The 57,671-nt window shown below is 73.5% G+C and carries 45 protein-coding genes and 2 pseudogenes (2 of these 47 only partly in view); 21 read left to right on the top strand and 26 right to left on the bottom strand.

Annotated elements, in window-relative coordinates; all coding sequences use genetic code 11:
- A protein-coding gene (locus HNR21_RS31340) for an RNA polymerase sigma factor (protein WP_182707990.1) crosses the window boundary here: on the bottom strand, positions 1-1,101 show its 5' portion. Its footprint begins 120 nt before the window's first position; only the first 1,101 of its 1,221 coding nucleotides appear in the window; its start codon is at positions 1,099-1,101; the stop codon falls past the left edge of the window.
- Positions 1,102-1,337: 236 nt separating this feature from the next.
- On the opposite strand from HNR21_RS31340, the gene egtA reads away from it, so the two are divergent.
- The 9 genes and pseudogenes from egtA (at position 1,338) to HNR21_RS31295 (ending at position 10,020) form a co-directional block, all read left to right on the top strand.
- The gene (gene egtA, locus HNR21_RS31335) at positions 1,338-2,546 is read left to right on the top strand and encodes an ergothioneine biosynthesis glutamate--cysteine ligase EgtA (RefSeq protein ID WP_182707989.1); all 1,209 of its coding nucleotides are present in this window, start codon (positions 1,338-1,340) and stop codon (positions 2,544-2,546) included.
- Entirely contained in the window at positions 2,543-3,904 is a 1,362-nt protein-coding gene (gene egtB, locus HNR21_RS31330; protein WP_182707988.1) for an ergothioneine biosynthesis protein EgtB, read from the top strand. Before egtA ends, egtB begins: the two co-directional genes overlap by 4 nt.
- Positions 3,904-4,644, top strand: a complete 741-nt coding sequence (gene egtC / locus HNR21_RS31325) for an ergothioneine biosynthesis protein EgtC (RefSeq protein WP_182707987.1) — start codon at positions 3,904-3,906, stop codon at positions 4,642-4,644. Before egtB ends, egtC begins: the two co-directional genes overlap by 1 nt.
- Positions 4,645-4,664: 20 nt before the next feature.
- Positions 4,665-5,621, top strand: coding sequence for an L-histidine N(alpha)-methyltransferase (gene egtD / locus HNR21_RS31320; protein ID WP_182707986.1), 957 nt, complete (start codon positions 4,665-4,667; stop codon positions 5,619-5,621).
- 126 nt (positions 5,622-5,747) lie between these two features.
- Positions 5,748-6,758: a LacI family DNA-binding transcriptional regulator gene (locus HNR21_RS31315; RefSeq protein WP_182707985.1), complete on the top strand. Its 1,011-nt coding sequence runs from the start codon at positions 5,748-5,750 to the stop codon at positions 6,756-6,758.
- A gap of 130 nt (positions 6,759-6,888) precedes the next feature.
- A pseudogene (locus HNR21_RS31310) lies at positions 6,889-7,635 on the top strand (ABC transporter ATP-binding protein); the annotation flags it as partial.
- 32 nt (positions 7,636-7,667) lie between these two features.
- Positions 7,668-8,402: an ABC transporter permease gene (locus tag HNR21_RS31305; RefSeq protein WP_182707984.1), complete on the top strand. Its 735-nt coding sequence runs from the start codon at positions 7,668-7,670 to the stop codon at positions 8,400-8,402.
- A complete protein-coding gene (locus HNR21_RS31300) occupies positions 8,399-9,088 on the top strand; it encodes an ABC transporter permease (protein ID WP_119729117.1) in 690 nt (229 codons plus the stop codon). The genes HNR21_RS31305 and HNR21_RS31300 overlap by 4 nt, the downstream gene beginning before the upstream one ends.
- A 23-nt stretch (positions 9,089-9,111) precedes the next feature.
- Positions 9,112-10,020: an ABC transporter substrate-binding protein gene (locus tag HNR21_RS31295; protein ID WP_182707983.1), complete on the top strand. Its 909-nt coding sequence runs from the start codon at positions 9,112-9,114 to the stop codon at positions 10,018-10,020.
- A gap of 299 nt (positions 10,021-10,319) precedes the next feature.
- Here HNR21_RS31295 and HNR21_RS31290 read toward each other — a convergent pair whose 3' ends face one another.
- Positions 10,320-11,090 (bottom strand): IclR family transcriptional regulator, encoded by a 771-nt coding sequence (locus tag HNR21_RS31290; protein ID WP_312881444.1) that lies wholly within the window; start codon positions 11,088-11,090, stop codon positions 10,320-10,322.
- An 80-nt stretch (positions 11,091-11,170) separates the two neighbouring features.
- On the opposite strand from HNR21_RS31290, the gene hutH reads away from it, so the two are divergent.
- From hutH to HNR21_RS36485, 7 genes and pseudogenes are all read left to right on the top strand, one after another.
- Complete coding sequence (gene hutH / locus HNR21_RS31285; protein ID WP_182707981.1) at positions 11,171-12,727, top strand: histidine ammonia-lyase; 1,557 nt, start codon at positions 11,171-11,173, stop codon at positions 12,725-12,727.
- A gap of 24 nt (positions 12,728-12,751) precedes the next feature.
- The gene (hutU, locus tag HNR21_RS31280) at positions 12,752-14,407 is read left to right on the top strand and encodes a urocanate hydratase (protein WP_182707980.1); all 1,656 of its coding nucleotides are present in this window, start codon (positions 12,752-12,754) and stop codon (positions 14,405-14,407) included.
- The gene (locus tag HNR21_RS31275) at positions 14,404-15,753 is read left to right on the top strand and encodes an allantoate amidohydrolase (protein WP_312881443.1); all 1,350 of its coding nucleotides are present in this window, start codon (positions 14,404-14,406) and stop codon (positions 15,751-15,753) included. The genes hutU and HNR21_RS31275 overlap by 4 nt, the downstream gene beginning before the upstream one ends.
- 10 nt (positions 15,754-15,763) lie before the next feature.
- Entirely contained in the window at positions 15,764-17,113 is a 1,350-nt protein-coding gene (locus HNR21_RS31270; RefSeq protein ID WP_182707979.1) for a formimidoylglutamate deiminase, read from the top strand.
- 338 nt (positions 17,114-17,451) lie between these two features.
- A complete protein-coding gene (gene hutI / locus HNR21_RS31265) occupies positions 17,452-18,633 on the top strand; it encodes an imidazolonepropionase (RefSeq protein WP_182707978.1) in 1,182 nt (393 codons plus the stop codon).
- Positions 18,634-18,663: 30 nt separating this feature from the next.
- Positions 18,664-19,212 (top strand): ferritin-like domain-containing protein, encoded by a 549-nt coding sequence (locus HNR21_RS31260; protein WP_119729124.1) that lies wholly within the window; start codon positions 18,664-18,666, stop codon positions 19,210-19,212.
- A 287-nt stretch (positions 19,213-19,499) separates the two neighbouring features.
- A pseudogene (locus HNR21_RS36485) lies at positions 19,500-20,096 on the top strand (response regulator transcription factor); the annotation flags it as partial.
- Here the strand turns inward: HNR21_RS36485 and HNR21_RS36700 are convergent.
- The 4 genes from HNR21_RS36700 to lanKC all read right to left on the bottom strand — a co-directional run bounded on the left by HNR21_RS36700 (position 20,016) and on the right by lanKC (position 26,520).
- Positions 20,016-21,938, bottom strand: a complete 1,923-nt coding sequence (locus HNR21_RS36700; protein WP_376766610.1) for an ATP-binding cassette domain-containing protein — start codon at positions 21,936-21,938, stop codon at positions 20,016-20,018. The pseudogene HNR21_RS36485 and the gene HNR21_RS36700 overlap by 81 nt on opposite strands.
- Before the next feature lie 103 nt (positions 21,939-22,041).
- Positions 22,042-23,727, bottom strand: coding sequence for an ATP-binding cassette domain-containing protein (locus HNR21_RS31250; protein WP_312881442.1), 1,686 nt, complete (start codon positions 23,725-23,727; stop codon positions 22,042-22,044).
- 96 nt (positions 23,728-23,823) lie between these two features.
- Entirely contained in the window at positions 23,824-23,940 is a 117-nt protein-coding gene (locus HNR21_RS31245; RefSeq protein WP_182707976.1) for a SapB/AmfS family lanthipeptide, read from the bottom strand.
- Between the two features lie 6 nt (positions 23,941-23,946).
- Positions 23,947-26,520 carry a class III lanthionine synthetase LanKC gene (lanKC, locus tag HNR21_RS31240; RefSeq protein WP_182707975.1) on the bottom strand — a complete coding sequence of 858 codons (2,574 nt, stop codon included), beginning with the start codon at positions 26,518-26,520 and terminating at the stop codon, positions 23,947-23,949.
- A gap of 239 nt (positions 26,521-26,759) precedes the next feature.
- On the opposite strand from lanKC, the gene HNR21_RS31235 reads away from it, so the two are divergent.
- Complete coding sequence (locus HNR21_RS31235) at positions 26,760-27,950, top strand: RNA-guided endonuclease InsQ/TnpB family protein (protein ID WP_182707974.1); 1,191 nt, start codon at positions 26,760-26,762, stop codon at positions 27,948-27,950.
- A gap of 65 nt (positions 27,951-28,015) precedes the next feature.
- Here the strand turns inward: HNR21_RS31235 and HNR21_RS31230 are convergent, their stop codons facing one another.
- The 4 genes from HNR21_RS31230 to HNR21_RS31215 form a co-directional block, all read right to left on the bottom strand.
- Positions 28,016-28,465: a flavin reductase family protein gene (locus tag HNR21_RS31230; RefSeq protein ID WP_119729127.1), complete on the bottom strand. Its 450-nt coding sequence runs from the start codon at positions 28,463-28,465 to the stop codon at positions 28,016-28,018.
- A gap of 35 nt (positions 28,466-28,500) precedes the next feature.
- Entirely contained in the window at positions 28,501-30,216 is a 1,716-nt protein-coding gene (gene sppA, locus HNR21_RS31225; RefSeq protein ID WP_182707973.1) for a signal peptide peptidase SppA, read from the bottom strand.
- Positions 30,217-30,270: 54 nt separating this feature from the next.
- Positions 30,271-30,738 carry a PaaI family thioesterase gene (locus tag HNR21_RS31220; RefSeq protein ID WP_182707972.1) on the bottom strand — a complete coding sequence of 156 codons (468 nt, stop codon included), beginning with the start codon at positions 30,736-30,738 and terminating at the stop codon, positions 30,271-30,273.
- A 127-nt stretch (positions 30,739-30,865) separates the two neighbouring features.
- Entirely contained in the window at positions 30,866-32,317 is a 1,452-nt protein-coding gene (locus tag HNR21_RS31215; protein ID WP_182707971.1) for a serine/threonine-protein kinase, read from the bottom strand.
- 86 nt (positions 32,318-32,403) lie between these two features.
- On the opposite strand from HNR21_RS31215, the gene HNR21_RS31210 reads away from it, so the two are divergent.
- A complete protein-coding gene (locus HNR21_RS31210) occupies positions 32,404-33,264 on the top strand; it encodes an NUDIX hydrolase (protein WP_182707970.1) in 861 nt (286 codons plus the stop codon).
- Positions 33,265-33,277: 13 nt separating this feature from the next.
- Here HNR21_RS31210 and glgB read toward each other — a convergent pair whose 3' ends face one another.
- The 5 genes from glgB to HNR21_RS31185 form a co-directional block, all read right to left on the bottom strand.
- On the bottom strand, positions 33,278-35,497 hold the full coding sequence (gene glgB / locus HNR21_RS31205; RefSeq protein ID WP_182707969.1) for a 1,4-alpha-glucan branching protein GlgB: 2,220 nt from the start codon (positions 35,495-35,497) through the stop codon (positions 33,278-33,280).
- 112 nt (positions 35,498-35,609) lie between these two features.
- Positions 35,610-36,698 carry a GNAT family N-acetyltransferase gene (locus HNR21_RS31200; RefSeq protein ID WP_182707968.1) on the bottom strand — a complete coding sequence of 363 codons (1,089 nt, stop codon included), beginning with the start codon at positions 36,696-36,698 and terminating at the stop codon, positions 35,610-35,612.
- Between the two features lie 16 nt (positions 36,699-36,714).
- Positions 36,715-38,100, bottom strand: coding sequence for a GH39 family glycosyl hydrolase (locus HNR21_RS31195; protein ID WP_182707967.1), 1,386 nt, complete (start codon positions 38,098-38,100; stop codon positions 36,715-36,717).
- Positions 38,101-38,109: 9 nt separating this feature from the next.
- Positions 38,110-39,375: a cytochrome P450 gene (locus HNR21_RS31190; RefSeq protein WP_119731903.1), complete on the bottom strand. Its 1,266-nt coding sequence runs from the start codon at positions 39,373-39,375 to the stop codon at positions 38,110-38,112.
- A gap of 388 nt (positions 39,376-39,763) precedes the next feature.
- Complete coding sequence (locus HNR21_RS31185; RefSeq protein ID WP_119729134.1) at positions 39,764-39,982, bottom strand: hypothetical protein; 219 nt, start codon at positions 39,980-39,982, stop codon at positions 39,764-39,766.
- Positions 39,983-40,108: 126 nt separating this feature from the next.
- Here HNR21_RS31185 and HNR21_RS31180 point away from each other — a divergent pair, with 126 nt between their 5' ends.
- Entirely contained in the window at positions 40,109-40,864 is a 756-nt protein-coding gene (locus tag HNR21_RS31180) for a GntR family transcriptional regulator (protein WP_119729135.1), read from the top strand.
- 133 nt (positions 40,865-40,997) lie between these two features.
- Here the strand turns inward: HNR21_RS31180 and HNR21_RS31175 are convergent, their stop codons facing one another.
- Entirely contained in the window at positions 40,998-42,854 is a 1,857-nt protein-coding gene (locus HNR21_RS31175) for a M48 family metallopeptidase (protein WP_182707966.1), read from the bottom strand.
- 263 nt (positions 42,855-43,117) lie between these two features.
- On the opposite strand from HNR21_RS31175, the gene HNR21_RS31170 reads away from it, so the two are divergent.
- The gene (locus HNR21_RS31170) at positions 43,118-44,074 is read left to right on the top strand and encodes a DUF4034 domain-containing protein (protein ID WP_182707965.1); all 957 of its coding nucleotides are present in this window, start codon (positions 43,118-43,120) and stop codon (positions 44,072-44,074) included.
- 2 nt (positions 44,075-44,076) lie between these two features.
- Here HNR21_RS31170 and HNR21_RS31165 read toward each other — a convergent pair whose 3' ends face one another.
- From HNR21_RS31165 to HNR21_RS31120, 10 genes are all read right to left on the bottom strand, one after another.
- Positions 44,077-44,475: a hypothetical protein gene (locus HNR21_RS31165; protein ID WP_182707964.1), complete on the bottom strand. Its 399-nt coding sequence runs from the start codon at positions 44,473-44,475 to the stop codon at positions 44,077-44,079.
- Positions 44,475-46,574: a hypothetical protein gene (locus HNR21_RS31160; protein ID WP_182707963.1), complete on the bottom strand. Its 2,100-nt coding sequence runs from the start codon at positions 46,572-46,574 to the stop codon at positions 44,475-44,477. The genes HNR21_RS31165 and HNR21_RS31160 overlap by 1 nt, the downstream gene beginning before the upstream one ends.
- Positions 46,574-47,911: a lipopolysaccharide biosynthesis protein gene (locus tag HNR21_RS31155; RefSeq protein WP_182707962.1), complete on the bottom strand. Its 1,338-nt coding sequence runs from the start codon at positions 47,909-47,911 to the stop codon at positions 46,574-46,576. Before HNR21_RS31155 ends, HNR21_RS31160 begins: the two co-directional genes overlap by 1 nt.
- Complete coding sequence (locus HNR21_RS31150) at positions 47,908-48,696, bottom strand: polysaccharide deacetylase family protein (RefSeq protein ID WP_312881439.1); 789 nt, start codon at positions 48,694-48,696, stop codon at positions 47,908-47,910. The genes HNR21_RS31155 and HNR21_RS31150 overlap by 4 nt, the downstream gene beginning before the upstream one ends.
- Positions 48,693-49,718 carry a glycosyltransferase family 2 protein gene (locus HNR21_RS31145; RefSeq protein ID WP_182707961.1) on the bottom strand — a complete coding sequence of 342 codons (1,026 nt, stop codon included), beginning with the start codon at positions 49,716-49,718 and terminating at the stop codon, positions 48,693-48,695. Before HNR21_RS31145 ends, HNR21_RS31150 begins: the two co-directional genes overlap by 4 nt.
- Positions 49,715-50,806: a GNAT family N-acetyltransferase gene (locus tag HNR21_RS31140; protein WP_182707960.1), complete on the bottom strand. Its 1,092-nt coding sequence runs from the start codon at positions 50,804-50,806 to the stop codon at positions 49,715-49,717. Before HNR21_RS31140 ends, HNR21_RS31145 begins: the two co-directional genes overlap by 4 nt.
- A gap of 10 nt (positions 50,807-50,816) precedes the next feature.
- On the bottom strand, positions 50,817-51,533 hold the full coding sequence (locus tag HNR21_RS31135) for a glycosyltransferase family 2 protein (protein WP_233358573.1): 717 nt from the start codon (positions 51,531-51,533) through the stop codon (positions 50,817-50,819).
- A gap of 295 nt (positions 51,534-51,828) precedes the next feature.
- Positions 51,829-53,250 carry a maltokinase N-terminal cap-like domain-containing protein gene (locus HNR21_RS31130; protein WP_182707959.1) on the bottom strand — a complete coding sequence of 474 codons (1,422 nt, stop codon included), beginning with the start codon at positions 53,248-53,250 and terminating at the stop codon, positions 51,829-51,831.
- A gap of 3 nt (positions 53,251-53,253) precedes the next feature.
- Positions 53,254-55,029 carry a maltose alpha-D-glucosyltransferase gene (gene treS, locus HNR21_RS31125; protein ID WP_233359173.1) on the bottom strand — a complete coding sequence of 592 codons (1,776 nt, stop codon included), beginning with the start codon at positions 55,027-55,029 and terminating at the stop codon, positions 53,254-53,256.
- 104 nt (positions 55,030-55,133) lie between these two features.
- Positions 55,134-57,104, bottom strand: coding sequence for an alpha-1,4-glucan--maltose-1-phosphate maltosyltransferase (locus HNR21_RS31120; protein ID WP_198679637.1), 1,971 nt, complete (start codon positions 57,102-57,104; stop codon positions 55,134-55,136).
- Between the two features lie 467 nt (positions 57,105-57,571).
- On the opposite strand from HNR21_RS31120, the gene glgP reads away from it, so the two are divergent.
- Positions 57,572-57,671 carry the 5' portion of an alpha-glucan family phosphorylase gene (glgP, locus tag HNR21_RS31115; protein ID WP_182707958.1) on the top strand. It continues 2,498 nt past the right edge of the window, so the window shows 100 of its 2,598 coding nt (coding positions 1-100); it begins with the start codon at positions 57,572-57,574; its stop codon lies off the right edge, out of view.

Raw genomic sequence — 57,671 nt, 5'->3', positions numbered from 1 at the left:
GGTCGGGGGCGGCGTGGTGGGCTCGGTCGGGGCCGGAGCGCCCGTGTCGCCGGGCGCCGGGACGGTCGGCGTCTGCGGGTTCGCCGGAGCGGTCGTCGTGGGCGGCGCGGTCCGCGACGGGGGCTGCGGAGCGGTCGGGGCGCCGCCGTACGGGGAGCCCCCGTAGGGCTGCGACACGTACGGGTCGCTCGTGGAGTTCTGCGGGCCGGCGACGCTGGGAGCGCCGCCGTTCGCGGGCGCGCCCGGGTCGGTGGGACGCGACGTGGCCGTGGTGGGCGAGTTGACCGGCACGGACTGGGCGGTCGACGGGCCGCCCTGGCCGGTGATCGGGCCGAGCGCGTCGAAGCCCGCGCCGCCGCCCTTGGCGCCCGCCCACGCGGCCACCATGCCGACCGTGGCGGCGGCCGAGGCGGCCAGGCCCGCCACCGCGGACAGGCCCTTGGCGCGGCGCCGGTTCGCCGCCGGGCGGCCGGCGGCGGCCGATCCGATCACCACCAGCGGAGAGGTCGCCGTCACCGTGGACAGCGGCCGTTCCCGCTCGGCGGCGCAGGCGGCCAGCACGTGGGCGCGCAGCCGGTGCGGCGGCCGGTCGGGGGCGCGGCGGGCCAGCGTCCGGGGCAGCGCGCCCTTCTCGAACGCGGCGATCAGCTCCGCGTCGTAGCGCGAGCCGGGGCGGCGCATCAGCAGGTCCAGCACCGCGCGGTCCAGCCGGGTCCGGGCGACCTGCAGGAGCTGGCGGGCGGTGTCGGCGGCGACGCCGAGCACCACCGCGATGTCCGGCAGGTCCAGCCACTCGCCCGCCGCCAGCAGCAGCACCTCGCGGTGGTCGGCGCGCAGCCCGGCCGCCGCCCACAGCAGCGGGTCGTCGGGCGCGCCGAGCCGGCCCGGATGGAAGGCGCGGTCCAGCGCCCCGCGGTCCATGCAGGTCGAGCGGGCCAGCGCGTACAGCCACAGCACCGCGTCGCCGCGCGGCGGGTGCTTCGTCGCGGCCACGAACGTGTCGCGGACGGCCTCCTCGGCGCCGTCCCCCACCAGCGACCAGCAGTAGGCGTACAGGCGGGCGGCATGCGCGTCGTACAGGGCCTCCGGGGTCCCCGGCATGTGTCCTCCGATCCTGCTGGGACCGCCGGTGCGGGATGCGACCGGCGTGAAACGGCGGGCGTACCGGTGGAGACCGGACCATAGCGCACTATGTCACATCTGCACAGCGGTATGCCTCCTGGTGCATGTGCGGTGACGTTCACGCGGATTTCGAGTGATGTGCGGATTATTGATCCGGTTCAGCTGGGAAGGCCTCCCGATCATCGCCTTACGGGGCCCGGAGGGGGAGGCGGCACATGCACCGGCTGACCATCGACGACGTCTACGAGCACATACACGGCGTCTGCTTCAAGAACGGCCCGCCCGGCACGGTGGGGGCGGAGACCGAGTGGCTCGTCGTCGACCGGAACGCGCCCGGCGCGCACGTCGCGATCGGCCGGCTGCGCACGGTCGTCGAGCGGGCCGGGCCGCCGCCCGGCGGAAGCGCGATCACTTTCGAGCCCGGCGGGCAGCTCGAATTGAGTTCGGCGCCCTTCGGCGACCTGGCCGCATTGCACCGGGCGCTGTCGGCCGACATCGAATACGTCCGCGCCGGCCTGGCCGAACACGCGCTGGAACTGGCCGGCCGGGGCGTGGACCCGGTGCGTGTCCCGTGTTTCCAGGCCGACCATCCGCGCTACGGCTGCATGCGCGACTACTTCGTCGTCGGCGGGTTCGCCGACGCGGGCCTGACGATGATGTGCAGCACCGCGTCCGTGCAGGTCTGCCTGGACATCGGCGCCGACCCCGCCGACGCGCTGGCCCGCTGGCGGCTGGCGCACGCGCTCGGCCCGGTGCTGGTCGCCGCGTTCGCCAACTCGCCGCTGCGCGCCGGGCGGCGCACCGGCCTGCGCTCCACCCGGCAGGGGATCTGGAACGCCCTGGACCCGGCCCGCACCCTGCCGGTCCCGTCCGGCGACGGCGCCGACCCGGCCGACGCCTGGGCGCGGTACGCCCTGGACGCCCAGGTGATGCTGGTGCGGCCGCGCCCGGGGACCGGCGAGTGCTGGACCGGCGCGCCCGGCATGACGTTCCGCGAGTGGCTGGCCAAGGGCGAGCCCGACCTGGACGACCTCGTCTACCACCTGTCCACGCTGTTCCCGCCGGTCCGCCCGCGCGGCTGGCTGGAGCTGCGGATGATCGACGCGCTGCCGGTCCGGTACTGGCCGGTTCCGGTCGCCGTCGCCGCCGCGCTGCTGGACGACCCGCGCGCCGCCGACGCCGCCGCCGAGGCGACCGCGCCGGTGGCCGGCCGCTGGGCCGAGGCCGCCCGGGACGCGCTGGCCGACCCGGCGCTGGCCCGGGCCGCCCGCGCCTGCTTCACCGCCGCGCTGGAGGCGCTGCCCCGGATGGGGGCGGCCGGGCTGGCGCCGCTGGTCGCCGAGTACGCCGACCGCTATGTCGACCGGGGCCGCTGCCCCGCCGACGACCTCGACCACGCCCACCTGCTGGAGGCCGCACCGTGACACCCCGGACCGACCCGACCGGCCCGGCCGCCCCGGCCGGCCTCGCCGAGGACGACCTGAAGGAGCTGATCGCCGCCGAACTGGGCGCGGTCCGCGACCGCAGCCTGGGGCTGACCACCCGGGTGCTGGACCACGCGGAGCTGACCGCGCAGGTCTCCCCGCTGATGTCGCCGCTGGTGTGGGACCTGGCCCACGTCGGCAACTACGAGGAGCTGTGGCTGCTGCGGGCGGCGGCGGGCATCGACCCGATGCGGCCGGAGATCGACAGCCTGTACGACGCGTTCGAGCACCCCCGCGCCGAACGGCCCGCGCTGCCGCTGCTGCCGCCGGACGAGGCCCGCGCCTACATCGGCACGGTGCGGGCCAAGGTGCTGGACTCGCTGGAGCGGATCCGGTTCCGCGAGGACGATCCGCTGACCGCGGGCGGGTTCGTGTACGGGATGGTGGTCCAGCACGAGCACCAGCACGACGAGACCATGCTGGCCACCCACCAGCTCCGCAAGGGCGCTCCCGCGCTGCTGGACCCGGACGAGCCGGTGCCGGCCCGCATCGGCGGGATGTTCCCCACCGAGGTGCTGATCGAGGCGGGCCCGTTCGAGATGGGCACCTCCGACGACCCGTGGGCCTACGACAACGAACGCGGAGCCCACATCGTCGACCTGCCCGCGTACTACATCGACACCTTCCCGGTCACCAACCGGGCCTACATCGCGTTCATCGAGGCCGGCGGCTACGACGACCCCCGCTGGTGGGACCCCGAGGGCTGGGAGTGGCGGTCCGCCAAGGACCGCGGCGCCCCCGGGTTCTGGCGACGGGAGGGCGGCCAGTGGGTGCGCCGCCGGTTCGGGCGCGTCGAGCCGGTGCCCCCGGACGAGCCGGTGCAGCATGTGAGCTGGTACGAGGCCGACGCGTACGCCCGCTGGGCGGGCAAGCGGCTGCCCACCGAGGCCGAGTGGGAGAAGGCGGCCCGCTGGGACCCCGCCGCGCAGCGCTCCCGCCGCTTCCCCTGGGGCGACGCCTACGAGGAGGGCCGCGCCAACCTGGGGCAGCGGCGGCTGCGGCCCACCCCGGTCGGGTCGTTCCCCGGCGGGGCCTCGGCATACGGGGTGCAGCAGATGATCGGGGACGTGTGGGAGTGGACGTCCTCGGACTTCACCGCCTATCCGGGATTCCGGGCGTTCCCCTACAAGGAGTACTCGGAGGTCTTCTTCGGGCCCGGCTACAAGGTGCTGCGCGGCGGATCGTGGGCGACCCACCCGCTGGCCTGCCGCGGGACGTTCCGCAACTGGGACTATCCGATCCGGCGGCAGATCTTCACCGGGTTCCGCTGCGCCCGCGACGCGGTGGAGGCCCGCTGATGTGCCGCCATCTGGGCTACCTCGGCCCGCCCCGGACCCTGGAGTCGCTGGTCTTCGAGGGGCCGTACTCGCTGGAGGTCCAGTCGTACGCGCCCCGCATGACCCAGGGCAACCTGCTGAACGCCGACGGGTTCGGCGTCGGCTGGTACCACCGGGGCCGGGCGATGCGGTTCCGGCGGGCGCAGCCGATCTGGACCGACCGCTCGTTCCGGGAGGTCGCCGAGGCGGTGGAGGCGTCCTGCGCGGTGGCGGCGATCCGCTCGGCCACCACCCGGTTCCCGGTGGACGAGTCGTGCGCCCAGCCGTTCCGCGCCGGCGGGCGGCTGTTCAGCCACAACGGCAAGGTGGCGGACTTCGACGGGGTCGAGGGCAAGCTCCGGGAACTGGCCGGGGACCTGTCGCACGCCCCGGACGCCCGCGCCCCCGTGGACTCGGCGCTGGTGTTCGCGCTGGCGGCGCGGCGCTGGCGGGAGGGCGCCGCGCTGGGCGAGGGCCTGGCCGACACCGTGACCGCCGTGGCGGCGATCTCGCCCGGCCGCTACAACCTGCTGGCCGCCGACGGGTCCGCGCTGGCCGCCACCACCTGGGGCGACTCGCTGTTCGTGCGGGGCGGGCCCGGCGAGGTGCTGATCTCCTCCGAACCCCTGGACGACGACCCGGCCTGGCGTCCCGTGCCCGACCGCAGCCTGGTCGTCGTCGACCGGGCCGACCTCGCCGGCATCCGCATCACCCCCCTGTGACCAGCGAACGAGGAGGATCCGTGGACCGCTTCCTGACCGCAGACGATCTCGACAAGGCGCTCCGCCGGGACGTGGCGGCGGGCCTGACCGCCACGCCCAAGACGCTGCCGCCCAAATGGTTCTACGACGAGCACGGCAGCGCCCTGTTCGAGGAGATCACCCGCCTGGAGGAGTACTACCCGACCCGCCGGGAGCGGGAGATCCTGCGCGCCCGCGCCGCCGAGATCGCCGCCGCCACCGGGGCGCGGACCCTGCTGGAGCTGGGCGCCGGATCGGGGGAGAAGACCCGGCTGCTGCTGGACGCCCTGTCGGCGGCGGGCACCCTGCGGGCGTACGTGCCGGTGGACGTGTCCGGGGACTTCCTGACCGCCGCGGCCGGGCGGATCGCCGCCGACTACCCGGACCTGACGGTGCGTTCGGTGGTCGCCGACTACGAGCAGCACCTGCACCTGCTGCCGTCCGGGACGCGCCGGCTGCTGGTGTTCCTGGGCGGGACGATCGGCAACTTCGCCCCGGCCGACCGGATCTCGTTCCTGTCGGGGATCCGGGCCACGATGGAGGACGGCGACGCGCTGCTGCTGGGCGCGGACCTGGTCAAGGACCCCGGCCGGCTGGTGCGCGCCTACGACGACGCCCGCGGGGTGACCGCCGAGTTCAACCGGAACGTGCTGCGCGTGATCAACCGGCGGCTGGACGCCGACTTCGACCCCGGGGCGTTCGAGCACGTGGCGCTGTGGGACCCCCGCAACGAGTGGATCGAGATGCGGCTGCGGTCGGCCGCCGACCAGACCGTGCGGGTCGCCGGGCTGGGCCTGACCGTGGAGTTCGCGGCGGGCGAGGAGATGCGCACCGAGATCTCCGCCAAGTTCCGCCGCGAACGCCTGGAAGCCGAGCTGGGGGCCGCGGGACTGGCCCTGGACACGTTGTGGACCGACGAGGCGGGGGACTTCTCCCTGTCCCTGGCCCGCCCCGCCTGAGCGAGCCGGGGCCCGAAGACGCGCCGCAGGGGAGCGGGAGAGCCGTCCGAGCGAAGGAGGACGCGCATGACCGGCCGGGCCGAGGCCGCCGGTGGACTGTCGGTGCCGCCGCGTAGGGTTGGCGGCGTGCCCCGGAAGCGAAAACGGGTGACGATCCGCGAGGTGGCGCAGGCGACCGGACTGTCGCCTGCGGCCGTGTCCTACGCGTTGCGCGGCATCCAGACCTCCGAGGAGACGCAGGAACGCGTCCGCGCCGCCGCCGAGGAACTGGGTTTCCAGGCCCATCCGATCGCCCGGGCGCTGGCGCTGGGCCGCAGCGGCATGATCGGGGTGCTGTGCGGGTCGCTGGAGGACTACTGGCAGCAGTCGCTGGCGGTCGGCATCGGCCGCGCCCTGTTCGGCCGGGACCGGTACGCGCTGATCCTGGACGCCGCCGGCGATCCCGCCCGGGAGCTGGACCTGGCGCGGCGGCTGCGGGACCAGCGGGTGGACGGGCTGATCGTGCAGCCGCTGGACCCGGCCGCCCCGCTGTGGGCCGAGCTGGCCGAGACGCTGCCGGTGGTGTCCATCGGCGACGCGCTGAGCGGCGGGCGCTCCCAGGGCGAGGTGGTGTTCGACAACCGGTCGGGGGTCACCCAGGCGCTGGAGCACCTGGCGGCGCTCGGCCACCGGCGGATCGGGGTGCTCACCTCCACCCGGGCCAGCACCCCCGACCGTCCCGCCGACCGGCACGTGGACGCCGAGGCCGGGCGGCTGGGCCTGGACGTCACCGTGGTCGCCGCCTCCCAGTCCTGGACGCGGGCGGCCGAGGCGGCGATGGACATGCTGGCCGCCCCGGACCGGCCCACCGCGGTGTTCTGCTTCTCCGACTCCATCGCCTACGGGGTCTACGCGGCCACCCGCGAGCTGAAGCTGGACGTCCCCGGGGACGTGTCGGTCTGCGGCTACGACGACCACCCCATGTCGGCGCTGCTCACCCCGCCGCTGACCACGGTGGACTGGGACATCGACGGCATCGTCAACGCCGCCGTGCGGGTGGTGGTGGACGCCGTGGACGGCCGGTCCCGGGGCCGCCGCCGGGTGGTGCGCGCCCCGGCGCTGCGGGTCCGCGAGTCGACCGGCCCGGTTCCGGTGTGACGGAGTCCCCGGCATGGCGGGGAGATTTTTCGGCTATTCGAGTCGCTAAGGTGGGTAAATCCCGTCCGTCCGGACGGATCGGACCATCGGCAGAGCACGGCGTTGCGGCGCCCGAGGACGTGAGCGAGTCGTGATCACCTTCGACGGCGTGACCAAGCGATACCCCGACGGCACCGTGGCGGTGGACGGGCTGGACCTGCAGATCCCCGCAGGGCGGATCACCGTGCTGGTCGGCCCGTCGGGCTGCGGCAAGACCACCACGCTGCGGATGATCAACCGGATGGTGGAGCCCAGCGCGGGCACGGTCCGGATCGACGGCCGCGACGTGCGCGAGATCGACCCGCCGACGCTGCGCCGCGGCATCGGGTACGTGATCCAGCAGGCCGGGCTGTTCCCGCACCGTACGGTCGTCGACAACATCGCCACCGTCCCGTTCCTGCTGGGCCGCCCCAAGAAGGAGGCCCGCCGGCAGGCCCGCGAGCTGATGGAACGGGTGGGCCTGGACGAGGCGATGGCCGACCGCTACCCCGCCCAGCTGTCCGGCGGGCAGCAGCAGCGGGTCGGGGTGGCCCGGGCGCTGGCCGCCGACCCGCCGATCCTGCTGATGGACGAGCCGTTCAGCGCGGTCGACCCGATCGTGCGGCGCGGCCTGCAGGACGAGTTCCTGCGGCTGCAGGCCGAGCTGGAGAAGACCATCGTGTTCGTCACCCACGACATCGACGAGGCGGTGCGGCTGGGCCACCGGATCGCGGTGTTCCGGGTGGGCGGCGCGCTGGTGCAGTACGCCACCCCCGAGGAACTGCTGGCCGAGCCCGCCGGCGACTTCGTCCGGGACTTCCTCGGCGGGGAACGCGGCATCCGGCGGCTGCGGTTCTTCCACGAGCTGGACGCCGAGGAGGCCGCGGACCGGTGAGCCCCCCGCTGTCGGCCCCCGCGGACGCCGAGCCGCTGATCCGCTGGGAGTGGATCGAACGCAACCTCTCCGACGACATCGCCGAGGGACTGCGCGAGCATCTGATCCTGTCGTTCACCCCGGTGCTGCTGGGGCTGGCGGTGGCGCTGCCGCTGGGCATCGCCTGCGCCCGCTGGCGCCGCGTCTACCCGTTCGTGCTGGCCGCCACCAGCGTGCTGTACGCGATCCCGGCCATCGCGCTGTTCGTGGTGCTGGTGGCGTTCACCGGCCTGACCTACTCGACGGTGATCGTCCCGCTGACCCTCTACACGCTGTCGGTGCTGGTCCCCGCGGTGGTGGACGGGCTGCGGTCGGTGCCCGACCAGGTCCGGCAGTCGGCGGTGGCGATGGGGTTCGGGCCGCTGCGCCGGCTGGTCCGGGTGGAGCTGCCGCTGGCGCTGGGGGTGGTGATGGCCGGGCTGCGGGTGGCCACCGTCTCCAACATCAGCCTGGTCAGCGTGGGCTCCCTGATCGGCATCGGCGGGCTCGGCGACCTGTTCGTCACCGGGCTGCAGCGCGACTTCCCCACCCCGATCGTCGTCGGCATCGCGTCGATCATCGCGCTGGCGCTGGTCGCGGACGTCGTGCTGCTGGCCGTCCAGCGCGCGCTCACCCCGTGGGAACGCGCCGGGCGGGGCCGCTCCACAGCCGCGCCCGAGCCGGAGCCGGAGCCGGTCGGAGGTGAGCAGTGAACGCGATCTTCAGCGCGCTGGAGTGGTTCACCCGGGCCCAGCAGTGGAGCGGTCCCGACGGCATCCCCAACCGGGTGCTGGAGCACGTCTGGTACTCGCTGCTCGGCTTCGCCCTCACCGTGCTGATCGCGCTGCCCGCCGGGCTGGTGCTGGGACATCTGCGGCGCGGCCGGCCGGCCCAGATCACCGGATTCCTGGTGACCTCCTCGGCCAACGCCGCCCGCGCGCTGCCCACCCTCGGCCTGCTGATCCTGGCGGTCGTGCTGACCTCCGCCGGGGACCTGGTGCCCATCCTGATCCCGCTGGTGGTGCTGGCCGTCCCGCCCGTGCTGGTGAACACCTACGCCGGCGTGCGGCAGGTCGAGGCCGGGCTGCGGGACGCCGCCGAGGGCATGGGCATGCGCGGCCGCCAGGTGCTGCTGCGGGTGGAACTGCCGGTGGCGCTGCCGCTGATCCTGGCCGGGATGCGCACCGCCATGATCCAGATCGTCTCCACCGCCACCATCGCCGCCTACGTCGGCCTCGGCGGGCTGGGCCGCTACATCGTCGACGGCTACGCCCGCCAGGACTACGACTCGATGGCCGGCGGCGCCCTGCTGGTCATCGCGCTCGCGGTGGCCGTCCAGTTCGTCTTCGCGGGACTGTCCCGCCTGGTCGTGTCCCCAGGGGTGCGGGCCGGCCGATGACCCCTCGCAGGAAGGAAATCCCCATGATCCGCATCATCCGCGGCGCCGCGGTGGCGCTGGCCGCCGCGCTCGCCCTGACCGCCTGCGGCGAAGGCGGCGAGGACCCGCTGTCCGGCGGCCAGGGCGGCGGGCAGACCCTGGTGGTCGGCTCGGCCGACTTCACCGAGAGCGAGCTGCTGGCCGAGATCTACGCCCAGGCGCTGGAGGCCAAGGGCTTCAAGGTCGAGCGCAAGCTCAAGATCGGCGCCCGTGAGGTCTACTACGACCAGGTCGCCTCCGGCGCCATCCACGTCTTCCCCGAGTACAACGGCGCCCTGCTGCAACGCGTCGACAAGGGCAACCCGGCCACCACCACCGAGCAGACCGACGCCGCCCTCAAGGCCAAGCTCCCGCCGGCCCTGGAGATCCTCGCCACCTCCAAGGCCGAGAACAAGGACTCCCTGGCCGTCACCGCCGCCACCGCCAAGGAGCACGACCTCAAGACCATCGAGGACCTCAAGCCGGTGGCCGGCGACATGATCCTGGGCGGCCCGCCCGAGTTCAAGACCCGTCAGCAGGGCGTCGTCGGCCTGGAGAAGGTCTACGGCGTGAAGTTCAAGGAGTTCAAGTCCCTGGACGTGGGCGGCCCCATCACCGTCGCCAACCTCGCCAAGGGCCAGGTCCAGGCCGCCAACCTGTTCACCACCGACCCCGCCATCACCAAGAACGGCTTCGTCGTCCTGGAGGACCCCAAGAACGTCTTCGGCGCCCAGAACGTCGTCCCCCTGGTCTACAGGTCCAAGGTCGACGCCACCGCCCGCCAGGCCCTCGACGCCGTCTCCGCCAAGCTCACCACCGCCGACCTCATCGCCATGAACGGCCAGATGAGCGACCAGAAGCTCGACCCCGAGGACGTCGCCGAGACCTGGCTCGAAAAGCAGGGCCTGGCCTGATTCTTGTGGGGGGCGACCCCCCACGCCCCCCGCACGCGGATCCGGGCATCCTCGCGTCACCCGGCTTCCGCTCGCCTGGCGGCTCGCTCCAGCCGGGCGCCGCTGCGGTGCCCGGACCGCGCTCAGTCGGCCGGAGCTCCGCTGGCGCTCCGCTCCGGCCGACTGAGGATCGGGCCGTCCCAAGCTCAGGTGGAAGTTCTGGGGGCTCCGCCCCCAGGCCCCCGCCCGTTCCGGTTTTACCGGCGGCTTGCTGCAGGGGAATCGGCTGCGGTGGGCGGGGCGGATCCCGCAGGCGTGAGTCAGGTCTGGGTCTGGCCGGTTCTTCCGCCGAGCCTGCGGGTCAGCTCGGCGGCGGTCGTCTGGACGTGGGCGGCCAGGGCGGGCCAGGCGGGTTCGGGGTGGGAGTCGCGGTGGAAGGTGACCGTGACGGCGGCGGTGGGGTGGCCGACGTGGTCGAGGACGCAGGCGGAGATGCTGGCGAAGCCCTCGGTGACGTGGCCGTCCTCGATCGACCAGCCGCGGCGGCGGTCCTCGGCCAGGACGCGGCGCAGGTCGCGCAGGGAGGCGGGGCCGTGGCCGGTGCGGGTCACGAGGGGGCCGGGGAACAGGGCGCGGACCTGGGCGGACGGCAGGTGGGCGAGGATGGCGCGGCCGCTGGCGGTCAGGTGGGCGGGCAGCCGCACGCCCACGTCGGTGACCAGGGTGTGGTGCCGGGGCGGCTGCTCCTTGAGCAGGTAGAGGGTCTCGGCGCCGTGCAGGACGCCGAGCTGGGCGATCTCGCCGGTGCGGTCCACCAGGCGGCGCAGCGGCAGCCGGGCCAGGCGTTCCAGCGGGCCCTGCCGCAGGTAGGCCGAGCCGATCTCGAACGCCGCGACGCCCAGCCCCCACAGCCGTTCCTCCGGCAGGTGGACCACGAAGTTCTCGGCGGCCATCTCGTTCAGCAGGTGGTACGCCGACGAGCGCGGCAGGCCCAGGGCGCGGGCGATCGCCGAGGCGGGCAGCGGGCCGGCCGAGGACGCCAGCAGCCGCAGCACCGCCAGGGTCCGGCGGGCCGAGGGGACCTGGTGCACGGTCCCCATTGTCTCGTATCCGAGACACAGCCCGTTCGCGCCCTCTATGACCGGGGACCCGGCGGCGGTCCAATGGGGGTATGAGCATCCGTGTGGGGGACAAGGGCGTCGAGGTCGGGCCGGAACCGCTGACGTTCGACCAGGTCGTGGCGGTGGCGCGGGAGGACGCGCCGGTCACGCTCACCGACGAGGCGATCCGCGGCATCGAGGCCACCCGCGCCCACGTCGAGGAACTGGCCGCCCGGTCCACGCCGGTGTACGGGGTGTCCACCGGGTTCGGGGCGCTGGCGACCCGGCACATCCCGCCGGAGCTGCGCGCCAGGCTGCAGGTCAACATCATCCGTTCGCACGCCGCCGGCTCCGGGCCGGAGGTCGAACGCGAGGTCGTCCGGGCGATGATGCTGCTGCGGCTGCGCACCCTGGCCAGCGGGCGCACCGGCGTCCGGCCCGCCACCGCGCGGGCCCTCGCGGCACTGCTCAACGGCGGCGTCACCCCGGTCGTGCACGAGTACGGCAGCCTGGGCTGCTCCGGCGACCTGGCCCCGCTGTCGCACGTGGCGCTGGCGCTGATCGGCGAGGGCATGGTCCGCGACGCCGCCGGGGAGCTGCGGCCCGCCGCCGAGGCGCTCGCCGAGGCCGGGATCGAGCCCGTCACCCTCGGCGCCAAGGAGGGGCTGGCGCTGATCAACGGCACCGACGGGATGCTCGGCATGCTGGTGCTGGCCATGCACGACCTGCGGCGGCTGCTCAAGCACGCCGACCTGGCCGCCGCGATGAGCGTGGAGGCGCTGCTGGGCACCGACCGGGTGTTCGCCGCCGACCTGCAGGCGCTGCGCCCGCATCCCGGGCAGGGGGCGTCGGCCGCCAACCTGCGCGCGCTGCTGGCCGACTCGGCGATCATGGAGTCGCATCGCGGCCCCGACTGCACCCGCGTCCAGGACGCCTACTCGCTGCGCTGCTCCCCGCAGGTGAACGGCGCCGCCCGGGACACCCTCGCGCACGCCGAACTGGTCGCCTCCCGCGAGCTGGCCTCGGCGGTGGACAACCCGGTGGTGCTGCCGGACGGGCGGGTGGAGTCCAACGGCAACTTCCACGGCGCCCCGGTCGCCTACGTGCTGGACTTCCTGGCGATCCCCGCCGCCGACGTGGCGTCCATGTCCGAACGCCGCACCGACCGGCTGCTGGATGTGGCCCGCTCGCACGGCCTGCCGGCGTTCCTGGCCGACGACCCCGGCGTGGACTCCGGCCACATGATCGCCCAGTACACCCAGGCCGCCATCGTCTCCGAGCTCAAGCGGCTGGCCGTTCCCGCCTCCGTGGACTCCCTGCCCAGCTCCGCCATGCAGGAGGACCACGTCTCGATGGGCTGGAACGCCGCCCGCAAGCTGCGCCGCTCCCTCGACGGCCTGACCCGCGTGCTGGCCGTCGAGATCCTCACCGCCGCCCGCGCCCTCCAGTTGCGCGCCCCCCTGCGCCCCGGTCCCGCCACCGCCGCCGTGGTCGCCGCCCTCCGCGACCACGTCCCCCCGCCCGGCCCCGACCGCTACCTGGCCCCCGAGATCGAAGCGGCCGTCCGCCTCGTCCAGGACGGCACCCTGCTGGCCGCCGCCGAGACCGTCACCGGCCCGCTCGCCTGACCTCGACCTCCGAAGGAGGAGCACATGTCCGGACCTCGACCCGTGCGCGCTCCGCGCGGCACGTCGCTGACCGCCAAGGGCTGGCCGCAGGAGGCCGCGCTGCGGATGCTCATGAACAACCTCGACCCGGAGGTCGCCGAGCATCCCGACGAGCTGGTGGTGTACGGCGGCACCGGGAGGGCCGCCCGCGACTGGGCCTCGTTCGACGCGATCGCCCGTTCGCTCACCGAGCTGGAGGGCGACGAGACGCTGCTGGTGCAGTCCGGCAGGCCGGTCGGGATCTTCCGCACCCACGAGTGGGCGCCGCGGGTCCTGATCGCCAACTCCAACCTGGTGCCGCAGTGGGCGACCTGGGAGGAGTTCCGCCGCCTGGAGGCCGCCGGGCTCACCATGTACGGGCAGATGACCGCCGGGTCGTGGATCTACATCGGCACCCAGGGCATCCTGCAGGGCACCTACGAGACGTTCGCGGCCGTCGCCGCCAAGCGGTTCGGCGGGTCGCTGGCCGGGACGATCACGCTGACCGCCGGGCTCGGCGGCATGGGCGGCGCGCAGCCGCTGGCCGTCACCATGAACGGCGGCGTGGCGATCTGCGTCGAGTGCGACCCGTCCCGCATCGAACGCCGCGTCGCGCACCGCTACTGCGACGTGCGGGCCGCCGACCTCGACGAGGCGCTGCGGCTGGCCGAGCAGGCCAGGGACGAACGCCGCCCGCTGTCCATCGCGGTGCTCGGCAACGCCGCCGACATCGTGCCCGAGCTGCTGCGCCGGGGCGCGCCCATCGACATCGTCACCGACCAGACCTCCGCCCACGACCCGCTGACCTACCTGCCGCGCGGCGTGGCGTTCGAGGACATGGCCGCCGAACGCGACAAGGACCGCGACGGGTTCATCCGCCGGGCCCGCGAGTCGATGGCCGCGCACGTCGAGGCGATGGTCGGCTTCCAGGACGCCGGCGCGGAGGTCTTCGACTACGGCAACTCGATCCGGGGCGAGGCGCAGCTCGCCGGGTACGAGCGGGCGTTCGACTTCCCCGGGTTCGTGCCCGCCTACATCCGGCCGCTGTTCTGCGAGGGCAAGGGGCCGTTCCGCTGGGCGGCGCTGTCGGGCGACCCGAAGGACATCGCCCGCACCGACCGGGCGATCTGCGAGCTGTTCCCCGACAACGAGCCGTTGATCCGCTGGATCAGGATGGCCGGGGAGAAGGTCCACTACCAGGGCCTGCCCGCCCGGATCTGCTGGCTCGGCTACGGCGAGCGCGACAAGGCCGGGGCGGTGTTCAACGACCTGGTGGCGCGCGGCGAGATCAGCGCCCCGATCGTGCTGGGCCGCGACCACCTCGACGCGGGCAGCGTCGCCAGCCCCTACCGGGAGACCGAGGGCATGGCCGACGGGTCCGACGCCATCGCCGACTGGCCGCTGCTGAACGCCCTGCTCAACACCGCCTCCGGTGCCTCGTGGGTGTCGATCCACCACGGCGGCGGCGTCGGCATCGGCCGGTCCGTCCACGCCGGTCAGGTCTGCGTCGCTGACGGCACCCCGCTGGCGGCCGAGAAGCTGGCCAGGGTGTTGACCAACGACCCCGGCACCGGCGTGATGCGGCATGTGGACGCCGGATACGAGCGGGCCGCCGAGGTCGCCGCGCAGCGCGGCGTCCGCATCCCGATGGCGGGCCGGTGAGCTTCCCGGAGATGTGGGCGGAGCTGCTGCCCATCGGCCGGGACGCGGCGACCGGCGGCTACCGCCGGTTCGCCTGGACGCCGCCGGAGCTGGACTGCCGGGCCTGGTTCCGCGACCAGGCCCGGCGGCGCGGCCTGCGGCTCGAGGCCGACCGCAACGGCAACCTCTTCGCCTGGTGGGACGCCGGCCCCGGACCGGCGGTGCTGACCGGCTCGCACCTGGACTCGGTGCCCGGCGGCGGGGCGTTCGACGGGCCGCTGGGGGTGGTGTCGGCGCTGGCGGCGATCGACGAGCTGCGGGCGGAGGGCTGGACGCCGGGACGCCCGATCGGGGTGGCGGTCTTCGCCGAGGAGGAGGGCGCCCGGTTCGGCGTCGCCTGCCTGGGCTCGCGGCTGCTGACCGGCGCGATCGACCCGGCGCGGGCGCGCTCGCTGCGGGACGGCGACGGCCGGACGTTCGGCGAGGTCGTCGCCGGGCACGGCCTGGACCCCGACGCGATCGGCCCCGACGAGGACCTGCTCGGCCGGATCGGCTGCTTCGTCGAACTCCACATCGAGCAGGGCCGCGCCCTGCGGAGCCCGGTCGGCGTCGCGAGCGCGATCATCCCGCACGGCCGCTGGCGGCTGGACTTCACCGGAGCGGGCGACCACGCCGGAACGACCCGGCTGGCCGACCGGCGCGACCCGATGCTGCCGTTCGCCCACACCGTCCTGGCCGCCCGCGGCAGCGCCGCCGCCCACGACGGGGTCGCCACGGTCGGCAAGGTCACCGTCGTCCCGGGCGGCGTCAACGCCATCCCCTCCCACGTCACCGCCTGGCTGGACGCCCGGGGTCCCAGCGACGACGCCGTTCGCCGGATCGTTGCGGACACCGCCGAGGCCGCCCGCCGTGCTGCAGCCGACCACGGCGTGACCGTCGAGCTGACCGAGGAGTCCTACACGGGCGTCGTCGACTTCGACCATGCCCTGCGCGACCGCCTCGCGCGCGTCGTCGGCACCGTGACGACCGCCCGCACCGAGACGCCGGAACGCCCCGGCCCGGCGGACGCACCGGTCCTGCACGCCGACGCCGGGAACGACGAGGCCGGGGAGCGGCACGCTCCCCGGCACACCCGGCACACCCGGCAGGACTCCGGCCCGGCGGAGGGCCGGGGATGCGCGCCGATCCTGCCCACCGGCGCGGGACACGACGCGGGTGTCCTAGCGGCCCGCGTCCCGTCCGCGATGCTGTTCGTCCGCAACCCGACCGGGGTGTCGCACGCCCCCGCCGAGCACGCCGAGCCGGACGACTGCCTGGCGGGCGTGGCGGCCCTGGCCGCGGTGCTCAAAGACCTGGCCGCCGGGTAGGGGGAACGACATGCGCTGGCACGCCGAGCTCGCCTGGCTCGGGGACGAGGTGGCCGCCGACGTGCTCATCGAGGCCGACGGGGAACGGTTCACCGCCGTCGAGCCGGGGGTCCCCGCCCCGCCGGACGCCGAGCGCCTGCCCGGCCTCACCCTCCCCGGCCTGGCCAACGCCCACTCGCACGCCTTCCACCGGGCGCTGCGCGGCCGGTCCCACGCCGAACGCGGCGACTTCTGGACCTGGCGCGACCAGATGTACGCCGTCGCCGGCCGGCTCGACCCCGACTCGTACCACGCGCTGGCCCGCGCCGTGTACGCGGAGATGGCGCTGGCCGGGATCAGCGTCGTCGGCGAGTTCCACTACCTGCACCACCGGCCCGGCGGCGGCCCGTACGACGACCCCAACATCATGGGCGAGGCGCTGATCGCCGCGGCGGCCGACGCGGGGATCCGCATCACCCTGCTGGACGCCTGCTACCTCACCGGCGGCATCCGCCGTCCGCTGCGCGGCCCCCAGCTCCGCTTCGGCGACCGGACCGCCGACAACTGGCAGCGCCGCGTGGAGGCCCTGCACGGCCTGGTCGGCAAGGGGCACCGTGCGCACGCCCGGCTCGGCGCGGCCGTCCACTCCGTGCGCGCCGTCCCGCCCGACGAGATCCACGCGGTCGCCGCCTGGGCCACCCACCACCGCGTTCCGCTGCACGTCCACCTGTCCGAGCAGCCCGCCGAGAACGATGCGTGCCGCGAGGCGTACGGCCTGAGCCCCACCCGGCTGCTGGCCGAGTGCGGCGCGCTCGGCCCGCTGACCGTCGCCGTCCACGCCACCCATCTGGACGCCGAGGACATCGCCCTGCTCGGCACCACCATGACCGGCGTGTGCCTGTGCCCGACCACCGAACGGGACCTCGCCGACGGGATCGGCCCCGCCCGAGAGCTGGCCGACGCCGGGGCCGAGCTGAGCCTGGGCTCCGACCAGCACGCCGTCATCGACCTGTTCGAGGAGGCCCGCGCCGTCGAGCTGGACGAACGCCTGCGCACCCGGCGGCGCGGCCACTGGTCGGCGGGGGAGCTGCTGGCCGCCGCCACCTGGCACGGCCACTACGCCCTGGGCTGGCCCGAGGCCGGCCGGCTGGAGCCCGGCGCCTACGCCGACCTGGTCACCGTCGCCTTCGACACGGTCCGCACCGCCGGGGCGACCGCCGAGTACGCCGCCGAGACCGCCGTGTTCGCCGCCACCGCCGCCGACGTCCGGCACGTCGTCGTCTCCGGCCGCCCCGTCGTCCGCGACGGCCGCCACCTGCTGATCCCCGACGTCCCCGCGGCCCTGCACACCGCCGTCACGGCCCTGACCGAGGAACGCTGAAATGGCGGCGGCGTGCCGTGCGCCGGGGCGCACGGTGAATCCGGGCCCCGCCGCTCCCGCCGGATTGTGGGATGTCACTTCGTCCGGATATTCGGACGGCCCGGATGGAGCACCCGAAAATCCCGCGAGGAAAGGTGAATTGTTTTCATCCCGAGGCACCGGGTGGGCGGCGAGGACATCGGCGCCGACGATGCCGGTACGGGATCGGAAAGGAGCGCAATGACCTTTTTCGGGACGTTCTGCCGGACCGGGCCCGGACGGGAGGCGTCCGTTCCGGGACGTGCCCGGAGGAGCCGGGACATGGCGGCGGCGAGGCCGGGCGAGGGGCGAGGACGGGAATGAGCGTGCTGATCGATCGGATCGGGGAACTGGTCACCAACGATCCGGAACTGGGGGAGGGGCCGCTCGGCATCGTCCGGAACGCCGCCCTCGTGCTGGACGGCGACCGGGTCGCCTGGGTGGGACCGGCGGGCCGGGCGCCGGCGGCCGACGAGCGGTACGACGCGGACGGACGGGCGGTGCTGCCGGGGTTCGTGGACTCCCACGCGCACCTGGTGTTCGCGGGGGAGCGGGCCGAGGAGTTCGCCGCCCGGATGAGCGGGCGCCCCTACTCGGCGGGCGGGATCCGGACCACCGTGGCGGCCACCCGGGCGGCCACCGACGACGAACTGCGGGCCGGGCTGCGGCGGCTGGTGGACGAGATGGCCCGGCAGGGCACCACCACGGTCGAGTGCAAGTCCGGGTACGGGCTGACCGTCGCCGACGAGGAACGCGCGGTGCGGCTGGCGGCCGAGATCGCCGACGAGGTCACCTTCCTGGGCGCGCACGTGGTGCCCCCCGAGTACGCCGGCGACCCCGACGCCTACGTGCGGCTGGTGACCGGGGAGATGCTGGCGGCCTGCGCACCGCACGCCCGCTGGATCGACGTGTTCTGCGAGAGGGGCGCGTTCGACGCCGACCAGACCCGCGCCGTCCTGGCGGCGGGGGTGCGGGCCGGGCTCGTTCCCCGGGTGCACGCCGGCCAGCTCGGGCCGGGGCCGGGGGTGGCGCTGGCGGTCGAGTTCGGGGCGGCGTCCGCCGACCACTGCACGTTCCTCACCGACGCGGACGTGGCGGCGCTGGCCGGCTCGGAGACGGTGGCGACGCTGCTGCCCGGCGTGGAGTTCTCCACCCGGCAGCCCTACCCGGACGCCCGGCGGCTGATCGACGCGGGCGTCACCGTCGCGCTGGCCACCGACTGCAACCCGGGTTCCTGCTACACCTCCAGCATGCCGCTGTGCATCGCGCTGGCCGTGCGCGAGATGCGGATGACTCCGGCCGAGGCGGTCCGGGCGGCGACCGCCGGCGGGGCCCGCGCGTTGCGCCGAACCGATGTGGGCAGGCTCGGTACGGGGGCACGCGCCGACGTCCAGGTTTTGGACGCGGCATCACACCTGCATCTGGCCTACCGGCCAGGTGTTCCGCTGGTTACGGCCGTGTGGAAATCGGGGCGGCGCGTCGAGGGAGGGCGCGCCGGGTAGTGCCCTCACGTGTCTACGGAGGGTAATGGCATGGCGGAGTTCCTCACCGATGTCCGGACGCTGCGCGAACGGGCCCGGCAGGAGATCGAGAAGGGTCCGGTCACCGCGGCTTATGGCGCCGATCTGCCGCGTGTGGTGCAGGTCTGCAACGAGGCCCTGGCGACCGAGATCGTGTGCACGCTGCGTTACAAACGGCATTACTACACGGCCACCGGAATCCACGCCGAATCGGTGGCCGCCGAGTTCCTCGAGCACGCCCAGGAGGAGCAGCAGCACGCCGACTGGCTGGCCGAGCGGATCGTCCAGCTCGGCGGCGAGCCCGACTACGACCCCGACACCCTGACCACCCGGGCGCACGCCGAGTACGGCCAGAGCCTGGACCTGATCGAGATGATCAAGGAGGACCTGGTGGCCGAGCGGGTGGCCATCGCCTCCTACACCGAGATCGCCCAGTGGCTGGGCGACGGCGACCCCACCACCCGCCGGCTGTTCGAGCAGATCCTCGCCCAGGAGGAGGAGCACGCCGACGACCTGCGCGGGCTCCTGGAAAGGCTGCCCGCCGACCTCGGCGGCCGATGAGAACGGGAGAGAAACGGGTGCGCGGCCCGGCGCCCGCGGCGCGCCGGGCCGCGCATCACCGTCCGCGACAGCGCGATATCGCCCGCGCAACACTTGACGCAAGGATAGTATTCACTCACGCTAAGTGTTGGTGTTTGTTGCGATGTAAAATGCTCGGTATGGACGGTGGGCGAGGGTGAGGAATATCGCCGGTGCATGCGGCGTCACCGGTATTTGCTCCGGTGCCCGTGCGCCCTGGTCCGGCTGACGGAAACCATGACCGTCTTATCAGCGATGTGAGTGTTCCCATGGACTTTTCAGCGTTCCGCCGTGCGCTCATGTCGGTGCCATCGGTCCCATCGTCACCAGGGGAGGCGACCATGATCCGGGTCCTGATCGTCGAAGAGCTGTCACTGCTGCGCGGCGGGCTGGTGGCACTGCTGGAGGAACACCGGGACCTGCTGGTCGCCGCCGCGATCGACGGCTCCGACAAGCTGGTCGCGGTGGCCCGCGAGGTGGCCCCCGACATCGCGCTGATCGGGGTGGACGGCATCCGCTCCGACCCGTTCGCCCTGGTCGAGACGTTGCGCGCGGAGGTGCCCGAGTGCGCGGCGGTGCTGATGGCCGAACGCGCCAGACCCGGCGACCTGCGCCGCGCCGCCGCGGCCGGGGCGGCCGGGTTCCTGCTCAAGGGCACCTCGCCGGACACCCTGGCCGGGTCGCTGCGCCGGGTGGCCGCCGGGGAGCGGGTGATCGACGCCGATCTGGCGTTCGCCGAGCTGGCCGCCGCCGAGAGCCCGCTGACCCCGCGCGAGCTGGAGGTGCTACGGCTGGCCGGGGAGGGCGCCACCGCCGCGCAGATCGCCGACACCCTGGTGCTCACCATCGGCACCGTCCGCAACCACCTGTCCCGGATCAACCGCAAGATCGGCGCCCGCAACCGGGTGCACGCCATCCGGATCGCCGAGTCCTCCGGCTGGCTGTGACCGCCAGTGCCCCACCAGCTCCCGGTAGGCCGGTGACGCGGCCAGCAGCTCGTCGTGCCGGCCGTACCGCGCGCTGACGCCGTCCAGCAGCAGCACGTGGCGGGCCCGCAGCGCGGACGTCATCCGGTGCGCGATCACGACCAGCGTGCCGGGCCGCCGGGCCAGCGCCAGCTCCGCCCGCTCCTCCGCGGCCGGGTCCAGCCGGCAGGTCGCCTCGTCCAGGACCGTCAGCGGCGCCGCCGCCAGGTAGGCCCGGGCCAGCGCGACGAGCTGGCGTTCCCCCGCCGACAGCGCCCCCGGATCGACCCGGCCGCCGTACCCGCCGAGCCGCTGCGCCAGCGCCGACAGCCCGACCGCGTCCACCGCCTCCGCCACCCGCGCGTCGTCGGCGTCCGGCGCGAGGTAGGTGAGGTTGTCGTGCAGCGTCCCGTCGAACACGTACGCCTCCTGCGGGATCAGCACCCGCTCGCGGGGATCCCCCGGCGGCCGGCCGCCCACCCGGATCACGCCCTCCCCGGGCGTCAGCAGCCCGGCGATCAGCGCGGCCAGCGTGGACTTGCCGATCCCGCTCGGCCCCACCACCGCCAGGTGGTCGCCGGGCGGCACCACCAGGTCCAGCCCCTTGATCACCGGCTCGGCCCGCTCCCCGTAGGCGAAGCCCACCCCTTCCAGGCGCACCTCCACCGGCGCGCCGCCGCGCACCCCCTCGTCCCCCGCCGTCACCGGCGGCCGGGGAACGGACGACCGCAGCGGAGTTCTGCCGAGCGAGGATCGTCCGTCCCATCCTTCGGGGGCCTGGGGGTCGTCCCCCAGGGCGACGGGCCGGTCCGCCGCCTCCCGCAGCCGGGCCAGCGTGACCGCCAGCCGCAGCCCGCTCCCGCCCAGCCCCGCGATCAGGCTGTTCAAGGCCGGTTGCAGCCCGTTCACCGCGTACGCGACGCCCCCGACCACCGTGCCGGGGGTGGCCCCGCCGCCGATCAGCCAGGGCGCCGCGACCAGGACCGCCACCACCGGCGCCCAGCCCCCCGCCGCCAGCACCGCCATCCGCGCGCCCGCCAGCCGGGCCACCGCCCGCGCCGCCGCGGCCTGCTCGTCGACGGCCCCGCCGACCTCGGCGGCCACCCGGTCCTCCGCCCCGCAGGCGGTCACGTCCCGCAGCCCCGCCGTCATCCGGTCCACCAGCCCGGCCAGCCGCTCCTCCCCGAGGATCAGCTCCCGCTGCCGCCGCGCCGCCACCGGAACGATCGCCGCGAACGCCGCCAGCGCCACCACCAGCGGCACCGTCATCGGCACCAGCAGCACCGGCGCCAGCGTCGCCGCCCCCACCAGCGCCGCCCCCACGCTGAACACGAAGCCCCGCACCACCATCAGGACCCCGGCGAACGTGTCCCGCACGATCTCCACCTGATGCGTCAGCCGCGCCACCGCCCCGGTGTCGGCCGGCCCGCCCGCCGCCCGCCGCAGCGTCCCCGACACCACCTCGCGCACCAGCTCGTCCCGGAACGGCTCCACGACGGCCGCCAGCGCCGCGTACAGCCGCCGGCACCCCGCCGCCCCCACGAGCCCGGCCGCCACCAGCGCCCCGAGCCAGCTCAGCGCGAGCCCCGTCCGCCCCTCCCGGAACGCGTCCACCGAACGGGCCACCGCCTGCCCGAACAGCATCGTCGGCAGCACCTCGACCAGCGACCACCCCGCCAGCCGCAGCATCGCCCGCGGCCGCCTCCGGGTCACCCGCGCCAGCGTCCCCACGAGCTCCCGCACGACCCGCACCCGGCCGCCCCCGGCCCGGGCGATGCCCGCGTGCGATGCCGTCCGTGCCCGTCGCCGAGATCTCCAGGGCGGTCGGGGATCGTTCGCGGCCGGTTCACTCATCGGGGTCCTCGGGGGCGGTGGCGAAGACGGCGCGGTAGGCGGGGTCGTTCCAGAGGGCGTGGTGGGGCGCCACGGCGCGGACGCGGCCCGCCTCCAGCCAGACGACCAGGTCGGCGCGGGCGGCGGTGGAGGCGCGGTGGGCGGTGATCAGCCGGGTCCGGTCGGTGAACGCCTCGAAGAGGGCGCGCCCGATCTCGACCTCGGTGGCGGTGTCGAGGCTGGAGGTGGCGTCGTCGAGGATCAGCAGGCGGCCGCCGTGGGCGAACGCGCGGGCCAGCCCGAGACGCTGGGCCTGGCCGCCCGACAGCGGGGTCTCGGCGAGGGGCGTGGCGTACCCGGCGGGCAGGCGGCGGACGAACGGATCGGCGCACGCGGCCCTGGCGGCATGGTGGAGGGCGTGCTCGGGGGCGCCGGGGGAGCCGAAGGCGATCGCGTCCAGGACGGTGGCGCCGAAGAGGTCGGGACGGGCGAAGGCATAACCGACGGCGCCGCGCAGGGCGGCGCGGGTCAGCCGGGGCAGCTCCACGCCGTCCAGGAGCACCTGCCCGGAGTCGGGGTCGGCGAGCCGCCCGGCCAGGGCGGCCAGCAGGGACTTGCCGGAGCCGGACCGGCCGACCACGGCGACGGCGGCGCCGCCGGGGATCAGCAGGGTCACGTCGGCCAGGACGCCCGCCCGCACCCGGCGGAACTCCAGGGCCCCCGGGCCCGGCGGCAGCTCCTCGGTGCCGTGGGAGGGGACGGGGCGGCCGAGGACCTCGGACGCCCGGGCGGCGGCGCCGCGGGCCCTCCCGATCCGGCCGAACTGGGCGACGAGCGGGCCGAGCCCGGCGGCCAGCACGGCGTACTGGGCGGCGGCGACCAGCTCGCCCGCGGTGATCCGGCCCGCCGCCAGCTGCACGCCCGCCACCGCCAGCACCGCCGCCTGCAGCGCCACCACCGCGAGCAGGCCGCGCGCGCCCACCCCGCCCTGCACCCGCCACATCCGGGCGCCCTCGCGGCGCAGTTCCGGCAGCGGGGCCAGCACCCGGCGGGTCTCGCGCTCCACGGTCCCGGCGGCGGCGATCGTGCGGATCCCGCGCAGCGCCTCGGCCAGCCGGCCCGCCATCGCGCCCTGCACGGTCAGATAGCGGCGGACGGTCCCGGACATGTCCCGGACGAACGCGCGCAGCAGCAGCACCAGCAGCGGCATCGCCACCGCCAGCGCCACCGCGATCGGCCAGTCGATCCACACCAGCGCCGCCGCCGCGCCGACCGGCGGCAGCACCGCCACCGCCGCGCGGATCACCGCCACCGGGGCCTGGCCCGCCTCGGCGGCGCCGCCGACCATCCGGCTGGCGGTGTCGCCGGGATCCAGCCGCGACGACGGCCCCGCCGCCAGCACATGGCGTACGAACGTGTGCCGCAGCCAGGCGGTGGCGCGGGCGCTTCCGGCACCGCCCGCCCACTCCAGCAACAGGTCGATCGCCGCCGACGCCGCGATCAGCGCCGCGCACAGCCACACCGCCGTGCCGACCGCGCCCGGTGACAGCGCCTCGTCCACCGCACGGCCCAGCACCGCCGGCAGCGCCAGCGTGACGGCGGTGTCGGCCAGCGCGACCACCGCCAGCACCGCGGCCCAGCCGCCGCCCCGCCGGGCGGTCCGCCACAGCAGCCGGTCGGCGGTCTCGGTCGTGGTCACGGGTCCCCCTCCCGGAACGGCCAGGTGGCCGCGGGCCGCCCGGGCGTCATCGCGCCCGGTGCGCACCGCGGCCACCGGTCTGTTCGGCGATGCCGATCAGAGGCACAGGACGGTGCTCTGCGAGCTGAGCTTGTCGCACAACAGCAGGCTCGCGCTGCTCTCGCCGCCTCCGCCGTTCTCGACCGTCATCCCCTGAAGGTCCAGAAGCGCCATGTTCCGTCACCCCCTTTCGGGCTGGAGAGAGGTGGGCCCCGCGGAGGTCTCCGCGGGGGGCTGGTGGGCCGGCCCCCGTGCCCGCAGGAAGGGCAGGTCGATCGGGGCGCCGGACAGGGCGGCACCGAGCGCGAGGAGCACGCCCGCGGTGCCGGTGGCAAGGTCGTGGGACAGCCGGTAGAGCTGGTCGCCGGGGAACGCCAGCCCGCCCGCGTGGCCGATGGCGTGCCAGGCCAGGGCGCGCACGTGGGCGTGGACCGCCGGGTCGGCGGGGTCCTGCCGGCCGAGGTGGAGCAGCATCCCGGCCCGCCCCCGGAACAGGCTGGGCTGCGCGTAGTACAGGGATCTGGCTGCCAGCCGGATCCCCTCGCGGGCCCGGACGAACTCGGCGGCGTCCGGCCCGTCCGGATCCACCGCCAGGTACTCGTCGATGACCAGCCCGATCCCCACGCTGCCCTTGTCGATGTACGGCAGCAGCCGGCCGTCGTCGAGCTGGAGCGCGCCGTTGCGGTCGGTGCGGCAGGCCGCCAGGTCGTGCCGCAGGGCGGCCGCCGCGTGCGCCAGCAGGGACTCCTCCCCGGTCCGCTCGTAGCGGCGCAGGCACATCAGCGCCACGCCCGCACCGCCGTACAGGAACCCGGGGCGGGCCCGCCCCAGCCGGTCCATCCGGGAGACGACCAGCCCGGCGGCCCGTTCGGCGTCCGCGCGCAGCGACTCCTCGCCGGTCGCGTCGGCCAGGTGGTCCAGGGCCAGCGCGAAACCGGGCAGCCCGCCGTACAGGTCGAGCCCGAGCCGGTCCCACCGTTCCCGGAGGCTGTGCGACGCCGCCGCCAGCGCCTCGTCGGTCCGGCCGAACGAGGCCAGCACGCAGGCCGCGCCCAGCAGCCCGTCGTAGAACCCGAGCCCGCTGCCCTGCGGCGGATCGACCGCCCTGCGCGCCAGCCACTCCACATGCTCGGGGTCACGGCCGGCCCCCACCGCGTCCAGCGCGTACAGCACGCCCGCCGCGCCGTGCGCGATGCCCAGCGCCGCCCCGGAGAACTGGGCGATGTCGCCGGGGAACAGCCGGTCCTCGCGCTCGGGGGTCGCGCCGGCGCGGATCGCCCGCACCAGATCCTCCCGGGAGCGCTCCCATCCTTCGGGGTCGGGGGTGAACCGGGGCGGGACGCACGGCCCCAGATCCCGGGTGATCTCCGCGACCGCCTCGTCCAGGAAGCCCTGCGGCACCGGGAAGTGCTCGGCGATCACCTCGGCGAGCTGGTGCGCCTTGCCCCGGTCCTGGGTGAACAGCGTGGTCAGCGGCAGGAACAGCGCCAGCCGCAGGCAGGCCAGGCTGTAGCGGTCGACGTCCTCGCCGTGCCGGTCGCGGGGGGCCTGGAACGCCGGGTTGGCCAGCGTCTGCCGGGCCTGCTCGTCGGCGCGGGTGGCCACCTCGAAGTCGATCAGCGCCACCGTGTCGTCCGGCCGCACCATGATGTTGAACATGTGCAGGTCGTGGTACACCGCGCCGCGCTCGTGAACGGCCTCCACCAGCCGCTGCACGCCCTGGTGGATCCGCAGCGCCCAGGCGGTGTAACCGGCCACCTTTCCCGGGTCGAGTTCCGGGTCCAGCAACGGATGGCGCTCGGCGAAGAAAGTGTTGAGGGTGCGTCCCTCGATGCGCTCCTGCACCAGGAAATGGTGCTCGCCCAGCACGAAGTAGTCGATCATCTCGGGGACGCCGTCGATGCCCGCCAGATGCTCCAGCATGTCCCGTTCACGCTGCAGCCGGGACACCGCGTCCGCCCCGTCGGCGGCCAGCCCGGCATGAGGACGGGCCTCCTTGAGAATGACCTGCCGGCCATTCCTGGTGTCCGTTCCGGCGTACACTCCGCCGCCGTTGGAGAAATGCAGCGCCTGCTCGATCCGGTACGGCAGGTCGGCGACGGTGGTCGCGGCGCGGGCGGCCAGATGGGGCTCCAGGCAGGCCGGGAGCGTCACCCACTCGGGCACCGTGAACACCGGCCCGCGCCGGTCCGGCACCAGCTCGCCGTCGCCGTTCTCCATCGCCGGCACCAGGTCGCCGCGTTCGTCCAGCACCCGCCGGCGGGCGAACCCGCCGTACCGCACGTACAGCGGGCCGTCACCGATCCGCAGGTCGGACAGGATGTAGGGGCCCGGAAGCCCGGCCAGCCCGGCGCCCAGATCCGCGATGATCCGGGTCAGCTCCGCCTCGTCGGCGGGGTAGATCGTCACCAGCTTGCCGCTGGCGCCGCGCGGGGCGTACTTGGCGTTGCGCATCCGCAGCGTGCCCGGCCCGCGCAGGTGCTTGAACGCGATGCCGCGCGGCACGCAGTACTCCCAGGTGCGCTCCAGAACGGTGTCGGCGCTTTCCGCGCAGCCGGAGACGTGCACTTTCCAGCCCTGCAGCGGAATGCGGCTCACCGGCGGCTCGTAGTTCATCCACTCGTCGCCGGGGATCTGCCGCCAGCCGTCCGGGAGAGGCCGATGCGCGATCGCGAACTCGGTGGCCCGGCCGACCTTGGGGGCGTCATAGAAGAAACGGTCGGCAAGGCAGTAGAGCTCGTACCGCTGATCCACCGGAATGCCTCTCTGTGCGAGCGCCGGAAGCGTTACGGAGAAAGGCTCGCAGAGCAAAGAGAGATCTACCAGTAGCGGACATCACGAATGAACCGTGAAACCTTACCGCCCCAACCGTGACGCCCTGGTCACCGTTCGTGCCGGAGATGTACCGGCTTCCGGCTGAGGATGGTTGCCGCTCGGTCGCATGTTGCCTGAAAGCGGCAACCCAGGACGGACTGTGACGCTATGGTGATGGCATGGCGACGGTAGGTGATGCTGAGAAGGTGCGGTACACCTACCGGCTGCGGGTGTCGTCGACCGCGCGCCGGGCGCTGCTGGCCGAGTGGGATCGGTGCCGGTGGGTGTGGAACCAGTGCGTGGCCACCTCCCGCGCCGCGCACAAGGCGCGCGAAGAGTGCGGTCCGGCCCGGCTGGACCGGATGCTGACCGGCTGGCGGGCCGAACACTCCTGGTTGCGTGAGGGAGCGTCGGTGCCGCAGCAGCAGGTCATCCGCGACTTCGCCAAGGCCCGCGCCAAGGCGCTCAAGGACATAACGGCGCGGCTGCCGGTGCGGCGGCGGGCCGGGATGCCGCGCTTCAAGAAGAAGGGGCTGGCCCGCCCAAGCCTGAACTACACACGGCGTGGGTTCCGGCTCAAGGACGGCCGTCTGCACCTGGCCGGGGGCATCGTGCTGACCGTGGTGTGGTCGCGGGATCTGCCCGCCGACCCGTCCAGCGTCCGCGTGTACCGCGACAGTCTGGGGCACTGGTACTGCTCGTTCGTCATCCCCGCCGAGGTGCAGCCGCTGCCGGAGACCGGCCGGGTGGTCGGCGTGGACTGGGGAGTGAAAGAGATCGCGACCACCACCAGCGACGCCCACGATCTGCCGCACCCGGAGTACGGCAAGAAGGCCGCCGCCAGGCTGGCTCGTTACCAGCGGAGGATGGCCCGCCGCCGCAGGCGCGGGCAGGCTCCTTCGAAGGGCTACCTCAAGGCGAGGAAGCAGGCGGCCAGGGCGTACAAGAAGGTGGCCCGGCAACGGGCCCACACCGCCCGCAGGTGGGCCAAGAAGCTGGTGCGGGACCATGACGCGCTGACGGTGGAGGACTTCCGGCCGAAGTTCCTGGCCAAGTCCACCATGGCGCGCAAGGCCGCCGACGCGGCGATCACCGCCACCAAGCGCGAGCTGATCGCCATGGCCCGCAAACACGGCCGCACCCTGCGGCTGGTGCATCCCGCGTACAGCACGATGGACTGCGGGCGGTGCGGAGCGAGAACCAAGCACGCACTCCCGCTGTCCGAACGCACCTACACCTGCACCGCCTGCGGAACCACGTCTCCACGGGACAAGAACTCCGCACGCGTGATGCTCATCCGGGCAGGGCTGAACCCGGACGGCGTTGATCGCGCAAGACCCGGCCGTCCGCCGGACGACCGGGCGGCGTGAGCCGAAAATCCCCATACCACCCCTGCTTGGACGGGAGTCTGCCCGCCCTTCAGGGCGGGGAGCAGTCAAAGATAGCGGCGGCCGGCTCGGACCAGTGGGGACCGGCGGGGGTCGGCGTGGTCGACCGCCAGCACGTCGGCGAGCACCAGGAGGTGGTCGCCGGCCGTCAGCCGCTGCCGGGTCCGGCACTCCAGCGCCGCGGGAGCGTCGGCGACGATCAGGGCGTCCGACAGCGGCCCCCGATGGTGCGGGCGTCCGGCCAGCAGCAGCCGCGCCCCCGGGCGGCCCGCCGCCGCGAAGCGCCCGGCCAGGGCGCGCTGGTCGGCGCCGAGCACGTTGGCGGCCCACACGTCCCGGCGGCCCAGCACCTCCGCCAGGTAGGACGACCCGGTCACCGCCACCGCCACCATCGGCGGCTCCAGCGACACCGACATGAACGAGCTGATCGTCGTGCCCAGGTCGTCGCGCCCGTCGCGGACGGTCAGCACCACCACCCCGGTGGCCAGCGCCGACATCGCGTCGGTGAACTCCCCGGGCCCGGGCTGGGCGCTCAGCGGATCTCCCAGTTCCCCGGCAGGGTCAGCGGCCCGCCGGCGGGCAGCCCCAGCCGTGCCGCCAGCGCGCTCAGCGACCCCCACCCGTCGAACCGGGCGCCGGCCGCCGTGCGGTCCTCGCTGGACTCGGCCGGGCGCAGCCGCTCCAGCGGCGTGATGTGCGGGTAGCCGCGGACCGGGGCGTCGACGGGCAGCCCGGCCTTCTTGCGGGCCAGGTCCAGCGCCAGGTCGAGCCCGCCGAGCTCGTCGACCAGCCCGCCCTCCTTGGCGTCCGCGCCGGTCCACACCCGGCCGCGGGCCATCTCGTCCACCTGGTCGGCGCTCAGCCCGCGGAACTCGGCGACCTTGGCGGTGAAGTCGGCGTACACCCGGTCCAGCGACGCCTGGATCCGTTCCCACTCCGACTCGGTGAAGCCCTTGGTGGCGCTGAACATCCGGGCGTGCTCCCCGTCGGAGACCGTGCCCATCGCGACGCCGATCCGCTCCAGCAGCTCGCTGATCACCGCCTTGCCCACCACCACGCCGATCGAGCCGGTGATGGTGCCGGGCTGCGCCACGATGGTGTCGGCGGCCATCGAGACGTAGTAGCCGCCGGAGGCCGCCACGTTCCCCATCGACACGACCACCGGCTTGCCGGAGCGCCGGGCCAGCACCACCTCGCGCCAGATGGCGTCGGAGGCGACCGCCGACCCGCCGGGGCTGTTGACCCGGAACACGATGGCCTTGACCCGCTCGTCGCGGACCGCCGCCCGGAACGCCGCCCCGATGGTGTCCGAGCCCATCGCCGGGCCCTGCGACGGCAGCGGCCCGCCCCGCCCGCTGCGGCCCAGCCGGATCATGCCCTGCCCGTTGATCAGCGCGACCACCTGGCGGCCGCGGCTGGGCTGCGGCAGCCGTTCGGCGAGCCCGTGGGAACGGTTGTAGCGGGCCACGTACCGCAGCTGCACCCGCCCGTCCGGACCGCCGGCCTCCTTGCGGACCTCGTCGTAGACCTCGTCCCGGTACGCCAGCCGGTCGACCAGCCCGGCCTCCAGCGCCTCGTCGGCCTGCAGCGGGCCCCGGTCGATCAGCTCGCGGACCTTGTCGACGGTCAGCCCGCGCGCCTCGGCGATGCCGGCGGCCAGCTGCTCGCCGATGGAGTCCACCAGCCGCTGCGAGGACCGCCGGTGCGCCTCGGTGTAGGCCCGCTCCATGAAGGTGTTGGCCATGGTCTTGTACTCGTGGCGGGCGGCGAACACCGGCTCGATCCCCGCCTTGTCCAGCGCGCCCCGCAGGAACGGCTCCTCCAGCGCCACGCCGGTCAGCCCCACCTCGCCGGTGGGCTGCAGGTACACCCGGTCGAACGCGGACGCCAGGTAGTAGGGGACGCTGCCGCGCCCGCTCTCCCCGTACGTCTCGCTCCACGCCACGGTGAGCTTGCCGGCCTCGCGCAGCGCGGTCACCGCCCCGCGCAGCTCCTGCGCCATCGCCAGGCCCAGCGTTCCGGACACCTTGACCACCAGGGCCCGCACCCGGACGTCACCGCGGGCCCGGCGCAGCCCGTCCAGCACGTCCCGCAGGTGGGGACGGCGCATCGACAGCACCGCCGACAACGGGTCGGCCGGGACCGTCTCCACGATCCCGTCGGTCAGGTCGAGTTCGAGCACCAGCGGGGCCGTCCGCCGGTCGCGCGCTTGCCGGATGATGCTGACGACAGTGCCGGAATCCACCATGCGGCAAGCCTATGCGCTCACCGGGCGGCTCCCGGAGGAGCCGCCGGGCTCCGTTCAGCGGGAGAACGCCTGGTTGGGGGTGACGCTGGCGGTCGCCTGCGCGATCAGCCGCCCCTCGGCATCGGTGATCGTCGCGTTGGACAGCATCCGGGTCTTGCCGGGGTGCACGCACACGCCCTCCACCCGGTACGTCCGGTCGGCCGGCACCGGCCGCAGGTACTCCACGCTGAGGCTGAGCGTCAGCATCGGGGTGAAGCGCTCGAACGTGCTGGCCGCGGCCAGGCAGACGGCGTTGTCGAGGATCATCGCGATGTACCCGCCGTGCACCGTTCCACCGGGGTTGCACAGCTTGTCCTCGGGCGTCCAGTCGATCGTCACCCGGCCGTGCTCGGCGTCCACCACCGACTGCCCGATGTAGTCGTTGATCGCGGTGAGCTGGGGGAACCTGCCGTCGCCCATCGCCTTGATCAGCTCGGCCCCGGACAGGGTGTTCCACAGGTCCAGTTCGGACTCGATGCTCACGCGCACTCCCGGTCGATCATCGTGGGGGCGCGTCCGGCGTCCCCCCGCCGTTCGAGATTCTCGTACGGCAGGGTAAACGCCCGTTTGCCGGGAGGCACTGTGCCGTTGGTCACGGCCTTCCGCCGGGTCAGCCCCTGGTGAGCGTCCCGGTGGTGGAGCCGGTGCCGAGCGGGCTGGGGGAGTCGTAGGACATCCGGTCGCCCTGCAGGGTCAGCCGGACCGTGCCGCCGATGCAGAACCCGGTGGTCCCCTGGGGCGTGGTGGTCGCCTCGGTGAACTCCACGGTGGAGCCCGTGACCCCGGACAGGGTGAGCCGGTTGGTGCATCCCCAGTCGGGGTAGACGGCCTGCCCCTCGTTCCGGCCCGCCTGGAGGGTGATCGTCACCCGGGAGGCGTTCTCGCCGCCGAGCAGGGAGGGGGCGGACACGTTCCCCTTCCAGGTCCCGGCGAACGCCTGCGGAACGCCCTGGCCGTCACCGCCGCCGTCAGTGCTCGGAGCACCGCCGCCTCCGCCGGCCGGAGGCGTGGTCCGGCCCTGGGTGGTCGCGGGCGGTCGTGTGGGCCGGTCGTCGGCGCCCGGGTCACCGTCGTCCGGCCAGGCGAAGGCCACGACGAGGACCGCGATCAACGCCGCCAGCGCGACCCCGGCGGCCAGCGCCAGCGGCAGGCCCCGGCCCTTGCGCGGGGGAGCGGGCATCGTCTGCTGATGGCCCGGCGAGGTCTCTGACGGCCGCCCCACCGGCGAGGTCTGCGCGACCGGGGGCGGTTGTGTCGCCGACGCCGCGGCCGCGGGGTCGGTGAGCCACATCAGCAGGTCCCGTGCCGTGGGACGCCGCGCCGGGTCCTTGTCCAGGCACTCGGCCAGCAGCCCCCGCACCCGTTCCGGCACCCCCGACAGATCCGGCCGCTCGGTGGCGATCCGGTGCATCAGCGCGGGGATGTTGTCGCCGCCGCCGAACGGCGGACGCCCCGTCGCCGCGTACACCATCGTCCCCGCCCAGGCGAACACGTCCGACGCGGGCGTCGGCGGCTCGCCCCGCAGCCATTCCGGCGCGAAGTAGGCGGGCGTGCCGACCATCTGCGTGTGCGTCTCGGCGTCCACCGCGCGGGCGATCCCGAAGTCCACCACCCGCGGCCCGTCCGGGCCCAGCAGCACGTTCGCGGGCTTGAGGTCGCGGTGCACGATCCCCGCGCCGTGGATGGCGGTCAGCCCGCTGGCCGTGTTGACCATCAGCCGGTCCAGGTCGCCCCCGGTCAGCGGCCCCCGCTCCGCCACCCGCTGTTTCAGCGACGGCCCCTCGACGAACTCGCTGACCACGTACGGGCGCGGCCCCTCGGCCGAGGCCTCCAGCACCGCCGCCGTGCAGAACGGGGCGACCCGCTGGGCGGCCTGCATCTCCCGCGCGAACCGGGCCCGCGCCGCCTCGGAGGCCGTCTTGAGCACCTTGACCGCCACCCGCCGCCCGTCCGGCGCCTCACCGAGGTAGACCACGCCCTGCCCGCCCTCGCCGAGCCGCCCGAGCAGCCGGTACCGGCCGATCCGCCCGGGGTCGTCGGACTGCAGCGCAAGGCTCGGCATGTGACCGCCTTTCCGCGGAACGTCCCGTGTCCGGTGTTGAGACGCGCCCACGCTACCGATCGGTTCGCCGCCTTAGGGTCTGCTCCATGGGAGTTGCCGACGGCTGGACGCGCTGCGCCCAGGGACACCAGCACTGGGGCAGGTACGGCGCCGCCGGGATGCTGATCTTTCATCTGGACGCCGAGGAGGGCCCGCACGTGCTGCTGCAGCAGCGGGCCTGGTGGTGCAGCGGTGCGCTGACCTGGTGCATGTTCGGCGGCGGCCGGCTCGGCGGGGAGGATCCGGTCACCGCCGCGCTGCGGGAGACCGCCGAGGAGTGCACGCTCGACACCGGCGTGCTGCGGCTGCACGGGCTGGTCCACGACGACCACGGCGGCTGGAGCTACACCACGGTGGTCGCCTCGGCCGACCGGATGCACCCGGTGCGTCCCGCTTCGGCCGAGACCCGCCGGGCCCGCTGGTTCCCCCAGGAGAAGGTCGCCGGGCTGCGGTTGTTCGAGCCGTTCGCGGTCAACTGGCCTAGGCTCGCCACCATGATGTCCCGGCTGGTCCTGGTGGTGGACGCCGCCAACGTGGTGGGCTCGCGCGCCGACGGGTGGTGGCGCGACCGGGCCGGCGCGACCGCGCGGCTCCGCGACAAGCTCGCCGGCCTCGCCGAGCGGGGGGTCACCGGCCTGCCCGAAGGCGTCGTCGGCCACGACATCTCGTTCCCCGAGATCGTCCTGGTGGTGGAGGGCGCGGCCCGCCCGGTGGCCGACGGCCAGGTGCCGGGCGTGCGGGTGGTCGCCGCGCCCGGCAGCGGCGACGACGCCATCGTGGACCTGGTCCGCGCGGCCGAGCCCGGGACGACCTGCCTGGTGGTGACCGCCGACCGCGGCCTGCGTGCCCGCGTCACCGCCGCGGGCGGCCACTGCACCGGCCCGAGCTGGCTGCTGTCCCGGCTCTGACCGGGCTAACCGGTCACTTCTCCTCCGGCACCAGCCACACCGCGCCCAGCGGAGGCACCCGCAGGGCGGTGGAGGCCGGCTGGGCGTGGTACGGCTCCTCGACGGCCTCGACGCGGCCCATGTTGCCGACGCCGCTGCCGCCGTACTCGTAGGCGTCGGTGTTGACGACCTCGAGCCAGCCGCCCGCGCGGGGCAGCCCGATCCGGTAGTTCTCGTGCGGTTCGCCGGAGAAGTTGACCACGCAGGCCATCACCGAGCCGTCCGAGCCGTACCGCAGGAACGACAGGGTGTTCCCGGCGGCGTCGCTGGCGTCGATCCAGTGGAACCCGCCGGGCTCGTCGTCGATCGTGTAGAGCGCGGGCGTGTCGCGGTAGACCCGGTTGAGGTCGCGGACGAGCTTCTGCACCCCGAGATGGCGGGCGCCCTCCACGGCGTCGTCCAGCAGCCACCAGTCCAGGGTGCGCTCCTCGGCCCACTCGCCGCCCTGGGCGAACTCGCCGCCCATGAACAGCAGCTGCTTGCCCGGATGCGCCCACATGTAGGCGAACAAAGCCCGCAGGCCCGCGAACTTCTTCCAGGTGTCGCCGGGCATCTTGCCCAGCAGCGACCCCTTCAGGTGCACCACCTCGTCGTGCGACAGCGGCAGCACGTAGTTCTCCGAGAACGCGTACACCAGCGAGAACGTGATCTCGTTGTGGTGGTAGTGCCGGAACACCGGGTCGTGCCGCATGTACGTGAGGGTGTCGTGCATCCACCCCATGTTCCACTTGAACCCGAAGCCCAGGCCGCCGAGGTGGGTGGGCCGGGACACGCCGGGCCACGCCGTGGACTCCTCGGCCACCATGATGACGCCCGGGTACCGCCGGTAGACGGTGGCGTTGGTCTCCTGCAGGAACGAGATGGCCTCCAGGTTCTCCCGCCCGCCGTACACGTTGGGCGCCCACTCGCCGTCCTTGCGGGAGTAGTCCAGGTAGAGCATCGAGGCCACGGCGTCCACCCGCAGCCCGTCGATGTGGAACTCCTCCATCCAGTAGCAGGCGTTGGCCACCAGGAAGTTGCGCACCTCGGCCCGGCCGTAGTTGAACACGTACGTGCCCCAGTCGGGGTGCTCGCCCTTGTGCGGGTCGACGTGCTCGTACAGGGCGGTGCCGTCGAACCGGCCCAGTGCCCACTCGTCCTTGGGGAAGTGCGCCGGCACCCAGTCCACCAGCACCGCGATGCCCGCCTGGTGCAGCGAGTCCACCAGGTGACGGAAGTCGTCGGGGCTGCCGAACCGGGAACTCGGCGCGTAGTACGACGTCACCTGGTAGCCCCACGACGGCCCGTACGGGTGCTCGGCCACCGGCAGGAACTCCACATGGGTGAACCCCATGTCCTTCACGTACGCGGTCAGCTCCTCGGCCAGCTCCCGGTAGCCCAGGCCCTTGCGCCACGACCCCAGGTGCACCTCGTAGATGCTCATCGGCTCGTGCAGCCAGTCGCGCTCCTTGCGCTGGGCCATCCACTCGGCGTCGCCCCACTCGTAGGAGGAGGCGAACACCCGGGACGCGGTCGCCGGCGGCTGCTCGGTCCACTCGGCCATCGGGTCGGCCTTGGACCGCCAGTGCCCGTCCGCGCCGAGGATCTCGTACTTGTAGGTCGCGCCGGTGCCGACGTCGGGGACGAACAGCTCCCAGATCCCGCTGGAGCCCAGCGACCGCATCGGGTGCGCCCGCCCGTCCCAGTGGTTGAAGTCGCCGATCACCCGCACCCCGCGCGCGTTCGGCGCCCACACCGCGAACGACGTGCCGCTGACCGGGCCGAACGCCGACGCGTAGGTGCGCACCCGGGCGCCCAGCGCCTTCCACAGCTCCTCGTGGCGGCCCTCGGCGAACAGGTGCAGGTCCAGTTCGCCCAGCGTCGGCAGGTAGCGGTACGGGTCGTCCTGGATCAGCTCCGGCCCGCCCGGATAGCGCACCGCCAGCCGGTAGTCCGGGACGGCCTGCGGGGCCCGGCCGTCGTCGCCCGACAGGGCGTGCCCGTTCGGGACGGTCCCCGCGAACACTCCTTGGTGCACGTGGTGCAGCGGATGCCGGTCGCCGTTCGGCAGCACCACCTCGACCTGCTCGGCCAGCGGCCGCAGCGCGCGGATGGTGACCCCGTCCCGGTCGGGGTGCGCGCCGAGGACCGAGTGCGGATCGTGGTGGTGGCCGTCGACAAGCCGGTCGAGCTCCTCGTGCATCACCCGAGCCATGGTGATCTGGGCCTCCCTGTCGTCCGCGTGGCCTCCTCCAGAACCTATGCCTGCCCCGTGACGGCGGAGTTTCACCTCCCGGCAACGATCGGGGAAAAGTTGCCCGAACCGGTCAACGCCCCCGGGTGCGGAACGCGCCATACCGGCGCAATGCGCGGTCGGCCACCCCGTACAGGCGTTCGCTCTCGAGGATGGTCCGGCGGGCCCGGGCGACCGGGGCGTGCCGCACCCAGTGGACGGCGGCGCCGGGGGAGCGGCGGCGCACCACGCCCTCCCCGACCGGGGTCTCGTGGCTGCGCAGCTCCTCCTTGTAGCGCCAGCCCACCCCCGGCCCCAGGTCCATCTCCCGGATGCCCCGTTCGGCCGCCGCCTCCGCCATCCGCAGGTGCAGCGCCATGCCGGGGGAGTAGCGGGAGTAGTCCGGGTCGTACACCGGGAACCAGGTGATCAGCGTGTGGTCGCTGCGCAGCCCGAAGTGCCCGGCCACCGGAGCGCCCCCGGCGTACAGCATGGACAGGCACCCGGCGAACCCCGGCTCGCGGGTGCCGTGCAGCAGCTCCACCAGGTCCACCACCCAGCGGCGGGAGAACCGGTCGGTGCGGCCCATCGCCCGGTACTGCTCGGACTTCCAGCGCCGCACCAGCGCCAGCGACGCGGCGTCGCGCACGTCGAAGTCGAACGTCACCTCGCCGACCTGCCGGGCCAGCTTGCGCTCCTTGTAGCGGGTCTGCTTGACCACCTTGGAGCCCCTGGCCTGCAGCCCCTTGGCGTAGCCGGCGAAGCCGTCGCTCAGGTCCATGATCACCGACCCGAGGGTCCTGCGGGTGTACGGCTCGAACCACGGCTGCCCGGCCACCAGCGTGCCGTACTCCCACACCGCCAGCCCGCAGCCGCGCAGCAGCTCCCGCGCGTCCAGCCGGTCCAGCCCGGGCGCGTGCACCAGGCCCTGGCACAGCGACAGCCAGCCGCCGATCGCCGCGCCGCTGCCCCGGCCGGTGAGCTCGAACGGGAAGAACCCCACCAGGTCGGCCCCCTCCTCCAGCACCGCGACCCGCGCCCCCTTCCGCACCTGGTCGACGGCGCGGGCGTACCCCGCCGACATGAACGGGTTGGCCAGCCGGGGGGTGGCGGCCTGCATCGCGCGCCAGGCGGCCAGCTCGGCGTCCCCCAGCTCGCGGGGGCGGACGACGGTGATGCGCATGCGGGTCCTGCCTTCGTCAGGTGCGGTCCAGCCAGCGGACCTCGTACGGGCCCAGGGTGATCTCGGTCTTGCCGACACGGGTCCTCACCGGCTCGCCGGAGAGGTTGGCCGCCACCGCCTTGCGGGGCTGGGCCAGCACCCGGACCTTGGGCGAGGAGGCGCGCACGTCGATCATCGGGGTGCCGGCCGGGAACCACCGCGCGAACGCCTGCAGCACCCCCAGCATCCGGCCCGGGGTGCCGCCGTCCGGCACCGAGGTGGTCACCCACAGGCAGCCCTTGCAGGTGCGGTCGCCGTCCCTGGGGATGCGGTTCCAGTACAGCACCGTGGACACCCCGGCCTTGGCATGGTCGATCAGCGACGCCACGTGCATGGCGGCCCGCTTGTCCTCGCTCCAGGGGTCGGTGCGCGGCTCGACGTAGTACTCGTTCCACCAGATCGGCAGGTCGGTCTTGGACCGCAGCCACCTGTTGATGACGACGAACTTGTCCAGCGCGGTGACCTCGTCGGGGTAGACGTCGCGGTCGTCGCTGGCGGTGGGGCCGTCGACGGTGATGAAGTCCGCGCCGCGCTTGTGGGCCAGCCAGTACTCGACGGCGTCGAGGGCGATCTGGTCCACGCTGCCCCACGGGCCGCGCAGCTTCGACCCCAGGTCGCCGCCGACGTGGCTGTACATGGGGACGTACGGGCCGCCGACCTTGTTCTCGGGGTTGACCGCCTTGAGGGCGTCGTAGACCAGGTTGTAGAGCCGCGTGTAGCCCTCGTGGTTCCACCGGCCGCGCCGCGGGTCGAAGAACCCCTTCATCTCGTTCCAGACCGCGAAGTACCGCACGTCGGGGTAGCGGCGCGCGACGGTGGCGGCCAGCCGGGCGAAGTCGTCGTAGTGCTCGGGCCGCGGGGCGACCTCCAGCCTGCTCCAGTCGGTGTCGCCCTTCCGGCCGCCCTTCATCCAGTCGGGGGCGCAGCACAGGGTGATGACGGGGATGCCGCCGGTGCGGCGGATGTAGTCGATCCGCCGGTCCAGCGAGGCGAAGTCGTACCGGCCCGGCGCCGGCTCGGGGTTGTCGGCGCCCCAGCCCATGATGTGCTGGTTCTGGATCATCGGCTGGCGGGAGATCGCCTGGGCCGCCACGTCGCTGGACGGGCCGACGTCGGCGCTGCGGTCGGTGTGCGTGAACCCCCACACCGTCCAGGGCGCCTTGTAGGGGGCGCCGATGACGCCGATCCGTTCCGGCGGGCCCGCGACCGGCCTGCCGGGGCTGTCGTCCTGCAGGACCCAGAACGCCACGGCGGCGGCGACCGCGACCGTCACGACGAACGCGAGGGCGGCCAGCGGGCCGCGGCGGCGGCGCACCGGCGTCGGCGGCGCCTGGGCGTACGGATGGTGTCCGATGTGGCTCATGGGTGTACCTCAGCTCGGCCGCGAGAACGTGAAGGGCTGGCTTTTCACGCCGTTGTCGAAGCTCGACAGCAGCGGTACGGGATCGCCGGTCGTGCGCAGGCCGGGCAGCCGGTCGTACAGCTCCCGGAACATGATCCGCAGCTCCATCCGGGCCAGGTTGGCGCCCAGGCACAGGTGGGGGCCGGGGCCGCCGAACCCCACGTGCGGGTTGGGGCTGCGGGTGATGTCGAAGACGTCGGGGTCGGGGAACACCTCGGGGTCGCGGTTGGCGGCCGGGTAGAACAGCACCACCTTGTCGCCGGCCTTGAGCGGATGGCCGTTCAGCACGTGGTCCCGGGTGAGGGTGCGGCGGAACTGGATGATCGGGGAGGAGTACCGGACGATCTCCTCGATCGCCCCGCCGATGCGGCCGTCGAAGTCCGCCAGCAGCAGGTCGCGCTGGTCGGGGTTCTCGGTGAACAGCCGCAGGCCGTGGGACAGGGCGTTGCGGGTGGTCTCGTTCCCGGCCACCAGCAGCAGGTCGAAGAACGACCCCAGTTCCCGCAGCGACAGCCGCTCGCCGTCGTGCCTGCCTCCACCGCCCGAACCTGCCTCCGCGTTCACCAGGGCGGAGACCAGGTCGTCGGTGGGGTTCTGGCGTCTGGCCCGGCCCAGCCGCGCCACCAGGCGGTGCAGGTCGGCGATGGCCTTGAGGTTGCCGCCCAGGAGCCGGAGGGCGCGGGGGCTGGTCAGCGAGCCGCGCACCCCCGAGTACTCGGTCATGGCGTCGATGCGCCGCAGCACGTACGGCCTGGTCCGCTCGGGGATGCCCATCATCGCGCAGATCACGTTGATGGGCAGCCGGGCGGCCACCTGGGGCACGAAGTCGCGCGGGCCCTCGGCGATCAGGTCGTCGACGATGCGGGTGGCGGTGGCCTGGATCTCGGCCTCGATCCTGGCCAGCATCTTCGGGCTGAACGCCCGGGACACGATCCGGCGCAGCCGGGCGTGCCGCGGGTCGTCCATGTTGACCATCGGGGTGCCCAGCAGCGCCGACAGCCACGGCGGCGGCTCCGGGGAGGTCGCCGCGGGCTCGCTGCTGAACGTCCTGGCGTCCCGGCTGGCGGCCACCACGTCGGCGTGCCGGACCAGCGCGTGAAAACCCCGTCCGGACCGTACGAACGGAATCCTCGGCTCCGGAAAGAACACCGGCGCGCCGCGTTCCCGCAGCCGGGCGAAATCGGCCAGCCGCTCCTTTTCCGGGCGCGCCCAGAATTCCATGCCAAGCAGGTCCATGTCGGCGGTGGCGGATTGCAGGGACACGATGTCTCCCCTGTTCGTGACGGGTGTCTGTGGCGAAATCCGAGCCTGCGATCACGTTAGCCCGCGCCCGATCCGCAAACCGGACCGGCCCGTCCGGCTATACCGTTAGAACGCCCGCCATGGGGTGGAGGTTCGGGTGGTTTTGGCGGTCCTGGTGAATTCGATGGACGGCCCTTACCGAAGGCGGAGAATACGGCGCGGCGGCCGGATCGCCCGCCGGGCGCGGGAACGCGCCGCACCGGGTGTCCGCGGAATCACTCCTGTATGACCATGACGAAAGAGGTTTCTGGCGTCCCGGTGGCACCTGGAGCCCGGTCCGCCCCCGAGCGCGGACCGGGCCCGCCCCCGCGGCGCCGCCGCCTCAGTCCCCGTCCGGGTCCCGTCCGGGCTGGCGGGCCAGCCGCGCCCGCAGCCCTTCGGCGTCGTCGGCCGCCACCGTCATCGCATAACCGGCCTGGAGCTGGGCGTCCGTGAGGTCCCGGGTGCGGGTCGCGTACCAGCGGCCGGCATCGCTGCGCCACACGGTCCAGCCGGGGAACTCGGCCTCAATCGCGGCTTTGAGGTCGGTGAAGTCCCCCATCCAGGGCATCCTTTCGCAAAAACGGCCTTTGTGTATACAAATGTGAGTGGACGGCAGCAACCAGTCAAGCTGTCCGTAAGAGGACCCTCGCCAGGCGGACAGCCGCCGGATCGGAGGCGCAGCCCGGTGCCGAACCGCCCCGCCTACCTGCGCATCGCCTCCGAGCTGCGAGAACAGATCCGCCGGGGCGACTATCCGCCCGGTTCCCGGCTGCCCACCCTGGCCCGGCTCGGCCAGATGCACGGCGTCTCCCAGATCGTGGTCCGGCAGGCCGTCGCCCTGCTGCGCGGCGAGGGCCTGGTGGAGACCCGCCGCGGCGGCGGCACCGTCGTCCGCGCCCGCCCCCCGGTCCGCCGCATCGCCATGAACCGCTACCGCAACCCGCCCGCCCCCGCGGCCCCCGCCACCTCGTTCACCCGCGACCAGCGCATCTCCTGGAACGAGTACCGCCTCGACAAGACCTTCACCCGTGTGGCCGCCGACCCCCACCTGGCCGCGCTCTTCGAGGCGCCCGCCGGCACCGAACTGCTCCGCCGCCGCTTCGTGTTCTACTCCCGCGGCGAACCCCAGCAGATCTCCGTCAGCTATCTCCGCTGGACCCTGGTCGGGGGCACCCCCGTGGCCGACCCCGCCAACGAGCCCTGGCCCGGCGGCACCCCCGCCCAGCTCGCCTTCCTGGGCCGTCCCGTCACCCGCGTGGAGGAGTCCGTCCAGGCCCGGATGCCCACCCCCGAGGAGGCCGAGACCCTGCACATGACCGCGGGCGTCCCCGTCCTGGCCATCACCCGCCGCATGCTCTCCGGCGACACCCCCCACGAGGTGTGCCGGGACATCGTCATCCCCGCCGACCGGGCCGTCCTCGACTACTCCATCGACCTGTGACCACGACGGCCCGGCGAAAGGGGCCGGCTCATCCCGACCGGCTTTTCCGGGCCTGTGCCGTCGACAGGCGGATGCGTCTTTCCCGTCTCACCGCTCCGGCTGCGGGAACGCGCCCAGGACGCCGGAGAAGGGCTCAGGAACGGAGTTCGCCGAGGACCTTCAGGAAGACGTCGCGGCTGTTCTTGGTGGCGAACTCGCTGTTCCAGCGTTCCTGGACGGCCAGGGTCCGGCCGTCGTGGAGGGTGATGGTGGCCCGGGTGGGGACCTCCCTGGTGACCTCGGTGTCGGTGATGTCCTCGTAGGGGAGGAAGCGGTACTGGGCGGCCAGCGCCTCGGGCGTGGTGGAGCCCAGGATCTGGTGGAGGCGCTTCTTGCCCTTGTCGGCCTTGCCCGGGTCGGGGATCAGGACCAGGCCCTTGGTGAGGACGATGACGTCGTGCTCGACGTCGTCGATCTTGATGTTGGCCAGGCCGGCCAGGACGTCGGAGCCGTCGGCGGTGGCGGTGGTGGCGATCTGGGCGGCGGACTTGAGGACGATGCCCATGGACTCCAGGCGGCGGGCCGCCTCCGCGGTGCCCTGCGGGGAGGAGACGGCCAGCTTGGCGATCTCCTCGTAGTCGGCGGGGGCGCCGTTCCGGTCCACGAATTCGGCGGGGCCGGTCCAGGACAGGCGCCAGAAGGCCGTGCCGGAACGCAGGGCGGCCAGGCGGATGAGGGTCTCCAGCGGGCCGGCGAACAGGGCGGCGGCCTCCCGGCGGGTGGCCTCGGGGAAGAGCTGCTCGCCGATGAGCCGCAGGGGCTGGGGACCGCCGGAGACGATGTCGAAGACATGGGCCAGCGTCAGCGGGCCGGAGTGGCCCGGCAGGATCCGGGCGACGCGGCGGAAGATCGCGTCGGCCTCCTTCTGCACGATGGCCGTCATCATGGCGTTGACGTACTCGGGCCAGGGCAGGACCGTGCGGTCGCCGATGTCGAGCATGGCGGACTGCACGGCGCGGCCCGCACCGGCCAGGTCGATGAGGACCCCGGCGGGACGCCGGTCGGGGGTCACCGGGACGTCGGGCAGGGACATGATGGTGGCGATGCGGGCGCCCACCGGGGGATGGGTGTCCCAGCGGGAGCCGGTGTCCTCCGGCTCGCGGGCGCGCAGCTCGGCCAGCTCGGCGCGGCGGGCCTCCACCAGGTGGGCGAAGCCGGCGAAGAGGTCGTCGGGGACGTAGCCGTTCTCCCAGCCGGGCTCGACGTACCGGGCGAAGAAGAAGCCCCAGGCGGCGTCCAGGGCGGGCAGTCCGCGGAGGGCGTCGGCGGCGACCTCGCGGCCGGCCACCCGGACCGACGCCCGGTCGGCCTCGTACTCCTGACGGCGCGACACCGCGTTGTCGACCAGCAGGTACAGCCGGGCGTACGCCTTGAAGACCCAGCCGGCGACGTTGTACGGGCCCAGCCGGGAGATGGTGCCGCCGATCGCCAGCCGGCCCCGGTAGGCGACCCCGCCGAGCCGGGTGTGCCGGCCGGAGTAGTGGCCCAGCTCGTGCGCCAGCACGGACGCCAGCTGGGCGACCGTCATGGTCTGCAGCAACGGCAGGCCGACGTACATGTACCGGCGGCCGCCGATCAGTCCCAGCAACCTGGACTGCTCCATGACGGCCGCGTTGACCTCCGGGACGAGCCGGATCTCGTCGGGCATCCGGGTGCCGACCTCGCCGGCCAGCCGCTCCACCAGCGACCACAGCGCGGGCGCCTGCTGCGGGGCGACCGGCACGCCGTGCGGCGGCTGGGGCCGGGACCGCAGCGCCCGCCACATGGCCGCGCCGACCGAGGCGTACAGCACCGCCAGCGCCGGGCCGAGGATCTTGACGGCGACGAACGCGTTCACCACGACCGCCAGCCAGATCGTCACCCCGGTGATCGCGGCGAGCTGCAGCACCGCCACCACGTAGAAACCGGCCAGCATGGTGACCGACAACAGGGCGCGCAACGCGCTGGTCAAGGCCGCCACTTCCTTCCGTCGAACGTGCGGTGAACCCTTCCGGCGCAGCTCATCGGGCCTGACCGGAACGGAACCGCGGACCGTCGTCAGGGACGGCCCGCAGGGGCGGCGGAGAGGCCGAAGAAGGTTCGGTGCCCGGCACTTTAGCCCGGTGCGGAACATTCGCCACCGGTTTTCCGGCCCCTGGTGCCGATCCGTTATGTCATGATCGTCCCCCTTGGGAACGGCGCCGGCACGGCGCCCACGGGGAGGAAGCGAGCACCATGGGACTGTTCCGGCGCAGGAAGCAGGGCGCGCCCGCACTCGTCGCCGACCCCTGCCTGTACGACCCGGCCGCCGCGCGGCTGCGCACCGCGATGCAGACGCGGAACTGGCCGCAGGTCCGCGACTTCCTCACCCAGGTCGCCGACCCCGACGACCGGGCGTTCTACGTGGACGTCTGCGCCGACGTCCCGGGCGTGCAGGACTGGATCGAGGAGTGGATCAGGGCCGAGCCCCACTCCACCCTGCCGCTGCTGATCCGCGGCGCGCACGGCGTCCACTGGGCGTGGGAGGCGCGCGGGGCGGCCAGTGCCTCGCAGACCTCCGAGGAGCAGTTCCGGGAGTTCTTCAAGCGCCTGAAGATGGCCGAGAACTGCCTGGACGAGGTGGTGGAACGCGACCCGGGCGACGTGGTGGCCTGGTCGTACCTGGTCACGTCGGCGCGCGGCCGGCAGGTCGACCGCGACGAGGCCGAACGCAGGTTCCGGGGCGTGGTGGACTCCTGCCCGTGGCATCGGCGGACCCACGAGCAGATGCTCCAGTACGTGTGCCGCAAGTGGTTCGGCAGCCACGAGGAGATGTTCGCGTTCGCCCGCGACACCGTGGCGAAGATGCCGGACGGCAGCGTCCTCGGCGAGCTGATCGCGGTGGCGCACATCGAGATGTGGCTCGACCTGCCCTCCGGGGAGGACGAGGAGTACATGCGCAGGCCGGAGGTGATGGCCGAGATCAACGCCGCCGCCGACCGGTCGGTCCGGCATCCCGCCTACCGGCCGCGCCCCGGCTGGCCGCCCGTGCACAACACGTTCGCCATGGCGTTCTGCCTGGGCGGCGACCTCGGGTCGGCGGCCCAGCAGTTCCAGCTCCTCGGCGACCGGGTCACCGACTGGCCGTGGCAGTACCTCCGCAGCGACGCGGCAGGCGTCTACCAGGCGTGGCGGGCGAAGGTCCTGGGCTGAGGTCAGCCTTCGTAGATCCAGTCCTCCTCCTCGGGCCGGTCATCGATCGGCCCGGCGTCCGCCGTCCGCCGGGTCAGGACGACGTCGAGCATCGCCAGTAGCAGGCAGATCGCCAGGACGGCCGCGACGCCGCCGCGGATGGACCACAGGTTCAGCGACAGCATGACCTGGGCGACGGCGACGTTCACCACGATCGTCATGGAGCCGGCCACGATCGCCCGCGCCAGGGGGGACCGGCGGGGCAGCAGCGGCCAGGTCGCCAGGGCGGGGGCGGTGAGCAGGAACAGCAGGGTCAGCCAGCCCGCGTACGGCGACGTGTCGCCCAGCAGCGTGAGCACCGCCCCGGCGAGACCCGCAGCGGCGGTGAGCAGGACGAGCGGTGGACGGGGGGACGACGGCATCACGATCCCAGTACGTGGAAGCGTTCGAAGATGACGAAGAGGCACAGGGCCACCAGGGGCCAGGTCGCGTAGCCGAAGCCGCGCAGCACCGGGTGGGCGCCACGGCGCGGCAGCCGCCCCCGGATCCGGGCGACCTCGCGGGTGACCAGCACGATCGTCAGGAGCACCGTGGACAGGACACCCACCTGCGTCCAGGCGGTCCTGCCGACCTCGAACGGAAGCGGCGGCGTCACCTGCGGCGCCGGCCCCGGCTGCGTGCGCAGGGCGAAGACGTCGGCGTCCCGGTGCCGGAAGACCGGCCGCAGTTCGGGTGAGGACTCCAGGGCCTTCACCAGCCGGGGACCGTAGTCCTCGGGCAGCGCGAAGAAGTAGTGGTTGTACTCCTCGTTGCTCCGCGTGGTGAGGAAGTAGCCGCCGGGCTGCCGTTTGAGGGCGTTCAGGATCGGCCTGATGTCCTCCGGCCGCCGCGGCGCCTGCAACTCGGTGTAGTCCCACCGTTCCTGCGACGACAGCCCCCAGGGGGCCTGCGGGAACGCGCCCATCGGGCCCTTGAGCCCGGTCTGCCACACCAGGTTGATCCGCCCCTGCGGGGCCTGCCGCAGCATCTCGTGGAACGCCTGCACCTCGCCCGGCCTGACCTGCTCGAAGTTCTCGTTCCCGAACCGCACGAACAGGAAGGACCCGGCCACCAGCAGCCCGCACACCGCCGCCGCGCCCGCCGCCCGCACCGGCCGCGCCACCGGGAACGCGGTCGGGAAGAACAGGTAGGCCATCAGCAGGCACGCGCCCGGCAGGACGAAGAGGTACACCCGCAGCGTGATCTCGCCGCCGTAGTTCTGCAGCCCGATCGCCAGGAACGGCACCAGCAGCAGCACCATCGCCGCCCGGTCGTCGAACCGCCGGCGCCGCCGCCGGTACAGCCCGCAGAACGCCAGCGACACCACCGCCACCGCGATCAGGATCCGGGTCTGCTGGACCGCCGCCAGCTCCGCGCTGCTCTTGGTGACCCGCCCGGCGACGCTCGAGCCCAGGGTGTCGAACAGGTTCCCGATCCCCGAGAACAGGCTGTCGCTCTGCCCCTCCCAGTACGCCTTGGCCATGTAGCCGATCCACGACGCGGTCAGCACCGCCATCAGGATCGGCAGCCCCCGCAGCGCGCAGCGCCCCACCAGGACCAGCCCGGTCACGGCGAACAGCATCAGGTACGGGGTGAGCTGGTGCGTCGCCACGGTGATCGCGAAGATCCCGAGCGCCACGGCGAACGCCGCCGTCCGCTCGCCCGGCCCCGGATGTCCCACCCGCCGTTCGCCCGGGGTCATCAGCCCCGCCGGCCCGAACGGGAACCGCCTGCGCCCAGGCCGCCACGCCGGCTCGTCCCGGTGCGGCATGAACCAGTTGAGCAGGATCCCCAGCAGCAGCAGGTACAGGACGAACCCCAGGCCCTGCGGGGCGAAGTAGTCCTGCCCCACCCAGTCGGCGGCCACCAGCAGCCAGGCGGCGGTCCACTTGGCCCGCCAGTCGGCCCACATGACCCGCAGGACCAGGTAGTACGCCACCAGGTACAGCAGCTCCAGCCCCACCGGGGACCAGTGCATGATCGGCTCGAGGTCCTCGATCCCGGCGGCGCGGGTGACGAAGCCGGCCGCGGCGAAGAACCCCGGCCAGCTGTAGCGGGCGTCCAGCATGACGTGGGGCTCGCCGGTCCGGGTGATGTACTCCACGAACCCCAGGTGCTGCCAGGCGGTCGGCGGCCGGGCCAGCTCCTCCAGCGCCGGGGCCAGCCCGTGCAGCGCGCACACCAGCGCCACGAGCTGGACGGCCAGCAGCGCCCGCCGCGGCCGGTCCAGCGCCAGTGTGGCGAAGAACGTCACCACCAGCACGAACGCCCCGGCCAGGGTGGCGATCGGCAGCACGGAGACCAGCCCGTAGCCGTTCATCGCCGCCAGGTCCACCCCGCGCAGCGGCACCCAGTACAGCGCCAGCCCGGCCAGGAAGCTCACGACCAGCGCGACGACGGCGCGGTCCCGGGGGACGGGCCGCACCCGCGCGGGCGGCTCGGCCGAGGGCGGGGCCTCCCGCTCCTCGCGCAGCGTGACCATCACGCACCGCCCCGCGCCGGAGCGGTGCAGGCCCGCCGCAGCGACGGCGCGATGGCCGCGGCCACCACGGTGTTCACGCCCAGCACCACCCATCCGATCGTGGCCAGACGGTGCCCGTCGAACAGCAGCGGCACCAGCGCCAGCACCCCCAGGAACCGCGCCCCCTGCACCGCCGCGATCACCCTGGTCCGGGAGCGGACCCGCAGCACCCCGACGTACATCTCGATCAGCGCCTTGGGCAGGATCGCCACCGCCAGCAGTTGCAGCAGCGGCGCGCCCTCGGCGGCGTACCCGTGCCCCAGCAGCTCCAGCGCCGCCGGGCAGACGGCCACCACCAGCACCACGGTCGGCGTCATCAGGATGAACGTGCGCCGCAGCGCCGCCCGGGTGGCCGCCGCCAGCACCGAGGGGTCGAACGCCCCCTCCACCGTGAGCGACAGCGACAGGGTGATCGCCAGCAGTTCCAGCATCATCCCCAGCGCCCACGCCATCTGGAAGTACGCGTTGACCGCGTCGTCGTGCAGGTGGGCGGTCACCACGATCGGGATCAGGCTGATCGCGGCGTACTGGAACACGCCCCCCAGCCAGCCGCCGCCGAAGTAGCGGACGATGTCCCGGCGGGTGGGGCGCTCCCCGCGCCCGGCGTTCTCCACCCGGTGCCGGGGGATCAGCCGGCCGAAGATGAACGCGTTGACCGGCACCAGCGCCACCAGCACCGGGATGAACCAGGACAGCACGATCCCGTCACCCGGATGCAGCGTCGCCGCCAGCACCACCAGCAGCGCCATCTTGGCCGCCCCGAACGCCAGGTTGACCACCGGCACCCAGGTGGCGCGCCGCAACCCGGTGAACACCGCCTCCTGCTGGTTGAACAGGTTCCACGCCACCGCCAGCAGCGCGAACCACAGGCCCGCGCTCACCGCGCCCAGATGCCCGTACACCGGCGCCCGCGACGGCACCACCAGCCAGAACCCCACCGCCAGCAGCGCGGCGGCCGACGCGCCGATGCCGTAGCAGGCCAGCACCAGCCGCCCGGCCGCCCGGGCGGTCTGCGGCAGGAACCTGATCAGCAGGAAGTTGAGCATGGTCACGCCGCCGACGAACATGATCGCCTGGATGACCGCCCAGTTCCGGCCGACCACGCCCGGGTCGTGGTCGTACAGCAGCGCGCCCAGCGTCCAGTACGCCAGCCCCAGCAGCCCGGTGAACGCCCCGTTGGCGACCAGCGCGTAGGCGTTGCGGAACAGCGGGTTGGCCATGTCGCCGCGCACCCCGCTGATCACGGCCTGCACGGGGTTGCGCCCGGCCCGCGGCCGGGCCCGCTCGGCCGTCCTCATCGCACCGCCCTCCGGGCCGCGTACCGGACCCGGCGCACCACCGCGTACCCCCTGGTCAGGGCGCGGTCGACGGCGTACGTCCGGGTCAGGGCCGTGCCGTGCACCACCCGCGCGAACGCCTCCGGCCCCATGCCCCACCGCACCGTGAGCCGGGGGAGGGCCAGCACGTTCTCCCCGCGCGGCAGCCGGTTGGCCACCGCGCACGCCGAGCGGTATCCGGCCGCCGCGACCGCCCGCCGCACCCGCCGGCTGGAGTAGCCGTAGGGGTAGGCCATCGTGGCGACCGGGCGGCCGAGGCGCTGCTCCAGCAGGTCCTTGCTGCGGATCAGCTCGTCGGCCAGCGCCGGGCCGGGGAGCTGGTCGAGCTGCGGGTGGCTGTGGCTGTGCCCGCCGATCTCGACGCCCTCGCCGGCGGCCTCGCGGACCTGCGACCACGCCAGCATCCGGTCCAGCGGCCGGCCCGCCGCCGTCTCGCCCGCGTCGGCCAGCCAGCCGGTGGTCACGAACACCGTCGCGGTGAACCCCCGGTCGGCCAGCACCGGCAGCGCGTGCTCGTGGAAGTCGGCGTACCCGTCGTCGAACGTGATCGCCACCGGCCGCGCGGGCAGCGCGCCCGCCCCGCGCATCGCGGCCGCCAGCGCCGACACCGTGACCGGGGTGAACCCGCGGTCCGCCAGCAGCGCCATCTGCTCGGCGAACGCGTCCGGGTGCACCGCCAGCCGCCGGGTGGCGGCGGGCGGGCGCGGGTTGACCGAGTGGTACATCAGCACCGGCACCGCGCTCACCGCCGGGCCTCCGCCATCGCGGCGTTCCGGCGCGGCGGGCGCCGTACGGTCGCCGCGCCCACCGCGTACCCCCAGGTGGTCCACGCCAGCCCGAGCGTGATGGCCGCGGCCCGCCCGAGCCCCGCGGCCTCCCCGCGCGCCGCCCGCACCAGGCCGCGCCGGACCCCGCGCGGCAGGGTGCGCAGCGCGTGGGCGCGTTCGCTGGCCAGCCCGTCCTGGGCGCCGACGCTCCGGGTGACCAGGGCCTTCGACAGGCCCTCGGCGTAGCAGCGCCGGCGGAAGTAGGCGAACCGGGCGCGCTCGGGCGGCACCCGATGCCAGATCACCGCGTCCGGGTCGTACACCAGTTCCGCTCCGGGGCCGCGCTGCCGCAGCCGGATGCAGAACTCGGTCTCCTCGCAGCCCAGCGGCCGGCGGTGGAAGGTGCGGCCGATGCCCTCGGCGAACCCCCCGGCCACCGCGAACGCCTCCCGCCGGAACGAGGCGTTCCCGCCCATCAGGTTGCGGATCGGCCCCGGCGTCATGCCCTCGTAGGTGCAGCCGACCGTCCAGTCGAACTCGGCGGGGAACCAGCCGGGCCGCCGCCCGCACTCGGCGGGGACGGCGGCGTTCAGCAGCGGATGCCCGGGGTCCCGCAGTTCCGCGGCGGACGGCGACCCCGGCCACAGCGCCAGCGTCCGGCCCCCGACCCCGGCCACCGCCGGGTCGTCGTAGTGCTTGGCGAACGCCGCCAGCCAGCCCGGCGCGGCCACCGCGTCGTCGTCCAGGAACGCCACCACGTCGCCGCTGGCGGCCGCGACCCCGGTGTTCTTGCCGCCGGACAGGCCGCGGGCGTGCGTGTTCGGCACCACCACGAGGTCCCGCAGCGCCGCCGTCAGCCGGTCCCGCAGCGCCGGGTTGTGGTCGACGACCAGGATGATCTCGTGCGGCGCGTGCCGCTGGGCGCGCACCGACGTCACCGCGGCCAGGATGTCGTCCCAGCGCCGCTCGGTGTACGCGCAGATCACGACCGAGATGTTCATGGGCGCCCCGCCCGCCTCGAGCGCAGCCGGGCGTACGCCTTGAGCAGCCGGTCAGCGCGGTCGTAGAGCCTGCGGTCGCCGAGCACGGCCTCGCGCGCCCTGTTCACCGGCGCGGTGCGCGCCCAGTGCAGCGCCACGCCCGCCGCGTACCGCGACAGCGGCCGGGCCACCCGGCCCTCGGCGATCGGGATCTCCCGGCTGGTCAGGCCCTCCTTGAACTCCTTGCCGCCGCGGCCCATCGCGATCTCGGTGACGCCCGCCGCGGCACAGCCCTCGGCCAGCTTCAGATGGCCGATCATGCCGGGCGAGTACCTGCCGAACGCCGGGTCGTAGGCCGGGAACCAGCCCGCCATCACCGTCCCGCAGCGCAGCCCGAAGTGCGCCGACACCGGCCGGTCCCCGGCGTGCAGCACGCTCAGCACCCCGAACCCGGTCTCGTGGAAGTGCCGCACCAGCGCCACGATCCACGGCCGGGCGAACCGGTCGCTGCGGCCCGTCCGCACGTACTGGGCGGACTTCCAGGCCATCAGCCGGTCCAGCTCGGCGGCCTCCCGGCAGTCGAAGACGTACCGCAGCTCACCGACCTCGCGGCCGAGCTTGCGCTCCTTGTAACGGATCGTCTTGTGGGTCTTGGGGGAGGCCGCCCGCGCCTTGGTCAGGAACGCCTCGAACCCCCCGGTCAGGTCCATCACCGGCTCGGCGCGGCGCACCGTGTGGAACGGCGCGAACGTCGGCTGGTGCGCCAGGACGTGGTCGAAGTCCCACACGCCGAGCCTGCACTCCTTGAGCAGCCGCCGGGCGTCCAGCCGCAGGTCGGGCGGGGCGACGATGCCCTGCAGGTCGGTCAGCCCGAACCCGACGGGATGGCCGACCCCCGCGCGGCCCGCCTGGTACGGGAAGAAGGCCGCCACCTCGCCGCCGTCCTCCACGACCGCCACCCGCACCCCGCGGCGGAACCGGCCCACCCCCAGCGTGAACTCCGGCGCCAGGAACGGGTTGCCCAGTTCCGGGTCGCAACGCTGCAACCGCCGCCATCGGTCCAGTTCGGCCGGGCCGAGCTCGCCCGGCCGGACCACGGTGATCCGCATGCCCCGGCCCTCACTCGGCGCTGGTCAGGGCGGGCAGCGGATCGGCCGGGGCGACGTCCGGCTCCGGCTGCTCCAGCGGCCCCGCGAACCGCAGCCGGACCATCGTCTTGAGCACCCGCCAGCCGTCCCGGAAGGTGTTCAGGTTGGACTGGCCGTACCGGCGCTCGGTCTCGTGGCTGGGCACCTCGGCGATCCGCAGCCCGGCGCGCACCGCGTTCACGCACATCTCGGTCTCGATCTCGAAACCGGTGGACCGCAGGCACAGCCGCCGCACCGCGTCGCGCCGCATCGCCACGTAGCCGTAGCACAGGTCCGACCAGTGCTGCCCGTACAGCAGGTTGGCCAGCCGGGTGAGCATCCGGTTGCCCAGGCTGCGCAGCCCGGTCAGGTCGTCCGAGCCGCCGCCGCAGCCGTATCGGGTCCCCTTCACGAAGTCGAAACCCCGGCACAAAAGCGCCAGGAAGGAATCGAATTCGGCCGGGTCCATGCTGCCGTCGGCGTCCAGCATGATGATCAGGTCGCAGGTCGCCGCGGCCATTCCGGTGCGCATCGCCGCGCCCTTTCCGGCCGGCGGTTCGACGATGATCTTCGCGTCCGGCCGGATCGCCAGCGCGACCTCCACGGTGCCGTCGGTGGACTGCCCGTCGACGATCACGATCTCGTCGACGGCGGTCAGCCGCGGCATCAGCCAGCGCAGGTTGTCGGCCTCGTTGAGGGTCGGTATCACGGCCGTGACCGTGGGCCACTGGACACGGCGTCCGGCCAGTTCAAGCCGGGGCGGGTGACCGAGGGCCGGGGCGCCGCGGGAGCCGTCGGCGGCGCCCGCCATGGGGTTATGGGAGTGCATGGGATTCCCCGTTGCTTGATGGCGTCTTGCCCCGTTAGATGACGGTTGGTCCCACGATGTTTTGAGATTCCGCACTGAGCACTCCCTTAGGTGACACAGGCCGACTATGCGCCTGGCGCGGATATGCCAGGCGACTTCCCAATCACTGCAAAGGGGGGTTCAGGCGAGTTAAAGGTCAGGTCGTCAGATGGGGCAGCGAACTCAACGGAACGTGCAACCAGGTCGGCCGATTACGCGCCTCGTACCGGACCTCGTACACGGCCTTGTCGAGTTCGAACGCGCGCAGCAGCACCCGATGCGCCCCCGGGTCGGGCCCGCCGCCGTCGGCGTAGCCGCGGCAGAAGGCGTTGCGGTTGCGGTCGGCCCACTCCCTGGCCCGCCGCTCCAGCAGCGCCCGCTGCGCCGCGTCGGACTCCCGGTGATGCACACCCGGCGTCCCCGACAGCAGGAACCGCGCCGCGTACTCGAACGACCGCAGCATCCCGGCCACGTCCCGCAACGGATGCGCCGGGGCCTGCCGCTCGGCCAGCGTGCGAGCCGGCTCGCCCTCGAAGTCCAGCAACACCCACCCCCGATCGGTCCGCATCACCTGACCCAGGTGATAGTCCCCGTGAATCCGCTGCACCGGCACCGGCCTCTCCAGCTCCGCCAGATCCCTGTAGGCGGCCCGGATCGGCTCGGCATGGCGGGCCAGCTCCGGCACGTCCGCGCACGCGGTGTCCAGCTGGTCCTCCATCCGGGCGGCCGCGTCCCGCAGCGCCTGCGGCGGCACCTGCCTGACCCCGAACGCCTCGGCCAGGTCGCGGTGCACCGAGGCGGTGGCGGTGCCCAGCCGCTCCGCCTCGGCCGCGAAGTCCCCGCCCGCCTGGTCGGCGGACACCTCCGCCGGGCTGCCGTACAGGTCACGGACGCTGGTGGTGGCCAGCTGCCAGCCGTCGGAGGCCGTGCGCAGGAACTCCGACAGCATCCCCACCGTCGCCGGGCGGTCCTCGCCCTGGTCGGCGACGCGCATCTCCGCCCAGCCGTACAGCCGGGGGATGTGCCTGCACCCGGCCTCCGTCAGCGCCAGGTTCAGCTCCAGGTCCGGGTTCACGCCCGGGACGATCCGCCGGAACAGCTTGTAGATGTACGTCTCGCCGTACACCAGCGAGGTGTTGCTCTGCTCGGCGGTGCCCGCCAGCGAGGTGAGACCCGTCTCGACCTGCGCGCCGGGGACCCGGTGGAAGCTCAGCGGCCCCACCCGCGTCTCGGCGGCCAGGCACTCCAGCAGCACACCGGTCAGCTCCGGATCGTGCGCGGCGTCGTAGACATGCATGCCGTCCAGCGCCAGGATCTCGGCGTACCGCAGCCGGTCGGGCAGCCGGTGCCGGAATCCCAGCAGCAGCTGGTACAGATCGCGGGCACCGTCCTGACGCACCGCGACCAGCGTGTGCCTCAGCTCGGGCCCGTCCGGGCCGGGCGGTGCGCCCGGCCCGGACAGCTCCGTGCCGGAGACGATCTCGACCTGTGCGATCTCCCTGCCCTTGCCGGCGAACCACCGCTGCCGGGGAAGCCAGCCGATCAGGGCCTGTTCGATGTCGCGGTCGGACGGCCGCACGAATCATCTCACCTCGTCTCCTGCCGGGGGGTCGGTCTGCGGGACGGGCCGTTCCTGCCCGGTCGCTCCCGGGGTCTCGACGGGGCGCTCCGGCGGCGGCAGCACGAACCAGTAGAAGCCGTGGCCCGGCAGCGTCAGCAGGTAGGGCAGCTCGCCGATCGCCGGGAACTGCACCCCGCCCATGCACTCCACCGGAGTCGAGCCCTCGAACCGGCGCAGGTCCAGCTCGACCGGCTGCGGGAAGCGCGACAGGTTGTTGACGCACAGCACCCGGTCGTCGCCGTACTCCCGCACGAACGCCAGCACGCTCGGGTTGGACGCCGGCAGCTCCACGTAGCTGCCCAGCCCGAACACCGGGTGCCGCTTGCGGATCTCGATCATCTTGCGGGTCCAGTGCAGCAGCGAGCCCGGGTTGTTCTGCTGGGCCTCCACGTTCACCGCCTGGAACCCGTAGATCGGGTCCATGATCAGCGGCAGGTACAGCCGGGCCGGGTCGCACTTGGAGAAGCCCGCGTTCCGGTCGGGCGTCCACTGCATCGGGGTCCGCACGCTGTCGCGGTCGCCGAGCCAGATGTTGTCGCCCATCCCGATCTCGTCGCCGTAGTACAGCACCGGCGAGCCGGGCAGCGACAGCAGCAGCGCGGTGAACAGCTCGAGCTGGTTGCGGTCGTTGTCCAGCAGCGGGGCCAGGCGCCGGCGGATGCCGATGTTGGCCTTCATCCGCGGGTCCTTGGCGTACTCGGCGTACATGTAGTCGCGCTCTTCGTCGGTGACCATCTCGAGCGTCAGCTCGTCGTGGTTGCGCAGGAAGATGCCCCACTGGCAGTTCTCGGGGATCTTGGGGGTCTGCGCCATGATCTCCGAGATGGGGTAGCGCTGCTCCCGCCGCACCGCCATGAAGATCCGCGGCATCACCGGGAAGTGGAACGCCATGTGGCACTCGTCGCCGCCGGTGGCCGGGTCGCCGAAGTACTCCACCACGTCGGCGGGCCACTGGTTGGCCTCGGCCAGCAGCACCCGGTCCGGGTACAGCCGGTCCACCTCGGCGCGGACCCGCTTGAGGTAGGCGTGCGTCTCGGGCAGGTTCTCGCAGTTGGTGCCCTCGCGCGCGTACAGGTACGGCACCGCGTCCAGCCGGAACCCGTCGATGCCCAGGTCCAGCCAGAACCGCAGGACCTCCAGCATCGCCTCCTGCACCGCCGGGTTGTCGTAGTTCAGGTCCGGCTGGTGGGAGAAGAACCGGTGCCAGTAGTACTGGCCGCGCACCGGGTCGTAGGTCCAGTTGGACACCTCGGTGTCGACGAAGATGATCCGCGCGTCCGGATACTTGTCGTCGGTGTCGGACCACATGTAGAAGTCGCCGAACGGCCCGTCGGGGTCCGACCGCGACGCCTGGAACCACGGATGCTGGTCGCTGGTGTGGTTCATCACCAGGTCGGCGATCACCCGGATGCCGCGCTTGTGGGCCTCGTCGACCAGCTCCACGAAGTCGCCCAGATCGCCGAACTCCGGCAGGATCCGGGTGTAGTCGCTGATGTCGTAGCCGCCGTCGCGCAGCGGCGAGGCGTAGATCGGCAGCAGCCAGATGCAGTCGATGCCGAGCCACTGCAGGTAGTCCAGCCGGGCGATGAGGCCCCGCAGGTCCCCGGTGCCGTCCCCGTTGGAGTCACTGAACCCCCGGACCAGCACCTCGTAGAACACCGCGTGCTTGTACCAGTACGGGTCCCGGGGCCTCTCGTGGGTGAAGGTGTCGGGAATGGGCTCGCCGGTCAGCTGCACCGCGTCGGACGGCACGTCGCCGAACGACTCGGCGGCCTGCACGGCGCCCTGCTCGTCGAGTTCGCTGAGCTCCTCCGGCATCACGCCGGCGGACGGGATGTCTGTCAATTCTTCCTGCTCCGGAGCGTGAAGATGTGGGCCGGGTGGGTGTGCGGGTCGAGACGGACGTAGTTGGCCTGCCCCCAGTCGTAGGACTCGCCGGACAGCTCGTCGTGCACGGTGAAGCGGTCCTGCCAGTCCATGCCGAGGGCCGGCATGTCGAGGTACACGGTGGCCTCGCGGACCTGGTGCGGGTTGAGGTTGACCACCACCAGCACCGCGTCCTCCTCGAGGCGCTTGGAGAAACAGATCAACTCGGGCTGGTCGGGACTGTGGAAGTGCAGGTTGCGCAGCCGGTGCAGGGCCGGATGCTCGCGCCGGAACGCGTTCAGCCTGGTGATCAGCGGGGCGATGGAGCGGCCCTCGCGTTCGGCCGCCGCCCAGTCCCGCGGTTTGTACTGGTACTTCTCCGAGTCCCGGTACTCCTCGCTGCCCGGGCGCACCGGCTCGTTCTCGATCAGCTCGTACCCGGAGTACACCCCCCAGGTCGGCGACAGCAGCGCCGCCAGGATCGCGCGGATCTCGAACGCCGGGCGCCCGCCGTGCACCAGGTACTCGTTGAGGATGTCCGGGGTGTTGACGAACACGTTCGGCCGCATGTAGACCGCCGCGTCCCCGGACAGCTCCCGGAAGTACTCCTCCAGCTCGTGGCGGGAGTTCTTCCAGGTGAAGTAGGTGTAGGACTGGTGGAACCCGATCTTGGCCAGGGTGTGCATCATCGCCGGCCGGGTGAACGCCTCGGCCAGGAACAGCACGTCGGGGTCGGTGCGGGCGATGTCGGCCAGCAGCCGCTCCCAGAACGGCACCGGCTTGGTGTGCGGGTTGTCCACCCGGAAGATCCGCACCCCGTGCGCCATCCAGTGCCGCACCACCCGCCTGATCTCCTGGTAGATGCCCTCCGGGTCGTTGTCGAAGTTCAGCGGATAGATGTCCTGGTACTTCTTCGGCGGGTTCTCGGCGTAGGCGATGGTCCCGTCGGCCCGGTGGGTGAACCACTCGGGATGCTCGGTGACCCACGGGTGGTCGGGGGAGCACTGCAGCGCCAGGTCCAGCGCCACCTCCAGGCCCAGCTCCCCGGCGTGCTCCACGAACGCGTCGAAGTCCTCGATGGTCCCCAGGTCCGGGTGGACGGCGTCGTGCCCGCCCTCGGGCGAGCCGATCGCCCACGGCGAGCCCGGATCGTAGGGGCCGGCGGTCAGGGTGTTGTTGGGTCCCTTGCGGAACGTCCGCCCGATCGGGTGGATCGGCGGCAGGTACACCACGTCGAAGCCCATCTCCGCGATGGCGGGCAGCCTCTTCATGGCCGTTCGGAACGTTCCCGACATCGGGCCGCGGCGTCCCATCGGGTCGAACGACGCCCCCTCGGACCGGGGGAAGAACTCGTACCAGGAGCCGAACAGGGCGCGCTCGCGGTGCACCACCAGCGGGAACCACTCGCTGGTCGTCACCAGCTCGCGCAGGGGGTAGCGGGCGATCAGGTCGTAGATGTCCGGGGCCAGCGCCGCCTCCAGCCGGTCGGCGCCCGGGATCGTCGGGTCGGCCAGGTCGCGGGCCAGCCGGGCGACCGGGGCCCGCTCGTGCGACGGCAGCCCCTCGGCGGCCCGCGCGAACAGCCGGGAGCCCTCGGTGAACATCAGCTCCACGTCCTGGCCGCGCGGGATCTTGATCTGCGCGTCGTGCCGCCAGTGCGCGATCGGGTCGCCCCACGCCTCGATCCGGAAGTGCCACAGGCCCGGCTCGGTCGGCGTCACCTCGGTGGCCATCCGGTCGGTGCCCGGCACCGTCTCGCGCATCGGCAGCACCGGCCCGGCCGTCCCGAGCGGATCGCGCAGCACCACCCCGGCGCCGAGCTTCTCGTGGCCCTCGCGGAACACCGTCGCGCTGACCTCGAACGTCTCGCCGACCACCGCCTTGGCCGGCCAGCGCCCGCAGCCCACCACCGGCCGCACGTCCAGGATGGGGATCCGGCCGATCACAGGATCGGGCGCCGGATCGGGCGCCGGGTCGGGCGCCGCGGCCGTCTCCCGGCGCGCGCCCGGGCGGTTCTCGGGCCGGTTCTGTTCCCGTGACATCTTCTGGTCCACCCGCATGCCTCACCCCTTACCTGTTCTTTGCCGCCAAAACGGGCGGATTCGCCCGGCCCCCGATCATCCAGAGAGGACATGCCCGCCTACAGGGGCGTACCGCGCCGTGGCCCGCGTTAACTTTCGGCAACTTCTTGCGCGCGTGTCGCCAAGCCGGTCCGTGCGGCGGACCACGGTGCGGTATCGCCCCGGCGCGGCCGCCCGGACGGCCGGAGACCACCGCACATCCCGCCATCCCCCATCACATCGGCCGGAACACGTTGTGAACGATCTACGACGGCAGTGTTCGGTAACCCCTGGGGTGATCTGACGGGGTAGGGGTCGCGAGTTGTGGCGTACAGCGCATAGCGTGAACAGACGTGAAGGCAATCCGACGATTCACCGTCCGCACCGTGCTGCCGGAACGCCTGCGCGGCCTCGAGGAGCTGGTCGGCAACCTGCGCTGGTCGTGGCACCACG

This window comes from Thermomonospora cellulosilytica (assembly GCF_014138835.1).
Lineage (GTDB): Bacteria > Actinomycetota > Actinomycetes > Streptosporangiales > Streptosporangiaceae > Thermomonospora > Thermomonospora amylolytica.
Note: the sequence above shows the minus strand (reverse complement) of the source record. Positions and strands in the feature narration are given on the sequence as shown.

Bases quoted from the DNA above. Each gene is read 5' to 3' on its own strand.
- egtA (WP_182707989.1), top strand. From the start codon at position 1,338: ATGCACCGGCTGACCATCGACGACGTCTACGAGCACATACACGGCGTC.
- egtC (WP_182707987.1), top strand. From the start codon at position 3,904: ATGTGCCGCCATCTGGGCTACCTCGGCCCGCCCCGGACCCTGGAGTCG.
- HNR21_RS31295 (WP_182707983.1), top strand. From the start codon at position 9,112: ATGATCCGCATCATCCGCGGCGCCGCGGTGGCGCTGGCCGCCGCGCTC.
- hutH (WP_182707981.1), top strand. From the start codon at position 11,171: ATGAGCATCCGTGTGGGGGACAAGGGCGTCGAGGTCGGGCCGGAACCG.
- hutU (WP_182707980.1), top strand. From the start codon at position 12,752: ATGTCCGGACCTCGACCCGTGCGCGCTCCGCGCGGCACGTCGCTGACC.
- HNR21_RS31270 (WP_182707979.1), top strand. From the start codon at position 15,764: ATGCGCTGGCACGCCGAGCTCGCCTGGCTCGGGGACGAGGTGGCCGCC.
- hutI (WP_182707978.1), top strand. From the start codon at position 17,452: ATGAGCGTGCTGATCGATCGGATCGGGGAACTGGTCACCAACGATCCG.
- HNR21_RS31260 (WP_119729124.1), top strand. From the start codon at position 18,664: ATGGCGGAGTTCCTCACCGATGTCCGGACGCTGCGCGAACGGGCCCGG.
- HNR21_RS31245 (WP_182707976.1), bottom strand. From the start codon at position 23,940: ATGGCGCTTCTGGACCTTCAGGGGATGACGGTCGAGAACGGCGGAGGC.
- HNR21_RS31235 (WP_182707974.1), top strand. From the start codon at position 26,760: ATGGCGACGGTAGGTGATGCTGAGAAGGTGCGGTACACCTACCGGCTG.
- HNR21_RS31230 (WP_119729127.1), bottom strand. From the start codon at position 28,465: ATGTCGGCGCTGGCCACCGGGGTGGTGGTGCTGACCGTCCGCGACGGG.
- sppA (WP_182707973.1), bottom strand. From the start codon at position 30,216: ATGGTGGATTCCGGCACTGTCGTCAGCATCATCCGGCAAGCGCGCGAC.
- HNR21_RS31215 (WP_182707971.1), bottom strand. From the start codon at position 32,317: ATGCCGAGCCTTGCGCTGCAGTCCGACGACCCCGGGCGGATCGGCCGG.
- HNR21_RS31210 (WP_182707970.1), top strand. From the start codon at position 32,404: ATGGGAGTTGCCGACGGCTGGACGCGCTGCGCCCAGGGACACCAGCAC.
- glgB (WP_182707969.1), bottom strand. From the start codon at position 35,497: ATGGCTCGGGTGATGCACGAGGAGCTCGACCGGCTTGTCGACGGCCAC.
- HNR21_RS31200 (WP_182707968.1), bottom strand. From the start codon at position 36,698: ATGCGCATCACCGTCGTCCGCCCCCGCGAGCTGGGGGACGCCGAGCTG.
- HNR21_RS31195 (WP_182707967.1), bottom strand. From the start codon at position 38,100: ATGAGCCACATCGGACACCATCCGTACGCCCAGGCGCCGCCGACGCCG.
- HNR21_RS31190 (WP_119731903.1), bottom strand. From the start codon at position 39,375: ATGGACCTGCTTGGCATGGAATTCTGGGCGCGCCCGGAAAAGGAGCGG.
- HNR21_RS31185 (WP_119729134.1), bottom strand. From the start codon at position 39,982: ATGGGGGACTTCACCGACCTCAAAGCCGCGATTGAGGCCGAGTTCCCC.
- HNR21_RS31170 (WP_182707965.1), top strand. From the start codon at position 43,118: ATGGGACTGTTCCGGCGCAGGAAGCAGGGCGCGCCCGCACTCGTCGCC.
- HNR21_RS31165 (WP_182707964.1), bottom strand. From the start codon at position 44,475: ATGCCGTCGTCCCCCCGTCCACCGCTCGTCCTGCTCACCGCCGCTGCG.
- HNR21_RS31160 (WP_182707963.1), bottom strand. From the start codon at position 46,574: ATGGTCACGCTGCGCGAGGAGCGGGAGGCCCCGCCCTCGGCCGAGCCG.
- HNR21_RS31155 (WP_182707962.1), bottom strand. From the start codon at position 47,911: ATGAGGACGGCCGAGCGGGCCCGGCCGCGGGCCGGGCGCAACCCCGTG.
- HNR21_RS31145 (WP_182707961.1), bottom strand. From the start codon at position 49,718: ATGAACATCTCGGTCGTGATCTGCGCGTACACCGAGCGGCGCTGGGAC.
- HNR21_RS31140 (WP_182707960.1), bottom strand. From the start codon at position 50,806: ATGCGGATCACCGTGGTCCGGCCGGGCGAGCTCGGCCCGGCCGAACTG.